This is a genomic window from Gordonia desulfuricans NBRC 100010, assembly GCF_001485495.1.
Taxonomy (GTDB): Bacteria; Actinomycetota; Actinomycetes; order Mycobacteriales; family Mycobacteriaceae; genus Gordonia; species Gordonia desulfuricans.
Map to the genome: position 1 here is coordinate 1 of NZ_BCNF01000082.1, position 44,184 is coordinate 44,184.

General features: G+C 68.4%; 42 protein-coding genes, 1 other RNA gene and 2 pseudogenes. 29 read left to right on the forward strand and 16 right to left on the reverse strand.

Going from position 1 to position 44,184, the window contains the following annotated elements; genetic code table 11:
• The 5 genes from GD1_RS14060 to GD1_RS14080 form a co-directional block, all read left to right on the forward strand.
• The coding region (locus GD1_RS14060; RefSeq protein ID WP_174519057.1) for an Lsr2 family DNA-binding protein at positions 1-202 on the forward strand (202 nt) is incomplete at its 5' end.
• A 198-nt stretch (positions 203-400) separates the two neighbouring features.
• Entirely contained in the window at positions 401-2,278 is a 1,878-nt protein-coding gene (locus GD1_RS14065; RefSeq protein ID WP_059037658.1) for a propionyl-CoA synthetase, read from the forward strand.
• Positions 2,279-2,464: 186 nt separating this feature from the next.
• Positions 2,465-2,956, forward strand: a complete 492-nt coding sequence (gene crcB / locus GD1_RS14070) for a fluoride efflux transporter CrcB (protein WP_059037660.1) — start codon at positions 2,465-2,467, stop codon at positions 2,954-2,956.
• Entirely contained in the window at positions 2,953-3,321 is a 369-nt protein-coding gene (crcB, locus tag GD1_RS14075) for a fluoride efflux transporter CrcB (RefSeq protein ID WP_059037662.1), read from the forward strand. The genes crcB (GD1_RS14070) and crcB (GD1_RS14075) overlap by 4 nt, the downstream gene beginning before the upstream one ends.
• Positions 3,322-3,331: 10 nt before the next feature.
• Entirely contained in the window at positions 3,332-3,928 is a 597-nt protein-coding gene (locus GD1_RS14080) for a universal stress protein (protein WP_083534199.1), read from the forward strand.
• 748 nt (positions 3,929-4,676) lie between these two features.
• Here the strand turns inward: GD1_RS14080 and GD1_RS14085 are convergent.
• Together GD1_RS14085 and GD1_RS14090 are read right to left on the reverse strand one after the other, a co-directional pair.
• Positions 4,677-5,897, reverse strand: a complete 1,221-nt coding sequence (locus GD1_RS14085; RefSeq protein ID WP_059037664.1) for an acyl-CoA dehydrogenase family protein — start codon at positions 5,895-5,897, stop codon at positions 4,677-4,679.
• A gap of 27 nt (positions 5,898-5,924) precedes the next feature.
• Positions 5,925-7,295 (reverse strand): acyl-CoA dehydrogenase family protein, encoded by a 1,371-nt coding sequence (locus GD1_RS14090; RefSeq protein ID WP_053777777.1) that lies wholly within the window; start codon positions 7,293-7,295, stop codon positions 5,925-5,927.
• Positions 7,296-7,436: 141 nt separating this feature from the next.
• On the opposite strand from GD1_RS14090, the gene GD1_RS14095 reads away from it, so the two are divergent.
• Both GD1_RS14095 and GD1_RS14100 read left to right on the forward strand, forming a co-directional pair.
• On the forward strand, positions 7,437-7,940 hold the full coding sequence (locus GD1_RS14095; RefSeq protein ID WP_059037666.1) for a DUF2752 domain-containing protein: 504 nt from the start codon (positions 7,437-7,439) through the stop codon (positions 7,938-7,940).
• 104 nt (positions 7,941-8,044) lie between these two features.
• Positions 8,045-8,704 carry an MBL fold metallo-hydrolase gene (locus GD1_RS14100; protein WP_020793950.1) on the forward strand — a complete coding sequence of 220 codons (660 nt, stop codon included), beginning with the start codon at positions 8,045-8,047 and terminating at the stop codon, positions 8,702-8,704.
• Positions 8,705-8,713: 9 nt separating this feature from the next.
• Here the strand turns inward: GD1_RS14100 and GD1_RS14105 are convergent, their stop codons facing one another.
• Positions 8,714-9,109, reverse strand: coding sequence for a VOC family protein (locus tag GD1_RS14105; protein WP_020793949.1), 396 nt, complete (start codon positions 9,107-9,109; stop codon positions 8,714-8,716).
• A 115-nt stretch (positions 9,110-9,224) separates the two neighbouring features.
• Positions 9,225-10,034 (reverse strand): histidinol-phosphatase, encoded by an 810-nt coding sequence (gene hisN, locus GD1_RS14110; RefSeq protein WP_053777765.1) that lies wholly within the window; start codon positions 10,032-10,034, stop codon positions 9,225-9,227.
• Between the two features lie 18 nt (positions 10,035-10,052).
• Between hisN and GD1_RS14115 the strand changes: the two genes are divergently transcribed.
• The 9 genes from GD1_RS14115 to ssrA all read left to right on the forward strand — a co-directional run bounded on the left by GD1_RS14115 (position 10,053) and on the right by ssrA (position 17,109).
• Positions 10,053-10,439, forward strand: coding sequence for a hypothetical protein (locus GD1_RS14115; RefSeq protein WP_020790690.1), 387 nt, complete (start codon positions 10,053-10,055; stop codon positions 10,437-10,439).
• 138 nt (positions 10,440-10,577) lie between these two features.
• The gene (gene prfB / locus GD1_RS14120) at positions 10,578-11,693 is read left to right on the forward strand and encodes a peptide chain release factor 2 (RefSeq protein WP_053777766.1); all 1,116 of its coding nucleotides are present in this window, start codon (positions 10,578-10,580) and stop codon (positions 11,691-11,693) included.
• Positions 11,680-12,636 carry a mechanosensitive ion channel family protein gene (locus GD1_RS14125; protein WP_053777767.1) on the forward strand — a complete coding sequence of 319 codons (957 nt, stop codon included), beginning with the start codon at positions 11,680-11,682 and terminating at the stop codon, positions 12,634-12,636. The genes prfB and GD1_RS14125 overlap by 14 nt, the downstream gene beginning before the upstream one ends.
• Positions 12,636-13,031: an Rv3103c transmembrane domain-containing protein gene (locus tag GD1_RS14130; protein WP_059037668.1), complete on the forward strand. Its 396-nt coding sequence runs from the start codon at positions 12,636-12,638 to the stop codon at positions 13,029-13,031. The genes GD1_RS14125 and GD1_RS14130 overlap by 1 nt, the downstream gene beginning before the upstream one ends.
• A 95-nt stretch (positions 13,032-13,126) precedes the next feature.
• The gene (ftsE, locus tag GD1_RS14135) at positions 13,127-13,813 is read left to right on the forward strand and encodes a cell division ATP-binding protein FtsE (RefSeq protein WP_059037670.1); all 687 of its coding nucleotides are present in this window, start codon (positions 13,127-13,129) and stop codon (positions 13,811-13,813) included.
• Positions 13,814-13,867: 54 nt separating this feature from the next.
• A complete protein-coding gene (gene ftsX / locus GD1_RS14140; protein ID WP_059037672.1) occupies positions 13,868-14,779 on the forward strand; it encodes a permease-like cell division protein FtsX in 912 nt (303 codons plus the stop codon).
• A gap of 97 nt (positions 14,780-14,876) precedes the next feature.
• Entirely contained in the window at positions 14,877-15,350 is a 474-nt protein-coding gene (smpB, locus tag GD1_RS14145) for an SsrA-binding protein SmpB (protein ID WP_020792047.1), read from the forward strand.
• A 62-nt stretch (positions 15,351-15,412) separates the two neighbouring features.
• On the forward strand, positions 15,413-16,648 hold the full coding sequence (locus GD1_RS14150; protein ID WP_059037712.1) for a glycoside hydrolase family 27 protein: 1,236 nt from the start codon (positions 15,413-15,415) through the stop codon (positions 16,646-16,648).
• A gap of 86 nt (positions 16,649-16,734) precedes the next feature.
• Positions 16,735-17,109, forward strand: a transfer-messenger RNA (tmRNA) gene (gene ssrA, locus GD1_RS24300).
• 143 nt (positions 17,110-17,252) lie between these two features.
• Here ssrA and GD1_RS14155 read toward each other — a convergent pair.
• On the reverse strand, positions 17,253-18,155 hold the full coding sequence (locus GD1_RS14155) for a hydroxymethylglutaryl-CoA lyase (protein ID WP_059037673.1): 903 nt from the start codon (positions 18,153-18,155) through the stop codon (positions 17,253-17,255).
• Complete coding sequence (locus GD1_RS14160; protein WP_059037675.1) at positions 18,155-19,414, reverse strand: CaiB/BaiF CoA transferase family protein; 1,260 nt, start codon at positions 19,412-19,414, stop codon at positions 18,155-18,157. The genes GD1_RS14155 and GD1_RS14160 overlap by 1 nt, the downstream gene beginning before the upstream one ends.
• Before the next feature lie 130 nt (positions 19,415-19,544).
• On the opposite strand from GD1_RS14160, the gene GD1_RS14165 reads away from it, so the two are divergent.
• A complete protein-coding gene (locus GD1_RS14165; protein WP_059037677.1) occupies positions 19,545-21,362 on the forward strand; it encodes a long-chain-acyl-CoA synthetase in 1,818 nt (605 codons plus the stop codon).
• Here GD1_RS14165 and GD1_RS14170 read toward each other — a convergent pair.
• Complete coding sequence (locus tag GD1_RS14170) at positions 21,350-21,994, reverse strand: alpha/beta hydrolase (RefSeq protein ID WP_373855328.1); 645 nt, start codon at positions 21,992-21,994, stop codon at positions 21,350-21,352. The genes GD1_RS14165 and GD1_RS14170 overlap by 13 nt on opposite strands.
• A gap of 110 nt (positions 21,995-22,104) precedes the next feature.
• On the opposite strand from GD1_RS14170, the gene pgm reads away from it, so the two are divergent.
• On the forward strand, positions 22,105-23,748 hold the full coding sequence (gene pgm / locus GD1_RS14175; protein WP_059037679.1) for a phosphoglucomutase (alpha-D-glucose-1,6-bisphosphate-dependent): 1,644 nt from the start codon (positions 22,105-22,107) through the stop codon (positions 23,746-23,748).
• Between the two features lie 24 nt (positions 23,749-23,772).
• Here the strand turns inward: pgm and GD1_RS14180 are convergent, their stop codons facing one another.
• Positions 23,773-24,330: a hypothetical protein gene (locus GD1_RS14180; protein ID WP_059037681.1), complete on the reverse strand. Its 558-nt coding sequence runs from the start codon at positions 24,328-24,330 to the stop codon at positions 23,773-23,775.
• Between the two features lie 146 nt (positions 24,331-24,476).
• On the opposite strand from GD1_RS14180, the gene GD1_RS14185 reads away from it, so the two are divergent.
• The 3 genes from GD1_RS14185 (at position 24,477) to GD1_RS14195 (ending at position 28,450) form a co-directional block, all read left to right on the forward strand.
• Positions 24,477-24,893: a globin domain-containing protein gene (locus GD1_RS14185; protein ID WP_059037683.1), complete on the forward strand. Its 417-nt coding sequence runs from the start codon at positions 24,477-24,479 to the stop codon at positions 24,891-24,893.
• A 90-nt stretch (positions 24,894-24,983) separates the two neighbouring features.
• The gene (locus tag GD1_RS14190) at positions 24,984-27,398 is read left to right on the forward strand and encodes a glycoside hydrolase family 31 protein (protein WP_157079483.1); all 2,415 of its coding nucleotides are present in this window, start codon (positions 24,984-24,986) and stop codon (positions 27,396-27,398) included.
• A complete protein-coding gene (locus tag GD1_RS14195) occupies positions 27,398-28,450 on the forward strand; it encodes a PHP domain-containing protein (RefSeq protein ID WP_059037688.1) in 1,053 nt (350 codons plus the stop codon). Before GD1_RS14190 ends, GD1_RS14195 begins: the two co-directional genes overlap by 1 nt.
• A gap of 774 nt (positions 28,451-29,224) precedes the next feature.
• On the opposite strand, the gene GD1_RS14200 is transcribed toward GD1_RS14195, so the two are convergent.
• Positions 29,225-30,892, reverse strand: coding sequence for an ABC-F family ATP-binding cassette domain-containing protein (locus tag GD1_RS14200; protein ID WP_053777773.1), 1,668 nt, complete (start codon positions 30,890-30,892; stop codon positions 29,225-29,227).
• 66 nt (positions 30,893-30,958) lie between these two features.
• On the opposite strand from GD1_RS14200, the gene GD1_RS14205 reads away from it, so the two are divergent.
• The 5 genes from GD1_RS14205 (at position 30,959) to GD1_RS14225 (ending at position 35,007) form a co-directional block, all read left to right on the forward strand.
• A complete protein-coding gene (locus GD1_RS14205; RefSeq protein ID WP_053777774.1) occupies positions 30,959-31,261 on the forward strand; it encodes a hypothetical protein in 303 nt (100 codons plus the stop codon).
• Positions 31,262-31,375: 114 nt separating this feature from the next.
• Positions 31,376-31,849 (forward strand): carboxymuconolactone decarboxylase family protein, encoded by a 474-nt coding sequence (locus tag GD1_RS14210; RefSeq protein WP_053777775.1) that lies wholly within the window; start codon positions 31,376-31,378, stop codon positions 31,847-31,849.
• A 1-nt stretch (position 31,850) separates the two neighbouring features.
• A complete protein-coding gene (gene sigJ, locus GD1_RS14215) occupies positions 31,851-32,732 on the forward strand; it encodes an RNA polymerase sigma factor SigJ (protein WP_059037690.1) in 882 nt (293 codons plus the stop codon).
• A 182-nt stretch (positions 32,733-32,914) separates the two neighbouring features.
• Complete coding sequence (locus GD1_RS14220) at positions 32,915-34,222, forward strand: DUF1254 domain-containing protein (protein ID WP_059037692.1); 1,308 nt, start codon at positions 32,915-32,917, stop codon at positions 34,220-34,222.
• Positions 34,223-34,629: 407 nt separating this feature from the next.
• Positions 34,630-35,007, forward strand: a complete 378-nt coding sequence (locus GD1_RS14225; RefSeq protein ID WP_059037694.1) for a VOC family protein — start codon at positions 34,630-34,632, stop codon at positions 35,005-35,007.
• 21 nt (positions 35,008-35,028) lie between these two features.
• Here the strand turns inward: GD1_RS14225 and GD1_RS14230 are convergent, their stop codons facing one another.
• Positions 35,029-35,799 (reverse strand): AraC family transcriptional regulator, encoded by a 771-nt coding sequence (locus GD1_RS14230; protein ID WP_059037696.1) that lies wholly within the window; start codon positions 35,797-35,799, stop codon positions 35,029-35,031.
• Between the two features lie 55 nt (positions 35,800-35,854).
• Between GD1_RS14230 and GD1_RS14235 the strand changes: the two genes are divergently transcribed.
• Complete coding sequence (locus tag GD1_RS14235; RefSeq protein WP_238404068.1) at positions 35,855-37,030, forward strand: MFS transporter; 1,176 nt, start codon at positions 35,855-35,857, stop codon at positions 37,028-37,030.
• Here the strand turns inward: GD1_RS14235 and GD1_RS14240 are convergent.
• Complete coding sequence (locus GD1_RS14240) at positions 37,027-37,530, reverse strand: hypothetical protein (RefSeq protein ID WP_157079484.1); 504 nt, start codon at positions 37,528-37,530, stop codon at positions 37,027-37,029. The genes GD1_RS14235 and GD1_RS14240 overlap by 4 nt on opposite strands.
• 119 nt (positions 37,531-37,649) lie before the next feature.
• Positions 37,650-39,104 (reverse strand): MFS transporter, encoded by a 1,455-nt coding sequence (locus GD1_RS14245; RefSeq protein ID WP_059037702.1) that lies wholly within the window; start codon positions 39,102-39,104, stop codon positions 37,650-37,652.
• Between the two features lie 98 nt (positions 39,105-39,202).
• Between GD1_RS14245 and GD1_RS14250 the strand changes: the two genes are divergently transcribed.
• Entirely contained in the window at positions 39,203-39,916 is a 714-nt protein-coding gene (locus GD1_RS14250) for a TetR/AcrR family transcriptional regulator (protein WP_059037704.1), read from the forward strand.
• An 85-nt stretch (positions 39,917-40,001) separates the two neighbouring features.
• Here GD1_RS14250 and GD1_RS24755 read toward each other — a convergent pair.
• Together GD1_RS24755 and GD1_RS14255 are read right to left on the reverse strand one after the other, a co-directional pair.
• A pseudogene (locus GD1_RS24755) lies at positions 40,002-40,115 on the reverse strand (TAXI family TRAP transporter solute-binding subunit); the annotation flags it as partial.
• 446 nt (positions 40,116-40,561) lie between these two features.
• Complete coding sequence (locus GD1_RS14255; RefSeq protein ID WP_059037706.1) at positions 40,562-40,978, reverse strand: DUF6764 family protein; 417 nt, start codon at positions 40,976-40,978, stop codon at positions 40,562-40,564.
• Positions 40,979-41,390: 412 nt separating this feature from the next.
• Between GD1_RS14255 and GD1_RS25820 the strand changes: the two are divergent.
• Positions 41,391-41,681 (forward strand): annotated as a pseudogene (locus GD1_RS25820) (variant leucine-rich repeat-containing protein); the annotation flags it as partial.
• Positions 41,682-41,773: 92 nt separating this feature from the next.
• Here GD1_RS25820 and GD1_RS14260 read toward each other — a convergent pair.
• Complete coding sequence (locus GD1_RS14260; protein ID WP_202927241.1) at positions 41,774-42,568, reverse strand: sulfite exporter TauE/SafE family protein; 795 nt, start codon at positions 42,566-42,568, stop codon at positions 41,774-41,776.
• Between the two features lie 666 nt (positions 42,569-43,234).
• Positions 43,235-44,184: phage major capsid protein (locus GD1_RS14270; RefSeq protein WP_157079485.1), on the reverse strand; the 950-nt coding region annotated here is incomplete at its 5' end.

Sequence of the window (44,184 nt, forward strand, 5' to 3'; positions counted from 1 at the left end):
CCGGTATGTCGTGGCGTCCCGCTCATCGGACTCGCGCTCGGCGGCGTCACGCTCGGCCGGGGCGCAGAAGGCGAGCCGGGCCCGCCGGTCGGGCCGTGACACCCAGGCGGTGCGCACCTGGGCGCGCGACAACGGTTACGAGATCAGTGATCGGGGCCGGATCTCGGTCGAGGTCATCGAGGCATACGACGCCGCCAACTGACCGAACGGCCAGGTCGAATCCGGCCGACGGGAGTGTGGGCACACTGTCGGGTCGGGTGCCGTTCGCCGAACGGAACCGACCGGTCGTCGAACATCGTCTGATCCTCTCGCGCCGAGCTGTGACGCTGATTACGCTCGGTGGAGCAATGTCGCGCCCGTAACCGCCGCGCGACCGTGAGTGATGAGATGAGGAACCGACGTGGGTGCGTACAACGAGGCATTCGAGAGCAGCGTTTCCGACCGGGAATCGTTCTGGCTCACCGCCGCCGCGGAGATCGAGTGGCACAAGGCGCCGACCGTCGCGCTCGACGACACGCAGGCGCCGATCTACCGCTGGTTCCCGGACGGCCGGCTCAACACCTGCCACAACGCGCTCGACCGCCATGTGGCCGCCGGCCACGGTGACCGCATGGCGCTGATCTGGGACTCGGCGATGGTCGGTGAGGTACGCCGCTACACCTACGCCGAACTGCTCGCCGAGGTGTCCCGGTTCGCCGGGGTGCTCGCCGCGCGCGGTGTCTCGGCCGGCGATCGGGTGATCATCTACATGCCGATGATCCCGGAGGCGGCGATCGCCATGCTCGCCTGTGCCCGGATCGGAGCGGTCCACTCGGTGGTGTTCGGCGGATTCGCCGCCCCCGAACTCGCCACCCGCATCGACGATGCCGAACCGGTCGCGATCATCACCGCATCCGGCGGCCTCGAACCCGGCCGCACCGTGGAATACCTGCCGATGGTCGCGCGCGCCCTCGAACTGTCGGAGACCGCGCCGTCGACGGTGATCGTCAAGGACCGCCCGCAGATCGCCGGATCGTCCGACGAGCACGACGGCTGGCTGGACTGGGACACCGAGATCGCCGACGCCGCACCGGTCGAGCCGGTCGACGTCGCCGCCACCGACCCGCTCTACATCCTCTACACCTCCGGCACCACCGGGAAGCCCAAGGGCGTGGTGCGTGACAACGGCGGTCACGCGGTCGCCCTGGCCTGGTCGATGACCAACATCTACGACATCGCACCCGGTGACGTGTGGTGGACCGCCTCCGACGTCGGCTGGGTGGTCGGGCACTCCTACATCGTCTACGGTCCGCTGCTGGCCGGTGCGACGACCATCATGTACGAGGGCAAGCCGGTGGGTACCCCCGATGCCGGCGCCTTCTGGCGGGTCGTCTCCGAACACCGTGCCAAGGCGCTGTTCACCGCGCCCACCGCGATCCGCGCCATCCGCAAGGCCGACCCGGACGCCAAACTCCTTGCCGAATACGATGTCTCGTCACTCAAGAACCTTTTCGCGGCCGGGGAGCGACTCGACCCCGACACCTTCGAGTGGGCGTCGTCGGTCCTCGGTGTCCCGGTGGTCGACCACTGGTGGCAGACCGAGACCGGATGGGCGATCGCGGCGAATCTGCGTGGGCTGGAACCGATGCCGATCAAGGCCGGCTCCCCGACGGTGCCGGTGCCCGGCTATCAGGTGGGCATCGTCGACGCCGACGGCAAACCGGTCGACGCCGGGGTGGAGGGCAACATCGTGATCACCCTTCCGCTGCCGCCCGGCACGCTCGCCGGACTCTGGCGGGACGAGGAGCGCTACCGCAGCTCCTACCTCAAGGCGTTCCCGGGAACCTATCTCACCGGCGATTCCGGGTACATCGACGCCGACGGCTATGTCTTCGTCCTCGGCCGGTCCGACGACGTCATCAACGTGGCCGGTCACCGCCTGTCCACCGGCAGTATCGAGGCCGTCGTCGCCTCACACGCCGCCGTCGCCGAATGCGCCGTGATCGGTATCCACGACGACCTGAAGGGCCAGCGGCCGAGTGGCTACGTGGTCCTCAAGGCCGGGGTGGAGATCGAGCCGGACACCTTGCGCGACGAGCTCGTCACGATGGTGCGCGACGAGATCGGTGCGGTCGCCACCTTCCGTGACGTCACCGTGGTGCCGGCGTTGCCCAAGACCCGCTCGGGCAAGATCCTGCGCAAGACGATGCGGCAGATCGTCGACCACGAGGAGTACACCGTGCCGTCGACGATCGAGGACGTCGACGTGCTCTCCGCGCTGGCCAAGCAGCTCGGGTAGGGGCGACGGGGTCCCGGCTCGCGCCGTGTCCGGCGTGCGCCGGGGTGCCAGGAGTTAGGATTGGTCGCGGCGATGGATCTCGCCGGAGGCCGGCCCCGATGACGGGACCCCGGCCCGAACCGCCTCCACCGGGGTGACCCGGACCGGCTGATAGTTCCTGTTCCGATCACCGGAAGGAGCTTTGTCGTGGGCACGGACCCCTCACCGAACCAGATCGGCACCTCGTTGCCGATCGACCCGGACACCCCCGTACGTCCACTGCACCTGCAGTTCTCGGCGATCTCCCTGGTGTTCGCCGGGGGCATCGTCGGCACCGGGTTGCGGTACCTGGTCGAAGAACTGTTCCCGGCCCACGGCGTGGCTTGGCCCTGGGCCACCTTCGGGGTCAACCTGGCCGGGGCCTTCGTCCTCGGAGCGCTCCTGGAGATCCTGGTGCTGTCCGGCGACGACGCGGGCCGACGCCGTCGCCTCCGGCTGTGCATCGGCACCGGGTTCTGCGGATCGCTGACCACCTACAGCACCTTCGCCCTCGAGACCGCCCAGCTCGGACACCACGGGGCGGCGGGGACGGCGGTGGCCTATGCGGTGGTCAGCGTGATCGCCGGCCTGGTGTGCGCGTGGGCGGGCATCGTCGCGGCCGGGCAGGCACACCGCCGGTGGACGGGAGAGGTGTCGTGATCGCCGTCGCGGTGATCTTCGCCGGTGCACTCGGCGCGGTCTGTCGCTTCGTCGTCGACGGTGCCGTGAAAGGGCTGCGTGCGTCGACATTTCCCTGGGGCACGTTCGTGATCAACGTGAGCGGCTCACTGCTGCTCGGCATCCTGGCGGGCCTGGTGATCTCACACGGGATGCCGTCGTCGGTCCAGGCCGTGGTGGGGACCGGATTCTGTGGCGGCTACACCACGTTCAGCACCGCGAGTTTCGAGACCATCCGGCTGGCCCAGGGCAGGCAGGCGGTGCTCTCGGCACTCAACGCCATCGGCTCACTGGTGTGCTCGGTGGGCGCGTGCGCGCTGGGACTGGTGCTGGCGTGGGCGATCTGAGGAGTCGGTGATGGACAACATTTTCGGTCGGTACACCTCCGATGCCGGGGGAGCGGAGCCGCACGACGGTGACACGCGAGAGGGGGATACGCGAGATGGGGGTCCGTTGCGGCGTCGACGACCGGGACCCCGGCCCCGGATCACCCCGCAGAGCTGCCTGGTGGTCGGCTGGGATCGCCATCCCGACAGCCTGGCCGCAGCACGGTTCGCCGCGGCGCTGGCGGTCCCGCTACGCGCACACATCCACATCGTGCACATCGTCGACCTCGACGACGAACCGATCGATCCCGACGCCCCCGACTGGGAGGAGCAGTACCGCGCGAACGTGACCGCGGAGGCGGTGACGGCCCGGGCCCTGCTCGACGACGTCCCCGCGTCGTGGACCTATCACAGCGGACACGGATCGCCCGCGGATCTGCTGGCGCAGGTCGCCGACCGCTACGGCGCGCTGATGGTGGTGGTCGGCAGTCCGCGCAGCGGGCTGATGGGGTATCTCGACTCGGTCCTCGGACAGTCGGTGGCGCATCGGCTGATCGGTGCGCGTCGCGTGCCACTGCTGCTCGTACCCGCCGACACGCAGGTCGGCGACGGCGATGTGCCGGAGTGACCCGGTCGTGGTCGGCTTCGTGCGGACGTGACGGAGGTTTCGACGGCCGGGCGTCCTCGCTGCGCTCGGTCGACCTGCTCAACCAGCGTTGACGATGCTGGAGCCGACGTGGAGCGGAGGTGGGGCTCGGTCGACCTGCTCAACCAGCGTTGACGGTGGCCGTGCCGACGTGGGGCACAGGCCGGGTTCGGAACGTGATCGCGTCGTCGGTGCTTGAGCCGATTTACGGTGATTGAGCCGATGAGGAGCGGAGCGACGAGGCGTGTCGAAATCTCCGCAGGCCGGGTTCGGTGGGTGACCCGGTCTGGGGTGGCTGGTTTCTCGAGGTCGGGCGGCGGAGGTTTCGACGGCCGGGCGTCCTCGCTGCGCTCGGTCGACCTGCTCAACCAGCGTTGACGGTGGCCGTGCCGACGTGGGGCGTAGGCCGCGCTTGGAACGTGACCGCGTTTACGGTGATTGAGCCGATGAGGAGCGGAGCGACGAGGCGTGTCGAAATCTCCGCAGGTCGGGTTCGGTAGGTGACCCGGTCCGGGGTGGGTTGGTTTCTCGAGGTCGGGCGGCGGAGGTTTCGACGGCCGGGCGTCCTCGCTGCGCTCGGTCGACCTGCTCGACCAGCGTTGAGGGTGACCGTGCCGACGTGGGGCACAGGCCGGCTCCCGCGGCCGACGGCGCGGGTGCAGAGACAGCAAGGCCCGGGTGACGTGGTCACCCGGGCCCCGACCCCTCGTCGGTGGAGCTGCGGTTCAGCTCACCGAAGTTCTGCGCTGCTCTTGTTCAGCACGCGACGCGCGATGATCAGCTGCTGGATCTGCTGGGTGCCCTCGAAGATGTCCAGGATCTTCGAGTCGCGGGCCCACTTCTCCACCAGCAGACGCTCGGAGTAGCCGAGCGTGCCGAGCAGTTCGACCACCTTGTTGGTGATGTCGGTGACGGTGCGTCCGGCCTTGGCCTTCGACATCGATGCCTCGGTGGAGTTGGGCTGCTTGTTGTCGGCCATCCAGGCCGCCCGCATCGACAGCAGGTAGGCGGCCTCGAAATCGGACTCCATGCGTAGGAATTCGGCTGCGGCGGCATGCTGGTCGATGGCCGGACGGTCGTAGTCCACCTCGATGCCGACCTCGTCGAGCACCCGGCGCAGCTCCTCCAGCGCTGCGCGGGCCACACCGACGGCCATGCCGGCCACCAGCGGGCGGGTGTTGTCGAAGGTCTGCATCACACCGCCGAAGCCCTTCTTGGTGTCGACCTCCGGCGATCCCAGGAGATTCTCCTTGGGGATGCGGCAGTTGTCGAAACGCAGGACGGTGGTGTCGGAGACCCGGATACCCAGCTTGTGTTCCAGCCGAACGACTTCCACGCCCGGGTGCTCGCGCGGCACGACGAACGACTTGATCGCGGCCCGGCCCAGGCTCTTGTCGACCGTCGCCCACACCACGATGTGGGTGGCACGCGATCCGGCGGTGACGAAGATCTTCTCGCCGTTGATCACGTACTCGTCGCCGTCGAGGATGGCGGTGGTACTGACCGCCGCCGAGTCCGATCCGAAGCTCGGTTCGGTGATCGCCATGGCGGCCCACACCTTGCCGAACCGCTGCAGCTGCTCGTCGGTGGCCACCGCGGCGATCGCGGCGTTGCCGAGTCCCTGATAGGGGATCGACAGCATGAGACCACAGTCGCCCCAACAGGTTTCCATCACGTTGAGGACCGACTGCATGTTGCCGCCGTTGACCACAGCCCCCTCGGCGGTGGGCTTGGACGACTTCTGGCTGCGTCCGCCGTCGGCGCCGGCACCGGCCTGGCCGGTCTCGGCGAGACCGTCGTACAGGCTGGCCAGGGTGTCGAGCTCGACGGGGTAATCATGTTCGCGCAGATCGTATTTGCGCGAGATGGGGCGGAAGATCTCGGCCGCGGCCTGATGGGCCTGATCGATCGTGACGTTCAGCTTCTTGGGCAGTTCGAGGTTGATGCTCATGTCTTGTGCTCCTTGGGATTCCGGCCGTCAGAGGACGACGATGCCCTCGCCGATACCCGCACCGCGGAGGTCGCGGTACCAGCGCTCGACCGGATGTTCCTTGGTGAATCCGTGGCCACCGAGCAGCTGCACGCCGTCGAGGCCGATCTGCAGGCCCTTGTCGATGGTCAGCTTGCGGGCCAGGGCGGCCTCGCGGGCGAACGACAGGCCCTGCTCGGCGCGGGCGGCACCGCGCAGGGTGACCAGGCGGATCGAGTCCAGCTCGGTGGCGATGGTGGCCACCATGAAGGCGACGGCCTGCCGGTTGGAGATCGGCTCGCCGAAGGCCTCACGCTCGTTGACGTAGGGGATCACGTAGTCGAGGACGGCCTTGGCGGTGCCGGCAGCCAGCGCCGACCAGCCCAGACGCGACAGGCGCACCACGTCACGATAGGCGGCGAAGGCGGCGTCACCCTCCTGCTCGCCGAGCAGTGCCGACGCGGGGACGGCGACGTCCTGCAGCAGCAGGCGGCCCATGCCGGCGGCACGCACGCCCATACCCGGGTCGGCCTCGACGATCAGTCCCTTGGAGTCGGACTCGACGATGAACAGCGCCGGACGGCCGTCGAGCTGGGCGCCCACCAGGAACAGCTCGGCGCTGCCCGCGGCCGGGACGAACGACTTGACACCGTTGAGGCGGTAGCCGCTGGGAACGCGAGTCGCCTTGGTCTGCAACGAGAACGCGTCGAACAGCGGACGCGGCTCGGCGATCACGACGGCCGACTGCGGCACGTTTTCGCCGGCGAAGTCGGGCAGGAAGGTCTTCTGCTGTCCCTCGCTGCCGAAGTTGGTCAGGGTGGTGGCCACTCCGCTCGGTGCGAGCAGCGGCAGGGCCAGACCCATGTCGCCGTAGGCCATGGCCTCGGCGACCAGGGCGTTGGTCACCACGCCGCGCTCGGTGGCGGCGCCGTCGAACTCCTCGGGGACGTTGATCATCGTGATGCCGAGTTCGGCGGAACGCTCACGGATCTCGTCGGGGGTCGACGCGGCGTTGTCGGCGTCATAGGCGGCCGGACGCAGGATCTCGACGGCGAAGTCCTTCACCGTCTCGGCGATCATCTGCTGTTCGTCGTCGGGGTTGAGATTGAAGTAGTCCTTCGGCGCGGTGGTCAGCCGGGCGGCGGTGCCCGACCCGCCCTGTACCTTCTTGAACGCCCGGTTCGCCGCGCCCAGGGTCTGGAAGCCGGTCTTGGTCGCCTGGTAGGCGATGCGGTTGATCGGTTCGCGGATCTGGTACTTTTCGGCGAACTCCGAGCCGGTGACGGTGCTCAGCACACGCATGGCGGTGCCGATGAAGTTGCGCGGATGCGGGTTCTTGCCGACGGCGGAGGTGTCGCGTGGGTCGGTGGTAGTAGACATGGTCACCATTTCTCGCAGCGGTTCGGGAGCGCCGAGTGTGAACTTACTCGGTGGTAAGAACCTACCTTACTTCCCGGTAAGGAGTTTGTCACCCCACTGACGGACCCGATTGTCACCGACGGCGGTTTAGGCTGGTCACCGATGACCGTCGAGATCCCGCACACGAACCACCCGCCCGTCCCGCAGCCGCCGTCGCCGCGTCCGGGCATGGGTGGCTGGGGACGTTCGGGTGCGCTGCTGGTCGCCGGACTCGGCGCGGCCGGACTGGCCACCGCGGCACTGCTCGACCCGGTCGGTATCCAGCACGGTCCCGAACTGTGCCTGTTCCGCCGGCTCACCGGGCTGCCGTGTCCGGGCTGCGGGTTGACCCGCAGCTGGGTGATGACCGCACACGGGGACCTGGGGCAGGCGTTCTCCTTCAACCTGTTCGGGCCGCTGACCTTTGCCGCCGCGGCGCTGGTCGTCCTCGGCGCGCTGTGGCTGGTGATCACCGGCCGCGGCCCGCGCCGGGCAGGGGCGCATGGCCGGATGCCACGGTGGGGAGTGCGGGTGCTGATCGGCCTGCTGGTGCTCTTCCTCGTCTACGGTGTGGCCCGCGGGGTCGACGCCGGCTTCGGCTGGGGACTGTTCCCGGCCGTCACCTGAGGGCCGGCCGACACCGGCGACACGGCCCACCACGCTCGCGGGCGCACGCGGGTTTTCCGCCGAGCCCGCGCACACGTGCCGAGCATCTGCGGCAGAGTGGGGGTATGCGACTGACCCACTTCGGACATTCCTGCGTGCTGGTCGAGATCGACGGAGCCCGAATCCTGTTCGATCCCGGGAACTTCTCGCACGGATTCGACGGGATCACCGGGCTCGACGCCATTCTGATCACCCACCAGCATCCCGATCACTGCGACGTCGCGCGGCTGCCCGATCTGGTGGCCGCCAACCCGCAGGCGGTGCGTTTCGCCGACCCGCAGACCGCCGCACAGCTCAACACCGACGACGTCGCGGGGGAGTGGACCGCCGCCCACGCCGGGCAGACGATCACGATCGGGTCGGTCACCGCGCGTGCCACCGGCGGCCGCCACGCGGTGATCCATCCGGAGATCCCGGTGATCGACAACGTCGCCTACATCCTCGACGCCGCCGGACAGACCGGCCGCTTCATGCATCCGGGTGACTCGTTCTACATCCCGTTCGAGCCGATCGACGTCCTCGGTCTCCCGTCGGCGGCACCGTGGATGAAACTCAGCGAGTCGGTGGACTATCTGCGTGCGATGGCGCCGCGGGTCGCCGTGCCGATCCACCAGGCGATCCTGTCCGACGCCGGCACCGGAATCCACTACGGGCGCCTCGCCGACATGGCCGACGGCGGGACCGAATTCCGGGTGCTCGACCGGGAATCGGGCACCGAGGTCTGACGTCCCCGCTCAGGCCGGGGGTGCGAAGAACTCCAGTGCGATGTTGTCGGGATCGCGGAAGGAGATCCCGGAACCGTAGTGCGCATGCTTGATCCCGGTGTGCGGCACACCCAGCTCGTCGAGACGCGCGGTCCACGATTCCAACTCGTCGCGCGAGAGGGCGAAGGCCACGTGGTCGAGGCCGACGCGCCGCTCGTCGAAGCCCTCGCCGGGGCCGTCGGCGGTATGGGTGTGCAGGCCGAACAGGGTGCCGCCGCCGAGGGCGTACACCGCGTGGTGGTAGGCGCCGGACTCCTCGTCCTCGTCGAGCACGGGCTCGGCGTCGAACAGACGGTTGTACCAGGCGGTGCTGACCGCCAGGTCGCTGACGGTGATGGCCACATGGGTGAGTGCGGGGAAGGTCATGCCGCGAGGCTAGGTCCGAAGCTGCTGCAGCCGTGACGATTTGCCGGCCGGACTCGCCGATCGGACAGGGCGGTGCTCACCGAACGGCGGGGTGGACCCGCCGGGCGCACGGGATTCAGTCCGTCGCGGCCAGCGCCGACAGCACCGTCTCGTGCAGCAGGCCGTTGGTGGCCACCGCGCTGCCGCCGGCCGGGCCCGCCGCACCCTCGAGCGAGGTGAACGTCCCGCCCGCCTCGCGCACCAGGATGTCGAGTGCGGCCAGATCCCACAGCGACACCTCGGGCTCGGCGGCGATGTCCACCGCGCCCTCGGCCACCAGGCAGTAGTTGTAGAAGTCGCCGAATCCCCGCACCCGCCACACCTCGTCGGTCAGCGCGATGAGCTGCGGGCGGATACCCCGGTCGGCCCAGCCGGACAGGCTCGAGAACGCCAGGCTCGCCGAAGAGAGCGAGCCCACCCCCGACACCGAGATGGTCTTCGGGTCGGTGCCGTCGAAGGCGGCATGCGCACCCAGCCCCGACGCGGCCCACCACCGCCGCCGCAACGCCGGGGCGCTGACCACCCCGAGCACCGGGACGCCGTCGACGAGCAGGGCGATCAGCGTGGCCCACACCGGCACGCCACGCACGAAGTTCTTGGTGCCGTCGATCGGGTCGACGATCCACTGCCTGCCCTCCAGCCGCGCCTCGCCGCCGAACTCCTCACCGAGGACCGCATCGTCCGGGCGTCGTGCCGAGAGTCGTTCGCGGACAAGACGTTCGCAGTCGAGGTCGGCATCGGAGACCGGCGTCAGATCCGGCTTGTCGGTGACGTGGAGGTCCACCGCGCCGAACCGGCCCATCGTCAGTGCATCCGCCGAGTCGGCGATCGAGAGGGCGAGTTCGAGGTCATCGTGCAGGTCGAGGCCGTCGGCGGCGGAGGTCATGCCCGGTAGGGTAGCCGCATGTGGATCGCCATCACCATCGCCGCCCTGCTGGCCGTACTCGCGGTCGTCATGATCATGCAGATGAGGGGCCGGCCGGTCGGTGGGATGCGCGGCACCGGGGCGGGCTTCGTCCAGGGCACGCTGACCGTGACCGGTGTCAGCGACCGGCCCGACGGTGATTCCAAGGGACAGTCGTTCTGCACCGTGTCGGGCACCATCGTCGGACCGGGGACCGAACCGGCCGAGGTGTACGGGACCATGGTGCTCGACGACGGTCAGCCGTGGCCGCAGATCGGTTCCGACCACCCGGTCGTCTACAAGCCGGGCAAGGCCGTGAGCAGCTGGCAGTTCGGGGAGCTCCCGCCGCCGGCGCCGCTGGACCACCCTGATCCCTTCACGAAGTGACCCCTCCTCGCCACGTGGTCTCGACCTCTTCTCGCCGGGCCGTCGTGCCTGCGCCGCGGGGTCGTGTCACGCGATTCCGGCCACCGGGTTCGGCGTGGGTTGGGCCCAACGGTGGTCGGGTCGCTACCCTGGATAACCGTGCAACCTGACGTGACCACAGACCTCGAAGCCCTCGACGCGACACTGACCACCGTCGAGAAGGTCCTCGACGTCGAGGAGTTGCGTCGCCGCATCGACGAACTGGAGATGCAGGCCTCCGATCCCGAGCTCTGGAATGACCAGGAGCACGCCCAGAAGGTGACCAGCGAGCTCTCGCACGCGCAGTCCGAACTGCGCCGCGTCACCGAGCTGCGCCAGCGCCTCGAGGACATGCCGGTCCTCTACGAACTCGCCGAGGCCGAGGAAGGTGACGACCGCACCGTCGCCCTGGCCGACGCCGATGCCGAGCGCGTCTCCCTCCGCACCGACATCCAGGCGATGGAGGTCAAGACCATGCTGTCGGGGGAGTACGACCAGCGCGACGCCCTGGTCAACATCCGCTCCGGCGCCGGTGGCGTCGACGCCGCGGACTGGGCCCAGATGCTGATGCGCATGTACATCCGCTGGGCCGAGCAGCACGACTACGGCGTCGAGGTCTACGACACCTCCTACGCCGAAGAGGCCGGCCTCAAGTCGGCGACCTTCGCGGTCAAGGCGCCCAACATGTACGGCACGTTGTCGGTGGAACAGGGCACCCACCGCCTGGTCCGGATCAGCCCGTTCGACAACCAGGGCCGCCGGCAGACGTCGTTCGCCGAGGTCGAGGTGCTGCCGGTGGTCGAGACCACCGACCACATCGACGTCCCCGAGACCGAACTGCGCGTCGACGTCTACCGCTCGTCGGGACCCGGCGGCCAGTCGGTCAACACCACCGACTCCGCGGTCCGGCTCACGCACATCCCCACCGGCATCGTCGTGACCTGTCAGAACGAGAAGAGTCAGCTGCAGAACAAGGCCGCCGCGATGCGCGTGCTGCAGGCCAAGCTGCTCGAACGCAAGCGCCTGGAGGAGCGCGCCGAGCTCGACGCGCTCAAGAGCGACGGCGGGTCGAGCTGGGGCAACCAGATGCGGTCCTACGTGCTGCACCCGTACCAGATGGTCAAGGACCTGCGGACCGGCGTGGAGAGCAACAACCCGACCGCGGTCCTCGACGGCGATCTCGACACCTTCATCGAGGCCGCGATCCGCTGGCGGATGGCTGATGCCGACGCCTGATCTGATGCAGCTGGCGAGTGACTCGCCCGGGAGCGCGACCCAGGAGCTGATCGGCCGCATCTACGTGTGGCTGGCCGTCTCCGGCCTGGACGTGCTCATCTGGATACTCGGCGGGCTGCTGGTCATCCGCTTCATCCGGTGGATGGCCGAGCGCTACGCACAGCGGCTGGAGAGCACCTTCCACAACAGTGACCTGATCGTCCGCAGCGAGGACGCCAAGTACCGGCGTGCCCTGGTCGACGTGGTGGCGTGGGTGCTGATCGTCGTGGTGGTGATCGTGGTGATCCTGCACGCCCTCACCGTGATGAAGGTGTCGGTGGTGGGCCTGGCCGCACCCGGTGCCGTACTCGGTGCCGCGCTCGGTTTCGGTGCGCAGAAGGTGGTGCAGGACATCCTCGCCGGATTCTTCGTCGTCGCCGAGAAGCAGTACGGCTACGGCGACATGGTCGATCTCACCGTCACCGGCAACGGCACGGCCACCGGCACCGTCGAGGACGTGACCCTGCGGGTGACCAAGCTGCGCACCAGCGAGGGCGAGGTGATCACCGTGCCCAACGGGCAGATCATCAAGGCCACCAACCTGTCCAAGGACTGGGCGCGCGCGGTGGTCGACGTACCGATCCCCGCCGACGCCGACATCAGCCGGGTCAACGAGGTCCTCGGCCAGGTGGGCACGGACTTCTACGAGAACGCACGCTGGCACGACCTGCTGCTCGACGAACCGTCGTCGCTGGGTGCGGTGGAACTCGACCTCGACTCGGTCACCATCCGGATGGTCGCCCGCACCCTGCCGGGCAAGCAGTTCGAGGTCAGCCGGGCGCTGCGGGTGTCGATCGTGCGCACTCTGGCGATCGACGGCATCACCGTCGCGCCGGGCCGGACCGCCGAGTCCGGTGGCGGACCGCCGGCCGCGCACGCGAGCAACAACGGGGACGACGACTGATGGGCGAGCACGAGGGTCCCCGCGACTGGCGGCACATCTACAAGACCCGCATCCGCACCAGCACCGCGGTGCTGCTGGTGGCCTTCATCGTCTGCTCGGTGGTCTACGGCTACACCTCCCAGCGGTATGCGGCGCCGGAGACCGGCACCACCTCGCGGGTGGTGAACACCACCCCACGCGAGCGCGAGTACACCGAACCGTCGACGACCCGATCGTCGTCGAGCAGTGTGCCGAGCAGCTCGTCGTCGGAGGAGTCGTCCGAACCGAGCGTCAGCGCACCCGGCGGGAGCGGATCGCCGAGCGGCTCGCCGACGTCGACCACGCACCACTGGCTCGACGACGTGCCGATCCCTGGGATCGGGACCACCACGACCACCGCCCCGCCCAGCACCTAGGGCACCCCGCTCACATCCGCGGGCGTCGGTTGCGATGGCGCGCCCGGATCCCACCTGAGCGGGCTTCTCAGACGTCGTCGTTACACTGGCTCCCTGTGATCAAGCTGGAAAACGTGACGATGCAGTACAAGGCTTCCAGCCGTCCCGCCCTGTCGGAGTTGAGTCTGGAGGTCGACAAGGGCGAGTTCGCCTTCCTCATCGGGCCGTCGGGCTCGGGGAAGTCGACGTTCTTTCGGCTGCTGCTCAAGGAGGACCGCCCGACGTCGGGCGAGATCCACGTCGGCGAGTTCCACGTGAACACGCTCAAGGCACGTGAGGTCCCCAAGCTGCGGCAGTCGATCGGCTGTGTCTTCCAGGACTTCCGGCTGCTGCAGCAGAAGTCCGTCGCCGACAACGTCGCCTTCGCGCTGGAGGTGATCGGGAAGCCGCCGTCGATGATCCGCAAGGTGGTGCCGGAGGTGCTCGACTACGTCGGGCTCGAGGGCAAACTCGACCGGATGCCCTACGAACTGTCGGGCGGTGAGATGCAGCGTGTCGCGATCGCGCGGGCGATCGCCAACCGGCCGCTGGTGCTGCTCGCCGACGAGCCGACCGGAAACCTCGACCCGGAGACCAGCGAGGAGATCGTCGACGTCCTCGACCGGGTCAACCGACGCGGGACCACCGTGGTGATGGCCACCCACGACCGGCACATCGTCGACGCCATGCGCCGCCGCGTGCTCGAGTTCGACAACGGCCGCCTCGTCCGCAACGACGAACAGGGTGTGTACGGGATCGGCTGAGGCGACCCGGACCCGACACGCCCACCACGACCACGAAGGACAACCCGAGCGAGCATGCGAGCGCATTTCATCCTCAACGAGGTTCTCAACGGCTTCCGTCGGAACGTGACCATGACGGTCGCCATGATCATCACCACCGCGATCACCCTGGGGATGTTCGGCGGCGGGCTGCTGGTGATCCAGATGGCCGACAAGAGTCAGAAGATCTTCCTCGACCGTGTCGAGATGCAGTTCTTCATCAACGACGAGGTCGCCAAGGCCGACCCGAACTGTCAGAAGGCGCCGTGCGCCACCCTGCGTACCGAGCTGGACAATGCGTCCGGGGTGGGGACGGTGACCTTCGTCAACGCCGAGCAGGCCTACCAGGACGCCAAGCAGATGTTCGCCGAGACGTCCCCGGAGATCGCCGACCAGATCAGCCCCGACAGCATCCCGGCGTCGTTCAAGGTGCGGATGGACGATCCGTCGAAGTTCGACGAGGTGTACAACAGTTTCGCCGGGCGCCAAGACCTCGGCGTGGAGGGCGCGCTGGACCAGCGCGACCTGGTCAAACGCATCTTCGCCGTCCTCGACGGGGTGCGTAATGCGGCGTTTGCGGTGGCCGCGATCCTCGCCGTCGCCGCGATCCTGCTGATCGTCAACACCGTCCAGATCGCCGCCTACACACGGCGCACCGAGGTGTCGATCATGCGGCTGGTGGGTGCCACCCGCTGGTACACGCAGTTGCCGTTCCTGCTGGAGGCGATGCTGGCCGCGCTGATCGGCTCGCTGCTGGCGATCGGTGGCCTGTTCATCGCCAAGGCGTTCTTCTTCGACCGCGCGCTCGCCGGCCTGTACGGCGTCAACATCGTGCCCCGGATCACCGTCGGCGACGTCGCCTATGTGTCGCCGTGGCTCGTGATCGGCGGAATTGTGTTGGCAGCGGCGACGGGTTATGTCACCCTGCGTGTGTATGTGCGGGAGTGACGCGGACGCCCGGGACTGATCCCGGCGGCCCCTGCACGCAACCACATCTGCGGTCTGTCCCAGACCGGCAGCCGATCGAGGAGATGAGCACGCCGTCATGGCGAAGGAGAAGGGTCGCAACGTGATCGCGACCAACCGCAAGGCGCGGCACGACTACACGATCCTGGACACCTACGAGGCCGGGATCGCGCTGCTGGGGACCGAGGTCAAGAGCCTGCGTGAGGGCAAGGCGTCACTGGTGGACGCGTTCGCGACCATCGACGACGGTGAGGTGTGGCTGCGGTCGCTCAACATCGCCGAGTACGGCAGTGGATCGTGGACCAACCATGCCCCGCGCCGCAACCGGAAGCTGTTGATGCACCGCCGGGAGATCGACACCCTGATCGGCAAGATCCGCGACGGCAACCTCACCCTGGTGCCGTTGTCGATGTACTTCAGCGACGGTCGGGTCAAGGTGGAACTCGCCCTGGCCCGCGGTAAGCAGGCCCACGACAAGCGTCAGGACATCGCGCGGCGGACGGCCCAACGCGAGGTGGCCCGAGAGGTCGGTCGGCGCGTCAAGGGTATGTGAGAAGGGGGCGCGTGAGCAGGGGGCAGGTGATCGGGACGGCGGTCCGCGCTCGGTGGTCGGTTCTGGCCACCGCGGTGGTCGCCATCGGCGTCGCACTCGCCGGCTGCGCCCCGGCGGTCGACGATCCGACGCGGCTCGGCGGTGAGGACGCCGCGATCGGCGGACTGCCCGCCACCCCGCCGATGGGCTGGAACAGCTGGAACACCTTCGGCTGCGGGATCACCGAGCAGATCGTGCGGGCACAGGCCGACGCGCTGGTGTCGTCGGGGCTGCGGGACGCCGGCTACACCTACGTCGTCGTCGACGACTGCTGGATGGCCCCGACCCGCGCCGAGGACGGCCGGTTGCAGGCCGACCCGGTGCGGTTCCCGTCCGGGATGGCCGCCCTCGCCGACTACGTGCATGCGCGCGGCCTGGGATTCGGGATCTATGCCGGTGCCCGCGGCCAGACGTGTGCGCAGTTCACCGGCGCCTATCCGGGGGCGACCGGCAGCGGGGGACACGAGCAGGTCGACGCCCGGACCTTCGCCGGGTGGGGGGTGGACTTCCTCAAATACGACTGGTGTTCCTCCGACACCTCCCACGGCACCCAGGTGTCGGCGTTCACCACGATGCGCGATGCCCTGCGCGCCACCGGCCGCCCGATCGTCTACTCGATCAACCCGAACTCCGGGGTCGCCGGCTCGGTGCCGGGCGCCGAGTTCGACTGGGGCGGGATCGCCACGATGACCCGGGCGACCAACGACATCACCGCGACGTGGTCGACCGACTCCGGACCGTCGGGATACCAGGGCGTCACCGACATCGTCGACGCCGTCGCCCCGCTGGGCTCGCGGGTCGGGCCGGGTGCATTCGTCGACCCGGACATGCTGGTGGTCGGCGTCGGTGACACGTTGACCCCGGCCGACGAACGTACCCAGATGTCGATGTGGGCGATGCTCGCCGCCCCGCTGATGGCCGGCAACGACCTCACCACGATGTCGGCCCGCACCCGCGCCGTCCTCGCCGATGCGGGCGTGATCGGTATCGATCAGGACCCGCGCGTGCAGGCCGGTGCACCGGTCGGCGACGACCCGGAGATCTTCTCGCGCGCACTGGGCGACAAGGGACTCGTCGTGTCCCTGACCAACCGCGCCGACCATCCGCGCACGATGTCGGTGGCGCTGGCCGATCTCGGCTTCACCGGCGACACCGTGGTCGGCGTCGACGCCTGGACCGGCGTACGTCACCAGGCGTCCGGCGGCCGGTTGTCGGTGGAGGTCGGCGTGCACGACACGGCCCTGCTACGCATCGAGTAGATGACACGCGAGGAAATGGGAATGAACTGTCGGGGGATGGTTGTTACAATGAACTGTTCGCCGAATCCATCGGCGGGCACCATCTCGGGGCTGATCGGTTTCGACTACGTGCGTCGAGGTGGGGGAAGCGTGTCGGTGCAGGCCAGAGACCACCGTATAAGCGTCGCGGCAACCAATTAAGCGCCGATAAGAATCAGCGCGACTACGCCCTCGCTGCCTGACAGCGAGCTCGTGGTCTGTCGGCCCGGACCATGCTCTCGGATCCGGTGCCGGCATCATCTTCGAGAGCTCACCGTACGCACCGGTCGCGGGTGCGGACGGGACAACCAACAGCGACTGGGATCGTCATCTCGGCTTGTTCACGTGACCGGGAGATCCAAGTAGAGACCTAGTGAACTGCACACGGAGAAGCCCCGCTGAAGCGACGGAGGACCCGGGTTCAATTCCCGGCAGCTCCACGAGAAGGGCCCCTCACCTCACCGGTGAGGGGCCTTTGTCATGCCGGGGTCGGAGGACTCTTCTGACCGCGTACAGAACCAGCACCTCTCAGTGGGACCGAGTGGATATTCCACACCACCGGCTCTGCGGTGCGACTTGTGGCCGCTCACGCCTGTCCGACGAGCTTGCGGTCGCCGGCGCGCATGAGGGCGCTGCCCGTGCCGCCGCCGACGGCGCCGATCGCGACCTGACCGGCGCGGATCGCGGCGTCGAGGTCGACACCGGTCTCGATACCGCAGTCACGCAACAGGTACACGAGATCCTCGGTGGCGATGTTGCCGCTCGCACCGGGCGCGAACGGGCAGCCGCCGAGACCGCCGACCGAGGCGTCGAGGCGGGTGATGCCGGCCTGCACGGCCGCGTACGCGCTGGCCAATCCGGTGCCACGGGTGTTGTGGAAATGCGCTCCGAGCGGCAGATCACCGATCAGTGGGCGCACCGCGTCGACGAGATCTGTGACCCGACGCGGAGTGGTGGTGCCGATGGTGTCGGCGATGGCGATCCGGTCGGCACCCGCCGCGACGGCCTGCTCGACGATCCGGGTGACCCGGCCGGTCGGGGTGGGCCCGTCGAACGGGCAGTCCCATGCGGTCGCGATGATCACCTCGACGGTGGCGTCCGCGATGTGGGCGGCGTCGACGATGTCACCGATCAGGGCGGCCGACGCCTCGGTGTCCCGGCCGACATTGGCGCGGCTGTGCGCATCCGAGGCCGACACCACGTACTCGAGATGGGCCACACCGGCATCGAGGGCCCGGCGTGCACCGTTCACCGACGCGACGAGTGCCGAGAACCGGACGTCGGGGAATCGGTGCAGATGCCGACAGATCTCGGCGGCGTCGGCGAGTGCGGGCACCTTGGACGGCGAGACGAAGGCCGTCACCTCCACCTCGCGGACCCCGGTCGCGCAGATAGCTTCGAGCAGTTCGAGTTTCGTGGCGGTGTCGATCGGTTCCTCGATCTGCAGGCCGTCGCGCATGGCGACGTCGCGAATGGTCACCGCGGTCATCAGATCACCCCGTCCTCGGCAAGATCGGCCAACGTCTCGGCGTCGAGCCCCAACAGTTCACCGTAGACCGCGGCATTGTCGGCACCCGGCGTGGGCGGGCCGGCATTGCGGATGCCGCCCGGCGTGTCACTGAACTGCGGCACCAGGCCGGGACCGAGAACCGTTCGGCCACTGCGTTCGTCGTGATGCTCGGCGATCATGCCGCGCGCCCGCAGGTGCGGGTCGGCGACGACGTCGGCGATCGTGTTGACCGGACCCACCACCACACCGGCCTCCGACAGCACCTCGGTGAGTTCGTCGGCACCGAGCTGCCCCGACCACGCGCCGATCAGTGCGTCCAGCTCGTCCTGATTGCGGCCACGGGCGGCGTGGTCGGCGAACCGTGCATCGGTGGCGAGTTCGGGGCGGCCCATCGCCGCGCACAACCGGACGAACACCGAATCCTGGTTGGCGGCGATGATCACATGGGTGCCGTCGGCGGTGGGGTAGAGGTTCGACGGTGCGATGCCGTCGAGGCGGGTGCCCGACGGCCCGCGCACCACACCGCCCATCGCATAGTCGGCGATCGTCGACTCCTGCACGGCCACACACGATTCCAACAGCGAGGTATCGACCACCTGCCCCTTTCCGGTGACGGTGCGGCGATACAGTGCAGCCAGGGCGCCCTGTGCGGCGAACATCCCGGCGAGGGTGTCGCCGAGCGACAGCGACAGCCGTGGCGGCAACTGGCCGGGGTAGCCGTTGATGTGGCGCAGACCCGAGGCGGCCTCGGCCACCGAGGCATAGCCCGCACGTCCGGCGTCGGGACCGGTCTGACCGTATCCCGACACCCGGACGACGATGATCCCCGGATTCCGGTCGGCCAGTACGTCGGGGCCGATGCCGAGCCGTTCGAGCGTGCCGGGCCGGAAGTTCTCGACGACGATGTCGGCCTGATCGGCCAACTGCAAGAAGATGTCCCGGCCGCGATCGCTGCGCAGATCCAGGGTGATGGCCCGCTTGTTGCGGGCGTGCACGGTCCAGTAGAAGCGATGTCCGTCGACCTCGGCCTGTCCCCAGGTGCGGATCGGGTCGGGGCGGCCCGGTGCCTCGATCTTGACGACGTCGGCGCCCATGTCGCCGAGCAGTCGTGCGGCGTGCGGCCCCGCGATGAGGGTGCCCAACTCGAGGACGCGGATGCCCTCCAGCGGTCCGGACGGGTGGGGGCCGGGCGGGACGGGGAGGTCCGCAGATGCCGACGATGCACGGGAATCGACCATGGCGTCCAGTGTGGCGTGCGCGTGTCGCGGGAGGCAATGAGACCCCGGCCATCGGCAAGTTAGAGACAAAAGTGAGAATATGTGTCAACATCGTGAGGTTGCCGAGCACGGCTCGACGAGGAGGGGACCGATGACCACACCCGAAACCGGGCTGCTGCCGGATGTGTCGCTGCGCGACGTGCTCACCGGAGCCGCCGCGATCTGCCACGATCTGCCGACCATGCTGCGTGTACTGCCCGACTTCATCCCCAAGCCGCCGACGCGGAAGATGTCGATCGGCAAGCGGTTCACCCAGACCGTCGCCCGCCACCCCGACCGCGACTTCCTGCGGTTCGAGGGGCAATCCATCACCTACCGCGAGGCCAACGCGAAGGCCAACCGCATCGCCGACCTGCTCACCCGGCAAGGTGTCACCCGCGGCGACGTGGTGGCCGTGCTCGCCCGCAACCATCCCGATGTCGTGATCACGATGCTCGCGATCGTCAAACTCGGCGCCATCACCGGCATGATGAACTTCAATCAGCGCGGCGCCGTGCTCGAACACAGCCTGGGTCTGATCGACGCCAAGGTCATCATCCATGACGCGGATCTCACCGAGGCGCTGGAAACGGTTCCGCCGCAGACGCTTCCGCCGCACCGGATCACCTACGACGAGCTGCGCACCCGAATCAGTGTCTGCTCGCCGGTCGACCCGGCGGTCACCGACACGATCCCGTTGGGCGACACCGCCTTCTACATCTTCACCTCGGGAACGACGGGATATCCCAAGGCCAGCAAGATGAGTCACAACCGGTGGCTCACCGCCATGGCCGGGATCGGCGGCCTGGGCGTGCGGCTGCGCCCCGACGACGTCATCTACACCGCGCTGCCCTTCTACCACAACAACGCACTGACCATCTCGGTGTCGGCGGCGATGATGTCGGGTGCATGTCTGGCGATCGGACGGCACTTCTCGGCATCGAGGTTCTTCGACGAACTCGTCGAGAACGACGCGACCGCCTTCAGCTACATCGGTGAACTCTGCCGCTACCTCCTGGCGCAACCGCCGAAGGCCACCGACCGTGCCCACCGTGTCCGGGTGGCCGTGGGAAACGGTCTGCGCCCGGACATCTGGGATGCATTCGCCGAACGCTTCGGCATCGATCGGATCTGCGAACTGTACGCGGCCAGCGAGGCCAACATCGGATTCGTCAACATCTTCGGGGTACCCAGATCGGCGGGGTTCTCACCGCTGAAGTACGCGATCGTCGAGTACGACGAGGAGACCGGCGAACCGCGGCGTGGACCCGACGGACGGGTGATCCACGCCGGCCGGCGGGGTACCGGACTCCTCCTCGCCGAGATCAACAGCCGGGTGCCCTTCGACGGCTACACCGACGCGGCGGCATCGGCCAAGAAGGTCGTCACCGACGCCTTCGCCGCCGGCGACCGGTGGTTCAACAGCGGCGATGTGGTTCACGACCAAGGCTTTTCCCACATCGGATTCGTCGACCGGATCGGTGACACCTTCCGCTGGAAGGGCGAGAACGTGGCCACCACCGAGGTGGAGGCCGTGCTCGACGCCCACCCCGACATCGAGGAGGCCGTCGTCTACGGCGTCCCGGTCTCGGGCACCGACGGCAAGGCCGGGATGGCCGCGATCAGTCTCCGTGCGGGCAAGAGCTTCGACGCCGTGGGCCTGGCCGCCCACGTCCGGACGGGACTCCCGGCCTATGCGGTGCCGCTGTTCGTGCGGATCACCGACCACCTCGAACACACGTCGACCTTCAAGAACATGCGAACCGACCTGCGTAAGCAGGCCTTTCACGACACCGGCGACGACCCGGTGTTCGTGTTCACCGACGACGGCTACGTCGCGTACTCACCGGAATTCGTCGACCGGCTGGCCGGCGCATCCCGTCCGGCTGGCCCCGCGACCCACCCCGCCGATCACGCTCAGCGCGCCTGAGCCCTCGTGGTGCGCAGTTCGGTTCCGACGAAATCCAGTGCGGCCCGGTGCCAGAGACCGACATGATCGAGCATCGGATGTCCACCGCCGGGCACCGGGACATAGGTGGCGTCCATGCCGCGATCACGGAGTTCCTCGATGCCCTTGGCCGTGCGGTGTGCGTAGGTGACGGTGTCGGCGTCGCCGTGGATCGCCAGCACGCGGGCGTCGTCGTGAATCATCCGCCAGTCGGCGAACTGCCACCACGGGGCGAGGGCGAGTACCGCGCTCACCCGGGTGTCGGCGGCCAGTTGCGCGGCGATCCGGCCGCCCATCGAATGTCCGATCACCGCGACGGGGGTCTCGGGATGATCCCGGCACGCCTGCTCGAGTGCGGCCCGCGCATACGGCATCGGTGAGGCCTGGCCGCCGTTCCAGCCGTACACCCGGTAGCGCACCTGCCGGATGTCGACGGCGCGCCCGAACCGCAGCGCGATGGATGCGGTGAACGGATACATGCGCATCGCCGACCCCTGCCACGGCGAGAACGGCCGGTAGCTGCTGTCGGTGCCGCCGGGCAGGACCAGCACGCTCAGCGCCGGGCCGCCGGCGCGGTTGCGGGCGCGGGTGGGCAGGCGCGTCTGTTCGGTCACGTCTCGATGGTCTCAGGCGCAGCACCGCCCGGGCCGTTCAGGGGGAGTTCACAGCACTGTCTACGTCACCTCGCCCTGCGGATCGGGGGATCGGTGGCAGAATTCGACATATGGCACATCCTCGCGCCGGCACCCCGGCACTGCCCGAAGACCTCATCGACGTGGCCGCAGTGGACAGGGCCTACTACGACACCACGCCGGATCCGGAGAATCCGTTGCAGCAGGTGGTCTTCGGTACCTCGGGTCATCGCGGGTCGAGCCTGGACGCGTCGTTCAACGAGGCCCACATCCTGGCCACCACCCAGGCGATCGTCGAATACCGCACCGGCGCCGGCATCACCGGGCCGCTGTTCATCGGCTTCGACACCCACGCGCTGTCCATCCCGGCCTGGCGCACCGCCCTCGAGGTGCTCGCCGCCAACGAGGTCTCCACCTTCACCGCCACCGACGACACCTTCACCCCGACGCCCGCGGTCAGCCGGGCGATCCTGAAGTTCAACGCCGAGCATCCGGGTGTGCAGTCCGACGGGATCGTCGTCACCCCGTCGCACAACCCGCCGCGCGACGGCGGATTCAAGTACAACCCGCCCAGCGGTGGCCCCGCCGACACCGCGATCACCTCCTGGATCGCCGGCCGCGCCAACGATCTGCTGCGCAACAAGCTCGACGGCGTCCGACGAATCCCGTTCGAGCAGGCCCGATCCGGCCAGTACGTCACCGATCACTCGTTCATCGAGGAGTACTGCAACGCGCTGTCGGGTGTGGTCGACATGGATGCGATCCGCACCTCGGGTATCCGGATCGGTGCCGACCCGCTCGGCGGGGCGTCGGTGGGGTACTGGGCGGCGATCGGGTTCCGCTACAACCTCGCGAACCTGACGGTGGTGAACCCGACCGTCGACCCGACGTTCTCGTTCATGACCCTCGACACCGACGGCAAGATCCGGATGGACTGCTCGTCGCCGAATGCGATGGCGTCGCTGATCGGTGCGCGCGACCACTACGACATCGCCACCGGCAACGACGCCGACTCCGACCGGCACGGCATCGTCACCCCCGACGCGGGCCTGATGAATCCCAATCACTATCTCGCCGTGGCCATCGACTATCTGTTCACCCATCGGCCGGGATGGTCCGAGCAGGCGGGCGTCGGCAAGACGCTGGTGTCGTCGTCGCTGATCGATCGTGTGGTCGGCGGGATCGGCCGCCGTCTGGTGGAGGTGCCGGTGGGGTTCAAGTGGTTCGTCGAGGGACTGCTCGACGGGTCGATCGCGTTCGGCGGTGAGGAGAGCGCGGGCGCATCGTTCCTGACCCTCGACGGCGGGCCGTGGACCACCGACAAGGACGGCATCATCCTGGATCTGCTGGCCTCGGAGATCCTCGCCGTCACCGGCAAGACCCCGTCGCAGCGCTATCGCGAACTGGCCGACCGGTACGGCGAGTCGGCCTATGCCCGCATCGACGCGCCGGCGTCGCGGGAGCAGAAGGCCGTCCTGTCGAAGCTGTCGCCGTCGCAGATCACCGCCACCGAGCTGGCCGGGGAGAAGATCACCGCGATCATGACCGAGGCGCCCGGCAACGGTGCGGCCATCGGCGGACTGAAGGTGACCACCGAGAACGCGTGGTTCGCGGCTCGGCCATCGGGTACCGAGGACGTCTACAAGATCTACGCCGAGTCGTTCAACGGCCCCGAGCACCTGGCGCAGGTGCAGGTCCAGGCGCAGGAGGTCGTCGACGCCGCGCTCAACGGCTGAGCCGCCACCGGGGTCGGTCGGGGATCAGACGCTCCAGCGCCACAGGGTGGGTGCCGGGCCACCGGCATCCGGTGACGGCCCCACCTCGGCGAGGCCGTCGATCTTTCGCAGGCGGTTTTCGACGTCGGGGTCGGTGACCTCGGCGCCGGTGAATCCCTTGGTGAGGGCGACCGCGTCGGTGGTGGTGAAGTGTCTGCCGGTGATCCCGTGGGTGAAGACGCGGTCGTGCCAGAGCCGTTCGGCCAGCGCGGTGCGGGCATCGACGACCACCGTGGTGTGGTCGAAGGCCAGGCTGCGTCTGCGGTCGGCCGGTGCCCAACGGATGTCGGCGGTCCAGATCGCCTGATCGGCCCAGAACGTCGCCCACATGGTGATCGCCGACAGCTGTCCCAGCGCGGTGGGGACCTCGTCGACGCCGACGGTGGCCAGTGCCCGTGCCACCGCAGCCGCCGGCGGTTCCCCGGGGTGTTCCTCGACGGTCGGCAGCATGCGATCGCGCTCGGTGGCATCGGGTGTGCGATCGTGCGTCGCGACGAGCACACGTCGGGTGGTCGGATCGTAGGTCAGGGCGACCAGCTTCATCGGATCCCTCCTGCAGACGGTCGGTGGGCCGCCGAAAACTTCTCACATCAGGTCTCTGGTCGTGTGAGAACCCGGCAACGGGCTCGGCAAAGCCATTTCCCGGTGGGGTAATCGGCAGGTAACGCCCGGCGCCCACCCTTTCTCGTATGGACAAAGATCTTCTCAGCCACAGTCTTTCACTTGTCGATCTGCCCGACGATGGACTCACCGTCCGCTTCTACGACATCCTGTTCGAACGCTACCCCGCGGTCCAGCCCATGTTCACCCGCGGCACCCGCCTGCAGGCGAGCATGCTGCGCACCGCGGTGATCGCCGTGGTCGACCATCTCGACGACCCGGAATGGCTCACCACCACGCTGGGTGCCATGGGCCGTCGGCACGCCGCACTCGGGGTGACCGAACCCATGTACGGTGCCGTCGCCGAGTGCATGATCGCGGCGATGAGCGAGATCGGTGGCCAGGACTGGAGCCCGGAGATGACGGATGCGTGGACCGAGGCCCTGACCGCGGTGGCATCGCTGATGCTGGCCGGCTACCCCGAAGAGGAAGAGGGTGCCGCCTGATCCTGGGGAGAACCCGTCTCCGCCGAGCCTTCGATCGGTGTCCTCGACAATCAGCCGCGCCCGGACCTGCCCGCCGGGTAGCGTCCGGGTGTGGGCGCGACACGGGGTTCGGCGGGGGAGCAGCGCGGCATGAGTCGACGTCGGGCGTTGGCCTCGGCGGGTGCTGCGTCGCTCGGGGTGGCCGGGGCCGCCGCGGCAGGTGCCGGCATGGGTGCGGCCACCGCGGCCCCGGTCGACCCGGCCGGGATGGTCACCGCAGACCGGGTGCGGCTGACCGTGATCACCCCCGGCCTGATCCGCTACGAGTACTCGCCGGCCCGCCGGTTCGAGGACCGTCCGACACTTCTGGCGCACCATCGCCGAGCCCGCAGTCCCCGGTTCCGGACCCGCACCGCTGCCGGCACCCTCGAACTCGAGACCGACCACCTCGTCCTACGCTGTGCCACCGGACGATTCGTCTCCGACGACCCCCAGATCACGCTGAAACACTCGGGTGCGCAGGTACATCCGACGTGGTTACCCGACACCTACACCCCCGCCCCGGCGGGGATCGCCTTCGCGGCGAACCTCGAGAACTGGACCTCGTCGATCCCGCCACTGCCGCACGGGAATCTGGGCGGCTGGCTGCGCTGTCTGGACTCCGTGCGGGCCGAGACCTCCCTGCAACCGGGACTGCTCTCACGCGCCGGATGGCACTTCATCGACGACACCCACTCCGTCTTGGTGCCCGACGATGCCGACACACCCGTCCGGCGGCCCCGCCGGCCCGGCTACCGCGACGGCTACATCTTCGTCTACGGCACCGACTTCCGGCAGGCACTGGCCGATCTGCGCACGCTGTCGGGGGCGGTGCCGTTGTTGCCGCGGCAGGCCTTCGGCAACTGGTTCTCCCGCTACGCCGCCTACGACGAGCACTTCTATCGCGACGACCTGCTCCCGCAGTATCGCCGCGCCGGGGTCCCGCTCGACGTCCTGATCGTCGACACCGACTTCAAGGCGCCCAACACCTGGAACGGATGGAACTGGAACCGCAAACTCTTCGCCCGGCCACGCCGATTCCTGACCTGGGCACACCAGCAGAACCTGGCCGTCGGCCTCAACATCCACCCGAGCATCTCCGGTGACGACGCCCGATACCCGGAGGCGGCACGGACCACAGGCGGGACGCTGCGCGCAGCGCTCACCCCGGCGGCCCGGTACTTCTCCGCGCTCGGTCGACGGATCGGCGGCACCCTCGGACCGACCTTCGTCTGGGACCTCGCCGAGCGCACCCACCTGAGATCGTTCATGGCGCTGCACGATTCGTTCGAGGCCGACGGCGTTGACTTCTGGTGGCTGGACTGGATCATCGACGAATCGCTGGTCGGCATTCCGCGGGCCGAGATCGCTGACGACGTGTGGCTGGCCCGCGCCTACGGCCGGCGTCGGCGTGCGCAGACCAACCGGTGGGTGTTGTTGGCGCGCAACGGGGCGTCGTACTGGGACATGGTGGGTACCCGACCCGGGCCGTGGGGTGGTCACCGGCACACCATCCACTTCACCGGTGACACCTATTCCACCTGGGAGACATTGGCATTCGAGGTGGCCTTCACTCACGCCGAGGGCAACATCGGGATGAGCTATGTGTCCCACGACATCGGCGGCTTCAAAGGGGATACCGATCCCGAACGGTATGTGCGGTGGATGCAGTTCGGCGCGTTCTCACCCATCATGCGCATCCACTCACAGAATCTCCAGACCCGGCGTCTGCCCTGGGAATTCGCCGAACCCCACCGGTCGGCGGCCACCACCGCGATGCGGCTGCGCTCGCGGCTGGTGCCCTATCTCTACACCGCGGCGCGAATCTCGCACGACACCGGACTGCCGATGGCCCACGGCATGTACCTGACGTGGCCTCATCGCCGGGAGGCCTACGACTTCCGGCACCAGTACATGCTCGGTGAAGACCTGCTGGTGGCGCCGGTGGTGCGTCCTGCCGCGGCCGGCACCACCAAACGGATCTGGTTCCCGGAGGGGCGCTGGGTGCACCTGACCGGCGGGGAATCGGTGCAGGGACCGGCGATCGGCGACATCCCGGTGCACCTCGCCGACATCCCCGTCTACGGGCGGGCCGGGGCGACCGTCGTGATGGCCGATCGCCCCCGCCCCGCCGCCGATCCCGCCGCACCCCTGACCGCTCGGGTCTTCACCGGCGCGAGCGGGTCGTCGCGGCTCTATCACGACGACGGCCATTCCGACGAGCATCGCGACGACGGATACACCTGGACCCGGATCGACTGGGATGATGGCGCGCAGGCGCTGTCGATCCACACCACCGCAGCCGGTCCGGCCGGGGCGCAGTGGCATCCGCGGATCACCCAGATCGAGCTGGTGGGTGTCGATGGCGCGCCGAAGGGTGTGTCGGTCAACGGAGTTCACGTCCCCGACGCCCGGTGGCGATACCGGCAGGAGACTCGGACCGCCGTCGCCGGGATCGCTGCGGAGACCGCGGATCGGTCACTCTGATGAAGGCGTTCGAACCGCTGGTGGCACCCGTCGACCCGGCCGATGCGCTGACCCGGATCGCGTGGCTGCTGGAACGCGACCGGGAGAGCACCTACCGCGTCGAGGCGTTCCGCACGGTGGCCCGGGTGGTGTCCGGTCTGGCCGCCGCCGACATCGCCGAGAAGGCCGCGGCCGGCGCGCTCACCAGGATCGACGGGATCGGGCCGACGACGGCCACGGTGATCGCCGAGGCCGTCGCCGGGCACGTACCCGACTATCTGGACCGATTGCAACACACGGTATCTCCGGCCGCGGCCGTCGACGATGACGCCTCGGCACTGATCCGGGCCGTTGTCGGCGACCTGCATGCCCACACCGACTGGAGCGACGGTGGCGCGCCGATCGGTGAGATGGCCGCCGCTGCGGTCGCATCGGGGCACCGGTGGCTCACCATCACCGACCACTCGCCCCGGCTGACGGTGGCCAACGGACTGTCGCCCGAACGTCTCGACCGCCAGATCGCGCAGATCGACGAGTGGAATTCCGGCGGAGACGGTGACTTCCGGCTGTTGCGCGGCATCGAGGTGGACATCCTCGACGACGGTGCGCTCGATCAGAGCGACGAGATGCTGGCGCGCCTGGACATCGTCACCGCGTCGGTGCACTCGAAACTGCGGATGGAACACGATCCGATGACCGCGCGGATGCTCGCCGCGGTCAGCGGCCCGCGGGTGCACGTGCTCGGACACTGCACCGGTCGCCGGGTCGTCACCGGGCGCGGACACCGGCCACCGTCACAGTTCGACGCCCGCGCTGTGTTCGAGGCATGCGCGGCCAACGATGTTGCGGTCGAGATCAATTCACGTCCCGAACGGGTCGATCCGCCGGACGACCTGATCGAGTTGGCCCGCGACATCGGCTGCCTGTTCGCGATCGACTCCGATGCCCACGCCCCCGGACAACTCGAGTTCAAGACGCTCGGTGCGCAACGCGCGGTGGAGCATGCCATCGACCCCGACCGCATCGTCACCACCTGGCCGCTCGATCGCCTGCTGGCCTGGTCGGATCGGTGACCCGGATGTCGGTCGGCGTCCACGAGCGGTTCCGTAGCTGGAGTGTGTTGCGTTGGTTGGTGGTTGAGCCGGGACCGAGCCGCCAGGCGAGGACCCGTGTCGAAGCCTGGTGGGACGAGGATGTTCGCGACCGGTTCTGAGGTGGCGGCATTCGTGTTCGGCCGTCGGAGATTTCGACTCGTCTTGTCGCTGCGGTCCTCGTCGGCTCAATCATCTTTATTTGCTAGGTGATTGGGTGCTCTCTACGATGGTTGAGCCGGGACCGAGCCGCTAGGCGAGGACCCGTGTCGAGGCCCGGTGAGGCGAGGATGTCCGCGACCGGTTCTGAGGTGGCGGGATTCGAGTTCGGCCGGCGGAGATTTCGACTCGACTTGTTGCTGCGCTCCTCGTCGTGTGGGTTGCTGGCTGAGCCGGGACCGAGCCGCTAGGCGAGGACCCGTGTCGAAGCCCGGTGAGGCGAAGGTGTCCGCAACGGGCTCTGAGGTGGTCGGCATTCGAGTTCGGCCGGCGGAGGTTTCGACTCGTCTCGTCGCTGCGCTCCTCGTCGGCTCAACCACCGTAAACCGCACTGTCCCAACGATGGTTGAGCCGGGACCGAGCCGCTAGGCGAGGACCCGTGTCGAAGCCTGGTGAGGCGAGGATGTCCGCAGCCGGTTCTGGGGTGGCGGCGTTCGACGTCGGCCGGCGGAGGTTTCGACTCGTCTCGTCGCTGCGCTCCTCGTCGGATCTATCATCGTGTGTGGGCGCTGATTGGGCCGAGATCGAGCCGCTGTGTCAGTTCGTCTCGGTGACGCGACCGCCTTCGACTCGCCATCCGCGATCGACGCGGACATTCGCCAGCATCCGGCGGTCGTGGGTCACGAGGAGGACGGCGCCGTCGTAGGACTCGAGGGCGGCTTCGAGCTGCTCGATAGCGGGCAGGTCGAGATGGTTGGTCGGTTCGTCGAGGACCAGTACGTTGGTGCCTCGGGCCTGCAGCAACGCCATCGCGGCCCGGGTGCGCTCACCGGGCGAGAGGTCGTCGACGGGACGGTCGACGTGGTCGGCGCGCAGCCCGAACTTGGCGAGCAGGGTCCGGACGTCGGCGGTGGTGAAGTCGGGGACGAGTTCCTCGAATCGCGCCGCGAGTGGCAGCGAACCGGTGAACTGCCCACGGGCCTGGTCGATCTCGCCGATCTCGACATTCGCGCCCAGAGCAGCGCTGCCCTCGTCGGGAGTGATCCGGCCCAGCAGTAGTCGCAGCAGGGTGGTCTTGCCTGCACCGTTGGGCCCGGTGATGCCGATGCGTTCACCGGCGTCGACCTGCAACGACACCGGACCGAGCGTGAAGTCGCCCTGCCGGACCACGGCCTGGTTGAGGGTGGCGACCACTGAACTGGATCGGGGAGCAGCGCCCAGCGTGAATTCGAGGACCCACTCCTTGCGGGGTTCGGCCACCTCGTCGAGTCGGGCGATCCGGCTCTCCATCTGCCGCACCTTCTGGGCCTGCTTCTCGCTGGACTCGGTGGCCGCACGCCGACGCAGACGGTCGTTGTCGGGGGCCTTCTTGATCGCATTGCGGACACCCTGACTCGACCATTCGCGGGTCGCGCGGGCACGGGCCACGAGGTCGGCCTTCTTGGCCGCGAACTCCTCGTACTCCTCCCGCTTGTGGCGGCGCAACACCGCGCGCTCTTCCAGGTAGCTCTCGTAGCCACCGCCGTAGAGGGTGTTGGTGTGCTGTGCCGCATCGATCTCCAAGACACGGGTGACGCTGCGGGCCAAGAACTCTCGATCGTGGCTGACCAGGATCACGCCGCCGCGCATGCCGGCGACGACCTCCTCGAGTCGGGCGAGGCCCTCGAGATCGAGATCGTTGGTCGGCTCGTCCAACAGCACCACGTCGAAGCGCGAACACAACAGCGCGGCCAGTCCGACGCGGGCGGCCTGACCACCGGAGAGCCCGGTCATCAACGCCTCCTCGGGTGCCCCGAACTCGGCGTCGAATCCGAGATCGGCGAGGACTGCGGGCAGACGTTCGTCGAGGTCGGCCGCACCCGTCGCCAGCCAGTGGTCGAGGGCGGCGGCATACACGTCGGCCGGGTCGTCGCCACCGCCGGCCGCATCGGGATCGGCGAGGGCGGCCGCGGCGTCGTCCATGGCCTTGGCGGCGGCAGCGCAGCCGGTACGCCGGGCGACGTACCCGGCGACGGTCTCGCCCGGAACGCGGTCGTGTTCCTGGGGCAGCCAGCCGACGAAGGCGTCGGCGGGCGAGCGGGACACGGTGCCCTCCAGTGGCGCGAGATCGCCGGCGAGCACACGGAGCAGCGTCGACTTGCCTGCGCCGTTGGCGCCGACCACACCGACCACGTCACCGGGCGCGACGGTGAGATCGAGATGATCGAACAGGACACGATGGGCATATCCACCGGAGACGTCCTTGGCGACGAGGGTTGCGGTCATCGGTCCATCGTCGCACCCGTCGGTCGGCGGGGGAGGCACGGCTCCCGCCCGGTAGCGTGGATCGTCATGGGCCTGATCACGTGGATGCGCATCCAGCGCATGAAGGACCCGATCCCCGGCTCGCTGCGGGTCGAGGTGTGTCCGCAGCCCGACACCGCCGTCCACTCCGCCTCCTACACCGCCTACGTCATCGGGACGGCGAGCGCGCCCGGGGTTTCACCGCGACGGGTGCAGATCTCCACCACGGTGCCGTCGAAGCGATGCCCGGTGGCCCGGCAACGGGTACCGGTCATGCTCGACAAAGCCGATCCGACCCGCGTCGTCATCCTGTGGAAGAAGGTTCCGCTGCGGGCCCGATTCGATCGTTGACCAGGGCGATCACCTGAACCGGCAGCGCTGGTGACGGTTGTCCGGTCCAGCGATGTCACACATCGCCCGCTCATCTCGTCCTCTTGTCGACCGCATGACAACAAGGAGGACCTCATGACCGCTCGGCTCGACTTCTTCGGCAACGCGACCGCTGCCAGGTTCGCCAAGTACATCAACTCGGCGGGCAAGGTGATCAGCGATTCGTCGCTGCCCGCCGCCATCCAGGAACTGGTGAAGATCCGTGCCAGCCAGATCAACGGGTGCGGGTTCTGCACCGACATGCACACCAAGGACGCCGCCCACGCGGGCGAGACCGCGCTGCGGTTGAACCTGGTCGCGGTCTGGCGGGAGGCGACGGTGTTCACCGACGCCGAGCGCGCCGCGCTGGCACTGACCGAGCAGGGCACCCGGATCGCCGACGCCGCCGGGGGCGTTCCCGACCGCGTGTGGGCCGACGCCGCCGAGCATTTCGATACCGACCAACTGGCCGCTCTGGTCGGGTTGATCGCGCTGATCAACGCCTACAATCGCATGAATGTCGTCGCCGCGACCCCGGCCGGGGACTACACCCCGGGGCAGTGGGGCTGAGATGTCGGGTTCTGTTGAGTCCGTGCCGGCCACCTTCGATGCATTGCGGCCCCGTCTGGTCGGGGTGGCCTACGGTCTGCTGGGCAGTGTGACCGAAGCAGAGGACGTCGTCCAGGACGCGTGGATTCGTTTGCAGCGAACCGATTACGAGGAAATCGACGATCTCACCGGCTGGCTGGTGACCACCACCTCCCGGTTGGCTCTGGACGTGCTGCGTTCGGCCCGTCATCGCCGCGAGGCCTATGTCGGTCCGTGGCTTCCCGAGCCGGTGGAGACCGCGCCCGATCCGGCCGACTCGGTCACCCTGGCGGAGTCGGTGTCGTGGGCGATGATGGTGGTCCTGGAAACGTTGTCGCCGGCCGAACGCATGGCATTCGTGTTGCACGACCTCTTCGGGCTGTCCTTCGACGAGATTGCCACCGCACTGGGCCGCAGTCCGGCCGGATGCCGGAAGCTCGCATCACGCGCCCGAGCGCACATCGATTCGCGCACACCGAGATTCGACGTCGACCCGACCACTCATCACGAGGTGGTCGAGGCCTTCGCCGACGCCGCGACCACCGGCGATCTCGAAGGGCTGCTGCAGATCCTCGACCCGTCGGCGGTGCTCACCGCCGACGGTGGTGGCATCGTGCGGGCGGCGCTGCGCCCGATCGTCGGTGCCGACGCGATCGCCCGGTTCCTGGCCGGTCTGGCAGGTCAGGGCGGTCCGGCCAAGAGGATGCGTGCCGCGGTCGTCAACCACAATCCGGCACTGCTGGTGTTCGTCGGAGACGAGTTGGACGGCATCGTGGCCCTGGGCATCGCCGGTGGCCGGGTCACCGCGATCGACTTTGTGCGCAACCCGGAGAAGCTGACCCGGATCGGTCGTCGCGAGCCCTGATCCGGCCGTGCAATGGGGCGAGGCGGTGCGGTCGTCGCCCATGGTCCGAACACAGGACGACGTGGCGTTTCGGGGTCGTCGACCCGCCATGCGGGCGTAGGGTGTTGCGCGTATCACAGAACAGGGTCCTGTGAAATCGACTCTGTTCGGCTGCGGCAACTGATCCTTGACCGAGGAGACCCATGAGCACGCTGTCCGACGATCTGCAGACCCTGGCGCACGAGGCCTACGTCTATCTCTATCCGTTGGTGACGATGGACGTCACCCGGCGGGTGACGTGCGCGACGCCGGCCGGTGCGCGGCCTGCGTTCGGTCCACCGAACACTTTCCACCACATCCGTGCATTCCCCACCGCCGACTTCCGTGCGGTGGTGCGGCCGAACTTCGACACGCTCTACTCGTCGGCGTGGCTGGACCTCACCGCCGGGCCGGTACGGATCCACGTTCCCGACAGCGGCGACCGGTATTTCATGCTGCCGATGCTGGACATGTGGACCGACGTCTTCGCCAACCCCGGCAAGCGGACCACCGGGACCGGCGCCCAGGACTACCTCGTCGTCCCACCCGGGTGGGACGGTGAGGTCCCCGACGGTGCCGAACTCGTCACCTCGCCGACGCCGTATGCCTGGATCATCGGCCGCACCCAGACCAACGGGCCCCACGACTATGCGGCGGTCAACGCCTTCCAGGACGGACTATCGGTCACCGAGATCGGCGGTGCCCGAGACGTTTCGGTGGATTCAGATCTCGATCCCGACACCGAGCCGCTGGGATATGTGAACTCGATGAAGGCGGTGGACTTCTTCGGTTACGCCACAAGGCTTCTCGCGGTGAACCCGCCACATGTCACCGACTTCTCCCAGCTGGCGAGGCTCGGGCGGCTGGGGATCGGTGTGGGCCCGGACTTCGACGCGTCGGCGTTCGCCGCCGCCGAACTCGAGCAGCTGCAGGCCGGTGCGGATGCGGCACTCCAGTCGTTGCGCACCGCTCCCGGCCTGCTCGCCCGACCCGCGAACGGATGGGGCATGCTGACCGGCGGGATGGGGGTCTACGGCAACTTCTACCTGCTGCGCGCCATGGTCACGCTGGTCGGACTCGGGGCGAATCCGCCCGAGGACGCGATCTATCCGCTGCTGCTGGTCGATGCCGACGGCGACAAACCCATGGGTGAGACCGACTACGTGTTGCACTTCGACGCCGACGCCCTCCCGCCGGTGTCGGCGTTCTGGTCGGTGACGATGTACGACGCGGACGGGTTCCAGGTCGCCAACGAGCTCGACCGCTTCGCCCTCGGCGACCGCGACCCCCTCGTCTATCACGACGACGGATCGCTGGACATCTACATCCAGCGCACCAATCCCGGTGGTCGGCGTGAGGCCAACTGGCTCCCGGCGTCAACCGGAGAACTGGGCATCACCCTGCGTCTCTACGCACCCCACGCCGCCGCGCTCGACGGACGCTGGCAGCCGCCCGCACTCGTGAAGTCGTAGCGATTCGGGGTTTGTGGGTGGCGGCGGGGGGTCGGGTGTCCTCCTGGTTGTGGTCGCGTTCCGGGGTTGGTGGGGGAGGTTTCGACTCGGGTCCTCGCCCTTCGGGCTCGGTCCCGGCTCAACCATCTTGGGGGGCTGGGTAATTGGTGCTTGGGGTGCTGGGTAATTGGTGGTTTGTGGAGGGTTGTGTCGCCCGGTTTGTGATCAACCATCGTGTGGTGCTGGGCAATTGGGTGTTGTGTCACGGTGATTGAGCCGACGAGGAGCGTAGCGACGAGGCGTGTCGAAATCTCCGCAGGCCGAACACGGAACGCGACCACGACCGCCGTGATCACCGCACCGCCGCGACCGGCAGAACATTCGCCGTCGCGCTGTGGGCCCGGCCGCGAAGAACTACCCTGATCCCCATGATCACCGGCCTGCATTCGCTGATCTATTGCGACGATCCGGAAGCCGCGCGTGCGTTCTTCCGGGACGTCCTGGGTTTTCCCGGCGTCGACACCGGTGGCGGGTGGCTGATCTTCACGACCGGCCCGAGTGAGCTGGCCGCGCACCCGAGTTCGTGGGAGTACGAAGGACGGTCGGGTGGTACCGACCAGCGGTTCGACGTCTCGTTCATGTGTGACGACCTTGCCCTCACGATGAGCGAACTCGCCGCGAAAGGCGTCGAGTTCACCGGTGCGCCGGCCGAACAGCCGTGGGGTTACTCGATCGGGGTCAAGGTACCCGGTGCAGGCGAGATCACGATCTACGAACCGAGATACGATCCGCCCGCGCTGATGTGAGGTGGGTGCACCTGACCGACGCTATCGTCCGCGGCGGGCTCCGGGAGTGTGGCCCAACGTGCGGCGATAGGTGTCGATGAAGGCGCTCGGGGTGGCCCAGCCGCAGAGGTGTGCGACATCGGTGACGGCCACGTCGTCGGCGAGCAGGATCAAGGCGCGGTGAAGCCGGACCTGGGTGCGCCACTGCGGATAGGTCAGACCGAGGTCGTCGCGGAACAGCCGGCTCAGGGTCCGCTCGCCGGCGGCGACCCGCCGGCCGAGTTGGGCGAGTGAATGTGACTGTGTGAGATCGTCGGTCACGATCGCGCACGCCTGCCTCAACCGCTCGTCGACGGGGCTGCGCAACCACAGCGCGGTCTCGCCACAGGGGCGTAACTGGTCGACGAGGACGGCGCGCAGGCGCAACCCCGCGTCGTCGAGCGGTTCGACGGCCTGTGAGCACGCGATGACGAGCTCGCGGACCAAGGCCGAGACCGCGACCACCTGCGGTCCGTCGTCGGGGAACGGATTCACATCGGGATCGAATGCCACACAGTGGAACTCGGTACGACCGAAGAATCGGTGCTCATGCCACGAGTGGGCGGGGACCCAGATGGCCCGATCCGACGGGGCGACCCAGGTGCCGGCGTCGGTGGTGACCTCCACCAGCCCGCTTCCCGGATACACCAGCTGATGACGCGCATGATGGTGCCGGGCGATGCGATGTCCGCCCGGATGCCGCTCCACGGCGGTCACCGTCGGCGACAACGTACCGTCGTCCGACGCGGCATCGGCCTGGCGGGTATTCGACATAAGTTGTCACTTTATCGGAAGCGGACACCTGGGATGGGGTTCTAGCGTGTGATCCATGAGTTCGACGACGACCCGCCCCGCCCCGGACCGAGAGGGCGTTGGAATATGGAAACGAATGCGGCACTGGATGATTGCGCATGCGGTCGATGACTTCTATCAGGGCCTGGTGCCGGCCTCGATCCCGTTCTTCGTCCTCGACCGCGGATACAGTTACACCGCGGCGTCGGGGCTCGCACTGGCCGCCACGCTCGGGTCGTCGCTGCCGCAGCCGTTCATCGGAATGATCGCCGACCGTCGTCGGATGCTCTGGCTCGCCCCGGGCGGGCTGGCGGTGGCGGGCATCGCCGCCGGGCTCGCCGGTCTGATGCCCACCTACGTCGCCGTATGGCTGCTGCTGTTGCTGTCGGGGTTGGGAGTGGCCGCATTCCATCCGGCCGCCGGTCGCGACGCCCGACGTGATGCGGCCGGAAGTGCGACGGGCATGAGTCTGTTCGCGGCCGGTGGCAGCGTCGGTTTCTTCCTCGCCCCCGCGCTGGTCACCCCGGCCCTGGTGCATCTGGGTGTCGGCGCCACCGCACTGTTCATCCCGCCCGCGGTGCTGATGGCGGTCGTCCTGATGCGCCATCAGCAGCGGCGTGAGGTGGTGCACGCCGCCGCGGCGAGTGCGGGCGGCCGGGATCGCTGGGTGGCGTTCTCGGTGCTGACCTCGCTGGAGGTGGTGCGCTCGATCATCTTCTTCGGCATGAACACCTTCTTGGCGCTCTTCTGGATTCGGCACCACGGCGCATCGGCGACGATGGGCGGTGTGGCGCTGACCGTCTTCCTCGGGGGCGGCGTGCTGGGCACGATGCTGGGTGGTCGGCTGGCCGACCGGATCGGGGAAGTGCGTGTGGTGCAACTGGGTTCGATCATGGCGATCCCGGCGCTGGTTCTGGTGCGGGTGGTCCCGGAGCCGTGGCTGGGCGTCATGGTCACCGCACTGTGCGGAATCGCGATCAACATCCCGTTCGGTGTGTTGGTGAAGCTCGGGCAGGACTATCTGCCGTCACGGCCGGGGACGGCAGCAGGGGTCACCCTCGGACTCGCCGTGACCGTCGGCGGACTGTTCGCCCCGGTACTCGGTGCGATCGCCGACCGCTCGGGACCGGAGACGGTGCTGACCGTGCTGTGCGTGATTCCCGTCGTGGCAGTGGTGCTCAGCGCGATGCTGCCGTCGCCGGACACGACCTAGTAGGTGCGGATGTCGGCGGCCGGTCGGGGTAGATGCGGCCGGTCGGTGGTGAGGGTGAACCGGACGGTGCCGCGTCCGGTGCGCACCGTGCGGGCGAACCCGCCCTGGTTCTCACCCAGGCCCGGTAGGTTGCCGGTCGCCGGGCCGCTCACCGTGCCGTGCGCGCCGGTCGTGAGGTTGTGCCATCCGATGGTGGCGGTGACCGAACACGGCCGGCCCGTTCCGGAGATCCCGAAGAACCCGCCGGCGACGGCGAACTCGACCGCGTCGGGGTGTTGCGGTGTGGTGTGGGCGAATGCCGTCACCACACCGCCGCAGGCGGGACCGTAGGCCACCGACGGCAGGTCGGTGATCCGCGCATCCCGACCGCCGGGGACGTACGGATCGGCCTGTGCCACGGCGACACCCGCACCGCTGCCGAGCGCCAGCGCGACGCCGAGCACCGCCACACGTATCGACACACATCCACCACGCGAGTGGCGGGATCGGCCGGTCGTCATGGGTTTCTCCTCTCGCCGGGATCGTCGTGTGCTCATCGGGAACATCGTGTGAGCGGGGGCACATCGTTACCCCAGGGGCCGCTGCGCACCGACGTCGTACCCGGGTCGATGCGCAGTGCTCAGTGCTGTTCCTCCACGTCGCGGGAATCGGTGAGCGTCATCGCGCCGACGGCGACCACGACGGTGATCAGTGCCGCCATCAGCAGGTAGGTGATGCGTTCGCCGTGGAAGAACGACTGCACCAGATCCGAGTCCCAGGCCCCGTCCGGCAGCACCGCAGTGACCAGTGCGGCGATGGCGGTTCCGACCACCGCGGTCCCGACGCTGGTGCCGACCTCCTGCGCGGTGTCGTTGAGGGCGGCGCCGACGGAGGTGCGGTTCTCCGGCATGCCGGAGATCAGTGCCACCGCACCGATGGTCATCACGGTGCGCAGCCCGATGGTGAAGGTCACCATGAACAGCGCGATCGGCAGGTAGCCGTGCTCCACCGACCATCCGATACCGGCCAGGGAGCCGCCGAGCAGCACTGCGGAGATCAGGCAGGCGATCCGGTGACCGAACTGCTTGCCCATCCACTCCGAGAGCGGGGTGGCCACGACCATGGTGATGATCAGCGGCAGATTCGCGAGGCCGGCCTTCATCGGACTCCACCCATAGGCGTACTGGAAGTGCAGGATCAGCCCGAACATCACGCCGGCCATCGCGATCGAGGTCCCGATCTGGGCGATCGCCGCTCCGCGCACGGTGCCGTTGCGGAAGACCGACAGATCGAGCATGGGTTGGTCGGTTCGGCGTTCGTGCCAGATGAACAGCGCCACCGCGACGATCGCCGCGGCCACCGAACCGAGCGCGGCCGGCGACGTCCAGCCCTGTTCGACGCCGGCGGTCAGGGTGTAGCAGGCGAAGCCGATACCGAGGATCGACAGCACCGCGCCGGGGAGGTCCAGCCGATCGTCGGTGAGGTCCGCCGGATCGTCGGGCGCCACGCCCTTGCGCACACCGAGCCACGCGACCAGTGCGATCGGGGCATTGACCAGCAGCAGCCATTCCCACCTGATGTGGGCAAGGGCGGTGCCGCCGAGCAGCGGACCCAGGATGAAACCGCTCATGCCGACGACGATCATCACCGTCATCGCCCGCATCCGCAGGGCGTCGGTGTCGAAGAGCCGGAACACCAGCGAGTTGGTCACCGGCGCCATCGCCGCGGCGGCCACACCGAGCGCGGCACGCAGGGCGATGAGCTCGCCGGTCGAGTGCACCCAGATCACGCCGATGCTGATCAGGCCGAACGCGGCCAGCCCCCACAGCAGCACCCGGCGCCGGCCGAGGCGGTCGGCGGCCGAGCCGGCCGTCAGCAGCAACCCGCCGAAGGTCAGCGAGTACACGCCGGTCACCCATTGCAAGGCCAGGGTCCCGCCGCCGAGATCGCGGCCGATGGTCGGCAGCGCGATGCTCAGGAGGGTGTTGTCGACCATCTCGACGAAGAAGGCCAGGCAGAGCGCGGTCATCGGTATCCATGCGGCCCGCAGCGACGTGTAGGTGCGCGTGGTCGCGGAGTTCTCGAGTGTCGTCATGGTCCACCTCCCTTTCTATCGAACAGTGTTCGGTTATCGAACAGAGTTCGATGATAGAACGATGTTCGATAATCGTGCAAGGGGGCATGATGGAAGCCATGACGAAGACCGACGACACCGCGCGGCCGGCCCGGACGCGACGCCGCGCCTCGCATTCGATGGAGGCCGTGATCTCCACCGCCGTCGACATGCTCGACGAGGCGGGCGAGTCAGCGTTGACCTTCCGATCGCTCGCCCAGCGCCTCGGCGGGGGCGTGGCCAGCATCTATTGGTATGTCGCGAACAAAGAAGAACTGCTCGACCGGGCCACCGACCACGTGCTCGCCGGGGTCGTCGCCGACACCGAGGCCTTCACCGGCGACGCCGCCGATCCGATCGAGAACCTGCGGTCGATCGGACACACGCTCTTCGACGCCGTCGCCGACCGGCCGTGGCTGGGTGCCTACCTGGCCGCCGACGCCGATTCGCGGCCGAACGGGGTGGCGCTCTTCGAGCGGATCGGCGCCCAGGTCATGCGGCTGGGGATGGGCCCGACGGAGACTTTCCACGCGGCCTCGGCCATCTTGAGCTTCGTCATCGGCACCGCTGCCGATCTCGGCCAGCAACCGCCGCCGCAGGAGGTGGTCGACGGATCGGTCAGCCGGGAGGAGTTCCTGGCCCGCTACGCCGACCGCTGGCGGGCCAGCGACCCGGAACAGTTCCCGTTCCTGCACTTCGTCGCCGACCAGTTCGCCACCCACGACGACGCCGCGCAGTTCCGCGCGGGACTGGACATGCTCTTGGCCGGACTACGTCAGGCGGCCGGTCGATAGCCGGCGTCATCGATGCGCCGAAACTGCGCAAGCAGCAACGGGTTCCGAGCGGGTAGGGGCGAGAAGCCTTCGATGTCAAAGTGTCTCACCCGTCGCGTCGGCGATACGCGGCGACCGCTCCGGCGTGTAGCGGTACCGAACCGGTGACGATCAGCGATTGGCGGTCGAGGAACCGGCCGCCGATGGCCTGGGCGGACACCGGCCGTGTGATCGGTGATCACCGTGTCGGACATGGACAATTCCAGGCCGGCATCTCTCTGGCGAAGCAGATGGAGGGTCGCCGCCGAGCCGCCGAGCCGCGGGTCTCGACCGGGTGGCTCGCACCGAGCCGGTCTGCGTGGCGGTCTGCGCGAGTGGTGAGCCGAACTCACCGGAGAAGCCTCGGGGTCGCCTTTTGACCATGCGTAGGGTGACCGGGGCCGCGACGGCGCAGATCGCGCTCGCGGCACGGTCGAGCAAACGGTTGCCACACCCAGTGGGAACAGTGCAGGACGCGTCCTCGCAGTCCCTCGGGGGAGACACGATGCGGGCGAGCCGTATCCGGGTCGGCCCAGGGCACAAGGCGCCAGAACGGACAAGCCCGTTCCGCGGTCGGATCGGGCTTGTCCGAAATCCCGGACGTCCGGCCGGTCGCACGTCGCGGACTCAGTGCCGGCAGCCCTTGAGGGTCTGGAAGTCTCCGCCGAACGCGAAACCGGGGCCGGTGCAGACCGGGGCGTTCTTGCCGTCGATGACGACCGACGCGTTCGGGCCGGCGATACCGATGGCCAGGCCCGGCTTGATGCCGTTCATCTGTACCGAGGCGCCGGGGCCGATGGCGATGGCAGCGGGTCCGGCGAACCCTGTGGCCGCGGACCGGGCGACGCCGCCCCCGTCGGCGACGGCCAGACTCAGTCCGTTGGGACTCGACTGGGCCGAGCAGTGGGACTGCTGTGTGGTCTGCCCGGGCAGCCCCGGACACACCTGGGGTGCGGCGGCAGCGTGGCCGGCGCCGACGACGATCGCTCCGGCTCCGGCCGCGGCGATGAAGAATCCGACAGTTGCGCGCTTGGCAGTGATCATGAAAGCTCTCCTGCTCCGTGGGGGCGGCAACGGTTACCGCCGCCTAGCCATTCGGAGACCGCGCCGACCCGGATTGGTGGGAGTGATCCCGGACTACCCGCAGAGGGGCCGAGCACCACGCGAACGCAGCCGATGTCGGGCGGTGCCGGCGACGACGCACCGGGACCGTTGCCGCCGCCGGACCGCTCCCGCCTGGTGAGGCGCGGCCCGGCGCTGCCTCTCGTGCCGACCGCCACGCCGAGTCCGGCACGTCAGGCGCACCCGAGGTCCCGCACGAGACCACCTTCATCTCGGTCGGCGGTACGTACACCGAAGAGATAGCGGCAGACCCGACCACGTCCGCGGAGACGCTCGACGAGATCTCCGGGTCCGACCCACGGCTGCACGCGGCGCCGGCCCGAACCCGGCGGCATATCCGGCGCTGCTCGAGTGGCTCGGCCGACTTGGCGACCCGGCGGTCGACGCGGAGTTGGCGAAGCGCCCGAGGACGTGGGACTGCCGGTGTCCATATGGCCGACAACCCCTGAATGACCGACCGACACCCACCGCAGACACTCCGACGAAACGAAGAAATCCTCCGACCGGAGTCGGAGGATTTCGTCATCGGGTGGAGCTAAGGGGACTCGAACCCCTGACCCCCACACTGCCAGTGTGCCCAAGGGTGTATCGGCTCGTACCGGCTTGTAGCCATACGTGCAGCTAGTGGCAGGTTTCCGTGTCGGTAGCGTCTACTCCATATCGGCGTGTTTCTGCGCGTCCTGGGACACTCTTGGGACACTGGCGAGGGCGACGAGTTCACGCGAGGACCTCGACAAGGTAGAGCGCAGCGGTTGCAACGGCCAGGATTCCCAGTACGCCCTTGAGTGCTCGTTCGGGCATAAGTGAGCGGTAGTGCGCGCCGAGGTAGCCGCCGATCAATCCGCCGAGGCCCAGCGCGAGCCCGAGTAGCCAGATCGGCGCGATAGTCGAGTCGCCGGTAGCGACGGCCAGGACGATGAACGTCACCGCGCCGACGCCCGAGGTGATGAACGTACTTGTCAGAGCGGCCGGGGCGACCACAGCGGTAACCATTCCTCGGCCGACGAGTATCGGGCTCAGCAGCGATCCGCCGCCTATGCCATAGACGCCACCGACCAGACCAGCGGCCAGAGCAAGGGCTACCACGACGCGCCGGTCGGGGCCGTCGGTCGTTTGTCGGCGCGGTCTCGACGCCCGGGTCTGTAGGAGTAGCCACGCCCCCAGCGGCAGGAGCAGGGCGCCGACGATCAGCTTGAACGGCCGAGGATCGGGTAGCACGACCACTCGCACTATCGCCCCCACGACAACGCCGGGAACAGTCCCCGCGATCAGTAGACGCGTGAGTGGACTCCGCAGCGAACCACTACGCCGGTATCGAGCTAACGCGCCTGGGATGGATACCAGGTTGAACATGAGGTTGGTCGGCGTCACCGACGGGCTCGGCACTCCGAGAACGCTCACCTGGACCGGCAGGAGGAACACCGCTCCCGAAACGCCCACGGGAGTCGTCACGACGGAGATCAGCAGACCGGCTCCGAACGCGGCCGTGAGTATCCAGAGGTCGAGATCCACGTCGATACCCTACGGACCACTCAGCGCATGTCTAGGTTTGGAATCACGTGCCTCGCGTAGTCAGCGGACCGGCTTGGTGAGACCGGCCGCGCATGACGGGCATGGGACGCCCGGACTGATCTCGTGCCTTGCCCGACGAGGACTCACCACGACGACGCGGTGACCTCGTGGAGCGACCGCTGGCTCGTGGCCCGATGGTCCGATCTCGCCCCCGCTGGCCATGCGGACCGGCCGCGACGATCCCGAGGCCCGCGTGGGTCGAGCTGGAGCCAGGCCCACGCCCTCGCGCCGACGGTCTGCACTGGCCTGGGCGGCGTCGGCGCGTGTCGGCCGGTTGTGGCTCACACTGCGAGGCTCGGGATACTTGCGCCCGTCGATCACGCCGCCTCGGCGCAAGCCGGGAACGCTCACGTCCACGAGGTTCGTCGGATCGGGCGCAACCTTGGAACCGACGAGATCGCAGCGCACGCGAATACCACCGCCCGCCTGGCTCGTGATCCCGCCGTCCAGTCGGCCGCCGATGTACGAGACGGCCCCGCTGGCGATATCGCCCACGAGGTCAACGGCCCCGCCGATTACGTCACCGACGCCCATGCCTAACTCCTTGTCCTAGAGCGAGATCCGCCCCCACGCCGTGCGCGGTGGCTGGCATGGGGGCGGAGTGAGTCAGGCGGTGGCGACCCGGTAGACCGCGCTCGGCTGGTAGACCGAGAAACCGAAGCGCCCCTCAACACGGACGCGAACCTGGTTGCGGGTGAACAGCTCGCCCGAGGCGTCCCATTCCACGTCAACGGCCGAGCCCACAATGTCGATCGAGACCGCGTTCGGATCGAGGACCAACGCGGTACCGGCCGGGAGCGCGGTGGACAGGTGCGCCCGCAGGCCCCAGACCTTCCGCTCGGCCTGGTCGAGCGGGACGCCTCGGAACGCCACGGCGTCGTCGCTGGTGGCCAGCAGTTCGAGCGCTTCCCAGTCGGACGGCGAGATCACCAGAACACCAGGCTCGTAACCGAGGCTCTCGGCCTTGGTGATGGCCTTGCGAACGCTGACCAGGATCGAGGTATCGAACGCCTGAGTCTGCACGCCGCTGGTGTTCAGCAGGCCGGTCAGATTAGCCCCGGTGCCGTCGCCACTGAGTGCCTGAGCCTCGACGGCGCGATCCAGTCCGTAGACCAACTCAGTCGAGAGGAACCGCTGGAGCGTAGGCGCGTCCTGGAGGACGAACTTATCGACCTGCTCCGAGATATGTGCAATGACGCTCGCACTGGCGTCAACGGTTTCGACGCCGATCTCGCTCATGGGCTTCTCGGCCCCCTCGGCCACGGGTGCGGCGTTCAGAGCGCGTGCAGTCTGGCGCAGGTAGCGCCATTGCGGATTGGCCCGCGTGACGGTCGGCAGAACGTCCAGGAGAGAGGTCGCCGGTCGTCCCTGGGGAACGACGTCGCGGGCGATCGGAACATCGCTGACGATCTGACCCGAGGCTGTAAGAGCCTTGGTACCGACGCCACCCTCACCGCGCCACGCGGCGGCCGGATCGGTGCCGCCGATCATCTGGCGAGCAATGGACGCGGCGAAAGACTTACGCCCCGCTCCGATAGCGAGGTACTGGGTTTCGT

Bases quoted from the DNA above. Each gene is read 5' to 3' on its own strand.
- GD1_RS14205 (WP_053777774.1), top strand. From the start codon at position 30,959: ATGGGCCTGATCACGTGGATGCGCATCCAGCGCATGAAGGACCCGATC.
- GD1_RS14105 (WP_020793949.1), bottom strand. From the start codon at position 9,109: ATGACCTTCCCCGCACTCACCCATGTGGCCATCACCGTCAGCGACCTG.
- GD1_RS14250 (WP_059037704.1), top strand. From the start codon at position 39,203: ATGACGAAGACCGACGACACCGCGCGGCCGGCCCGGACGCGACGCCGC.
- hisN (WP_053777765.1), bottom strand. From the start codon at position 10,034: ATGACCTCCGCCGCCGACGGCCTCGACCTGCACGATGACCTCGAACTC.
- GD1_RS14130 (WP_059037668.1), top strand. From the start codon at position 12,636: ATGGGCGAGCACGAGGGTCCCCGCGACTGGCGGCACATCTACAAGACC.
- GD1_RS14125 (WP_053777767.1), top strand. From the start codon at position 11,680: ATGCCGACGCCTGATCTGATGCAGCTGGCGAGTGACTCGCCCGGGAGC.
- GD1_RS14165 (WP_059037677.1), top strand. From the start codon at position 19,545: ATGACCACACCCGAAACCGGGCTGCTGCCGGATGTGTCGCTGCGCGAC.
- GD1_RS14100 (WP_020793950.1), top strand. From the start codon at position 8,045: ATGCGACTGACCCACTTCGGACATTCCTGCGTGCTGGTCGAGATCGAC.
- GD1_RS14095 (WP_059037666.1), top strand. From the start codon at position 7,437: ATGACCGTCGAGATCCCGCACACGAACCACCCGCCCGTCCCGCAGCCG.
- GD1_RS14200 (WP_053777773.1), bottom strand. From the start codon at position 30,892: ATGACCGCAACCCTCGTCGCCAAGGACGTCTCCGGTGGATATGCCCAT.
- smpB (WP_020792047.1), top strand. From the start codon at position 14,877: ATGGCGAAGGAGAAGGGTCGCAACGTGATCGCGACCAACCGCAAGGCG.
- GD1_RS14225 (WP_059037694.1), top strand. From the start codon at position 34,630: ATGATCACCGGCCTGCATTCGCTGATCTATTGCGACGATCCGGAAGCC.
- GD1_RS14155 (WP_059037673.1), bottom strand. From the start codon at position 18,155: ATGACCGCGGTGACCATTCGCGACGTCGCCATGCGCGACGGCCTGCAG.
- GD1_RS14240 (WP_157079484.1), bottom strand. From the start codon at position 37,530: ATGACGACCGGCCGATCCCGCCACTCGCGTGGTGGATGTGTGTCGATA.
- GD1_RS14180 (WP_059037681.1), bottom strand. From the start codon at position 24,330: ATGAAGCTGGTCGCCCTGACCTACGATCCGACCACCCGACGTGTGCTC.
- GD1_RS14210 (WP_053777775.1), top strand. From the start codon at position 31,376: ATGACCGCTCGGCTCGACTTCTTCGGCAACGCGACCGCTGCCAGGTTC.
- ftsX (WP_059037672.1), top strand. From the start codon at position 13,868: ATGCGAGCGCATTTCATCCTCAACGAGGTTCTCAACGGCTTCCGTCGG.
- GD1_RS14160 (WP_059037675.1), bottom strand. From the start codon at position 19,414: ATGGTCGATTCCCGTGCATCGTCGGCATCTGCGGACCTCCCCGTCCCG.
- GD1_RS14085 (WP_059037664.1), bottom strand. From the start codon at position 5,897: ATGAGCATCAACCTCGAACTGCCCAAGAAGCTGAACGTCACGATCGAT.
- GD1_RS14195 (WP_059037688.1), top strand. From the start codon at position 27,398: ATGAAGGCGTTCGAACCGCTGGTGGCACCCGTCGACCCGGCCGATGCG.
- GD1_RS14080 (WP_083534199.1), top strand. From the start codon at position 3,332: ATGGACAACATTTTCGGTCGGTACACCTCCGATGCCGGGGGAGCGGAG.
- GD1_RS14235 (WP_238404068.1), top strand. From the start codon at position 35,855: ATGAGTTCGACGACGACCCGCCCCGCCCCGGACCGAGAGGGCGTTGGA.
- GD1_RS14245 (WP_059037702.1), bottom strand. From the start codon at position 39,104: ATGACGACACTCGAGAACTCCGCGACCACGCGCACCTACACGTCGCTG.
- sigJ (WP_059037690.1), top strand. From the start codon at position 31,851: ATGTCGGGTTCTGTTGAGTCCGTGCCGGCCACCTTCGATGCATTGCGG.
- GD1_RS14115 (WP_020790690.1), top strand. From the start codon at position 10,053: ATGTGGATCGCCATCACCATCGCCGCCCTGCTGGCCGTACTCGCGGTC.
- pgm (WP_059037679.1), top strand. From the start codon at position 22,105: ATGGCACATCCTCGCGCCGGCACCCCGGCACTGCCCGAAGACCTCATC.
- GD1_RS14255 (WP_059037706.1), bottom strand. From the start codon at position 40,978: ATGATCACTGCCAAGCGCGCAACTGTCGGATTCTTCATCGCCGCGGCC.
- GD1_RS14230 (WP_059037696.1), bottom strand. From the start codon at position 35,799: ATGTCGAATACCCGCCAGGCCGATGCCGCGTCGGACGACGGTACGTTG.
- GD1_RS14220 (WP_059037692.1), top strand. From the start codon at position 32,915: ATGAGCACGCTGTCCGACGATCTGCAGACCCTGGCGCACGAGGCCTAC.
- GD1_RS14090 (WP_053777777.1), bottom strand. From the start codon at position 7,295: ATGTCTACTACCACCGACCCACGCGACACCTCCGCCGTCGGCAAGAAC.
- GD1_RS14185 (WP_059037683.1), top strand. From the start codon at position 24,477: ATGGACAAAGATCTTCTCAGCCACAGTCTTTCACTTGTCGATCTGCCC.